Below are 56620 nucleotides of genomic sequence, written 5' to 3'. Positions count from 1 at the left end.
ACGGACGTGAGCGTCTCGACCACCGCAGCCCCCGGCGCCCCCGTCGCGGACCGCCCCCAGGGCGCCGCGCAGGACGCCCCGCAGGGGGCCACGCAGGGCCGGTCGCCGTGGGCCGGCGCCCGGGCCCGGTCGGTCTCCTGGCTGCCGGACGCCGCGGTGGTGGCGACGGTGGCGTGGTGGGCGACCTACCTGACCTGGGGCACCGGGGGGCGGGAGCCCCACGTGCTCTCGATCGGCTGCCTGCTGCTGGTGGCCGCGATCGTGACCGTGCGTCCCTGGCGGGTGCTTCCGCCGCTGGCGACCGTCCCGGCGCACGCGGTCGGGCTGGCTGCGCTGGCGGTCGTGCTGACCGCGCCGACGGGGTGGGCCGGCGGGGACGACGCGGCGTCGTACGCCTTCGCCGCCGAGCTCGGGCTGGTGCTGCTCGCCTGGGCTCGTACGCCGGGCCGCCGGCTGCTGCTGCTCACCGGGGTGCTGGGGGCCGCGGGCGCGCAGTTCGCGCTCGGGTGGCTGCCGTGGTGGGGGCGGCAGGACCCGATGAAGCTCTTCGAGGGCACCTTCTACTGGCACAACCAGGCCGGGATCTTCCTCGCCGCCGGCGCGGTGCTGGGCCTCGGCGCGATCGCGGCCGGGCGACCGGTCGCGCTGCTGGGCTGGACCGTGACCCCGCTGTGCGTGGCCGGAACGGTCTTCACGACCAGCCGCGGCTCCCAGATGGCGCTGGCGCTCGCGGTGGTGCTGCTGCTGGTCCTGCTGCGCCGCCGCCACCTGCACGTGCTCGGCGGCCTGGCGCTCGCGTGGGGCGTCACGGTGGCGCTGAGCGGGCCCCCGTTCTTCACCGAGCGGATCGCCCCCACCGCGGCGACGCAGGCCCGCGCGGCCAGCCTGGTGGGCAACGGCGTGCAGCGGATCGAGGACTGGCGCCGGGCGTTCCGGATCTTCGAGCACTGGCCGTTCTCCGGGGCGGGGTTCAACTCCTTCGCCAGCGCCACCGACGTCGCGACCACGCGGCACGACCGGGTCGGGACCGCGTTCGCCCACAACGGCTACCTGCAGGCCGCGGCCGACGGCGGCCTGGTGCTGATCGTGCCGCTGGTGGTGCTGCTCGCGCTGGTGTTGCTGGCCGCGCTGCGTGGCCTGCCCGGCGCCGTGCGCTCGCGGGACGCCGTACGCCTGGGCGCCCTGTGCACGCTGGTGGCGCTGCTGCTGCACAGCGGCATGGACTTCGACTGGGGCTACCCCGCGCTGCTGGCGATGCTGGCGCCGGTGGCCGTGCTCGCGCTGCCACCCGCCGTCGCCCCCGCGACGCCGTCCACCTCGGCCGCTCGGCGGGCCCCGTCCTGGGTGGGGCCCTGGGTGGGGCCGGCGCTGGCGGTGCTGGGGATCGGGCTGCTCGTCCTCGGCGCGGTCGCCGGCTGGGGCGGCGGGCTCGACCTGAACGCGCCGGTCTGACGGCTGCGCCCCGGCGACTCGGTGGGGCTCGGCCGGGCCCGGTGGGCCCGGTGGGGCTCAGTCGGCGGCAGCCAGCCGGCCGAGGTAGAGCCAGTACTGCTCGTCACGGTCCTGCAGGAGCACGTCGTACGGCCGGGCCTCGGCGTCGCCGAACACCTCGCGCACGGCGTCCTCGAGCTCGGGGGCGGGGTTCGCCGACCACACCACCAGCACGCCGCCGGGACGCAGCGCGCGCCGGGCGCTGGTGAGGAACGGCGCGCGGTAGAGCGCGGCGTTCTCCTCATGCACCAAGTAGCCGGGGCCGTTGTCGACGTCGAGCAGCAGCAGGTCGTACGACGCGGGCCGGGCCTCGGCCAGCGCGACCGCGATGTCGGCGACCACGACCGTGACCCGCTCGTCGGCCAGCAGGGCCGGCCCGTGGGGGATCGTGCCGCTGCGCATCCAGGCGACCAGCTCCTCCTCGATCTCGACGACCGTGCACCGCTCGACCCGGCTGTCGCGCAGCACCTCGTGCATCGTGAACCCGAGGCCGAGTCCCGCGACGACCACGGCGCGCGGCTCCTCGACCAGCTCCAGCGCCGCGGTGGCCAGCGCCTGCTCGGTGCTGGTCTCGAGGGTGTCCATGACGAAGACGCCGTTCGCGCGCAGCTCGAGCACGCTCGGTGCCCCCTCGTCGCGGCGCTCGCGCAGCACCAGCTCGCCGCGCTCGGACTCGGCGCGCGCGACCTCGACGTACCGGACGCTCTCCATGCTCCCATCCTCCCGGCCCCTCGTGTCGTCCTGCGAATCGTGGTCGGGGGACCGCGGTTCGTAGGAGCTCTCGGGGGGTAGGACGGGGGTATGAGCGAGTCGAATCACCACCAGGACCGGCCCGACGACCAGGAGGGACAGGTCTCCGAGGTCGCCTCGCTGGACCCCGCCGAGGCGGACACCCCGATCTCCGACGACCAGGCCGTCGCCGGCTACCCCGACAGCGAGAGCGGCCACCCGCAGGAGGGCGAGTCGGGCCCCAACGCCATCCCCGCCGACAACGTCCGCGACGTCGAGGGCGAGGCGACCCCCGGCAACGAGAAGTGAGCAGTCTGCAGCTGACCCCCTGAGCTGCGCGGGAGCCCGATCCCCTCCGGTCCAGACCGTTACCGAACCGTGTCATGGCCACTGTTTTCGCAGGTCAGGCACCGATTGGCGGCTCCGGGGCCCCGACGCGAGGTCCCGAAGTTCCGGTACGGTGACCGGGCCGTCTCGCGATCCGGGTGGGCCCGGTACGCCTGCCCACCCCGTCGCAGCGGCGTCGTTCCACCGACCTGACCCGACCAGTTGAGGGGTGCACCGTGACCGGCCCACCGTTCTCGGAATGGCTGTCGCAGAACTCGCAGGAGATCATCCTGCGCGTCCAGCAGCACTTCTTCTTGTCCATCTACTGCGTGGCCATCGCGACCGTGGTCGGCCTGCTCGTCGCCCTCGCGACCTACCGCTTCGCCTGGGTGGCCAACCTGTCCATCGGCACGGTCGCGATCGCGTTCACCATCCCGTCGGTCGCCCTCTTCGGCTTCGTCTACTCGCTGACCGGCGACCCGCTGCTCACCTTCATCCCCGTGGTGTCCATGTACGGGTTGCTCCCGGTGACCCGCAACGCCATCGTGGGGCTGCAATCGGCCGACCCCAGCGTGATCGACGCGGCCAGGGGCATGGGCGTCGGCTGGTTCCGGATGCTCTGGCAGATCCGCTTCCCTATCGCGTGGCCGGTGATCCTGGCGGGCATGCGGGTCTCGGCGCAGCTGACCGTCGGCATCGTCGCGATCGGCGCGTTCATCGGCGACTACGGCCTGGGCCGGCTCGCCTTCAACGCGCTGAACAACCTCGGCTCGGTCAACGACGTCAACCAGGCGCTGGCCTGCACGATCTTCGTCGCCCTGGTCGCCCTGGTGTTCGACGCCTTCTTCGTCCTCGTCCGGCGCTTCACGACCCCGAGAGGCATCCGTGTCTGACCTGTCATCGACCGCCACCGCCGAGCCGCGTGAGTCCGGCACCTTCGGCGTCCCCATCTCGCTGAAGAAGCTGACCAAGCGCTACTCGGGCACCCGGACCCCGGCCGTGGACGCCATCGACCTCGAGATCCCGGCCGGTGAGATCGTCGTGCTGGTGGGTCCCTCCGGCTGCGGCAAGACCACGACCATGCGGATGATCAACCGGATGATCACGCCGACCTCCGGTGCCGTCGAGATCGACGGCAAGGACGTCGCGTCGCTCAACGACACCACGCTGCGGCGCCAGATCGGCTACGTCATCCAACAGGTCGGGCTGATCCCGCACCTGACCATCGCCAGCAACGTCGCGCTGGTCCCCAAGCTGCTGAAGTGGGACAAGTCCCGGATCGCCCGGCGGGTGGACGAGATGCTCTCCACCGTCGGGCTGGACCCGGAGGTCTACCGCAACCGGTACCCGCGCCAGCTCTCCGGCGGCCAGCAGCAGCGCGTCGGTGTCGCCCGCGCCCTCGCGGCCGACCCGCCTCTCATGCTGATGGACGAGCCGTTCGGCGCGGTGGACCCGATCACCCGCGGCCACCTGCAGGATGAGTTCTTGAACCTGCAGAAGACGCTGAGGAAGACCATCGTCTTCGTCACCCACGACTTCGACGAGGCGCTCAAGCTCGGCGACCGGATCGCCGTGCTCCGCGAGGGCTCACGCATCGCCCAGTACGACACGCCCGAGAACATCCTGGCCGCGCCGGCCGACGACTTCGTCGCCGGCTTCATCGGCGAGGGCGCGGCGCTCAAGCGGCTGCAGTTCGAGGAGGTCGCGACGCTGCCGTACGAGCACGGGACCGGCACGCCGCCCGACGTGACCGTGGACCCGCACGACAGCCTGCACCAGGCCCTGGACCTGATGGTGGGCAGGGGACTGGACGAGGTGGCCGTCGCCGAGGACGGTGAGGCGGTCGGGACGATCTCGGTCTCCTCGATCCTCGACCGGGTCACCGCCGAGGCGGACGACCACGAGGAGGAACCGCGGGAGGGCCGGGCATGAGCACCTCCGTCGAGAGCTCCGGGGCCGCCAGGGAGCGGGACACCGCGCCGCCCGGCGGCGAGGTCGGCACTCCGCCCCCCGGGAGCCCCGGTGGCACCGGGCGGGGAGCCGACACCGCCCGCCGCCGCCGGCCGGCCGCGCCCGGGCCGCCGGTGCTCTCCCTGCGGGACCTGCTGCTGCCGGTCGGCGTGGCGGTGACGCTGGTCGTCCTCTACTCCTACGTCCGGGGCCAGGACCTCGACCGGATCGAGACCAACCTCCTCCGGCCCTCGGCGCTGCTCGACCAGACGTGGGGGCACATCTACATCTCGGTCACCATTGCCGTGCTCGTCGTCGCCATCGCGGTGCCGCTCGGGGTGCTGGTGACGCGCGAGCGGACCAGCGCCAGCGCGCCGGTGGTGCTGGCGCTGGCCAACATCGGCCAGGCCGCGCCCAGCCTGGGGCTGATCGCGCTGATCGGCACCTGGAAGATCGGCTTCTGGGCGGTGGTGCTCGTCCTGACCGGCTACGCGATCCTCTCGGTGCTGCGCAACACCATCGCGGGGCTGCAGGGCGTGGACCGTGGCGTTCTCGACGCAGCCAAGGGGATGGGCATGTCCCCGGCGGCCGTCCTGCTCAAGGTGGAGCTGCCGCTGGCGGTGCCGATCATCGGGGCGGGAGCACGGACCGCCCTGATCCTGGCCGTGGCGACGGTCCCGCTCGGCTCGTTCCTCGACGCCGGGGGCCTGGGCCTGAGCCTGTTCGGCGCGATCAAGACCGACCGGCCGGTGGCCACCCTCACCATCGCCGTGATCATCGCCTGCCTGGCGCTCGTCCTGGACTGGCTGGCCGGCATCCTGCAGCGGCTGGCCACCCCGCGCGGCATCCGCTGACCTGGTGCCGTCGCCCCTACACCGAACCGTCCGAATCACGCCGAACTGGTATCCACGAAGGGACACCGCATGACCCACCCACACCCCGCCCACCGACCGCTGCGTCGAGGCGCCGCCGCCCTCGGGGCCTCGGTGCTCGCCCTCTCGCTCGGGGCGTGCGGGCTCTCCAAGGACGCCTCCAGCGCCGGCTCGGACCTCGGCAGCGACTGCGGCGGACTGAAGGCCACCGACAAGATCACCACGAAGATCGACGGGACCCCGGTGACGGTCGGCTCCAAGGACTTCGACGAGCAGCTCGTCCTCGGTGCGCTCACCACGCAGTACCTCTGCCTGGCGGGTGCCGACGCGACCGCCGACCTGAACACGCAGGGCAGCACCCAGGCCCGCGACAAGGTGATCCGCGGCGACAACGACGTCATGTGGGAGTACACCGGCACCGGCTGGATCAACTACCTCGGCCACGACACGCCGATCTTCGACCCGCAGGAGCAGTACGACAAGGTCAAGGCGGAGGACGCGAAGAAGAACGGCGTGTACTGGGGCCCGCTCGCGCCCTTCAACAACACCTACGCCTTCGCGGTACCCGAGGCCTTCGGCCAGAAGAACCACCTCACCACCGACTCGGACATGGCGGCCTACCTCAAGCAGCACCCCGACGCGACAGTATGCGTGGAGTCGGAGTTCGCCAGCCGTCCGGACGGCTACCCCGGGTTCAAGAAGGCCTACGGGATCTCGTCCGGCGACGTCAAGAGCCTCGGCACCGGCGTGATCTACACGCAGACCGGCAAGGGCACCTGCGACTTCGGCGAGATCTTCACCACCGACGGGCGGATCAAGGCCAACCACCTGAGCGTGCTCGAGGACGACAAGCAGTTCTTCCCGCTCTACAACGGCGTGCCGATCACCCGGGTGGACTTCAACGACAAGCACCCGGAGGTCATGAAGGCGCTCCAGCCGCTGGCCGACGCGCTCACCACCGAGGTGATGCAGAAGCTGAACACCGAGAAGTCGGCCCAGGGCATCAGCGAGTCCCAGGTGGCGCACGACTACCTCGTCGAGGCCGGGTTCGCGACCGAGGCCTGATCCGGCTCGCGACGTACGACCTAGGACGTCGCCCCGTCCCCGCGGGGGCGGGGCGACGTCGTACGTCGGGGGCGGTGGTGCGGCCGCTACTGCGCCGAACGCACCCGGATCCCGGAGACGGGGACGGTGACGGCGCCGGAGGGGTCGGTGAAGAAGTCGTTGCCCTTGTCGTCGACGACGATGAACGCGGGGAAGTCCTCGACCTCGATCTTCCAGACCGCCTCCATGCCGAGCTCCTCGTACTCCAGCACCGAGACCGACTTGATGCAGTCCTGGGCGAGGCGGGCGGCGGGCCCACCGATCGAGCCGAGGTAGAAGCCGCCGTGGGCGGCGCAGGCGTCGGTGACCGCCTTGGAGCGGTTGCCCTTGGCCAGCATCACCATCGAGCCGCCGGCCGCCTGGAACTGCTCGACGTAGGAGTCCATCCGGCCCGCGGTGGTGGGTCCGAAGGAGCCGGAGGCATAACCGGTCGGCGTCTTCGCCGGGCCGGCGTAGTAGACGGGGTGGTCGCGCAGGTACTGCGGCATCTCCTCGCCGGCGTCGAGCCGCTCCTTGATCTTCGCGTGCGCGATGTCGCGGGCCACGACCAGCGGGCCGGTGAGCGAGAGCCGCGTCTTGACCGGGTAGTTCGAGAGCTCGGCGAGGATCTCGGCCATCGGCCGGTTCAGGTCCACCTCGACCACGTCGGCCTCGTCGGCGGGCTGGGTCGCGCCGGTGGCGGGGAGGTACTTCGCCGGGTCGGTCTCGAGCTGCTCCAGGAAGACCCCGTCGGCGGTGATCTTGCCGAGCGCCTGCCGGTCGGCCGAGCAGGACACCGCGATCGCGACCGGGCAGGAGGCGCCGTGCCGGGGGAGCCGGACCACCCGCACGTCGTGGCAGAAGTACTTGCCGCCGAACTGCGCGCCGATCCCGAAGGACTGGGTCAGCTTGAAGACCTCCTCCTCCAGCTCGACGTCCCGGAAGCCGTGCGCGCTCATCGAGCCCGACGTCGGCAGGTTGTCGAGGTAGTGCGCGGAGGCGTACTTCGCGGTCTTCAGCGCGAACTCCGCCGACGTGCCGCCGATCACGACCGCGAGGTGGTACGGCGGGCAGGCGGCCGTCCCGAGCGAGCGGATCTTCTCGTCGAGGAAGCTCAGCAGTCGCGACGGGTTGAGGATCGCCTTGGTCTCCTGGAACAGGAACGACTTGTTCGCCGAGCCGCCGCCCTTGGCCATGAACAGGAACTTGTACTCCGGCCGGCCCGAGCTCTGCGGCGTGGAGTAGATCTCGATCTGGGCCGGCAGGTTCGTGCCGGTGTTCTTCTCGTCGTAGGTCGTCAGCGGCGCGAGCTGGCTGTAGCGCAGGTTCAGCTTGGTGTACGCGTCGTACACGCCCCGCGAGATCGCCTCGCCGTCGTCGCTGCCGGTCAGGACGCCCTCGGACTTCTTGCCCATCACGATCGCGGTGCCGGTGTCCTGGCACATCGGCAGCACGCCACCCGCGGAGATGTTGACGTTCTTGAGCAGGTCGAGCGCGACGAACCGGTCGTTGCCCGACGCCTCGGGGTCGTCGATGATCCGGCGCAGCTGCGCGAGGTGCGCCGGGCGCAGGTAGTGGGCGATGTCGTGCATCGCCTCCGCGGTCAGCCGCTGGATCGCCTCGGGCGCGACCCGCAGGAACGTCTGCCCGTCCGCCTCGAAGGTCGAGACGCCCTCGGCGGTGACCAGCCGGTACGGCGTGTCGTCGGCCCCGGTCGGCAGGAGGTCGGAGTAGCGGAACTCGGGACTCGAAGCTGCGGTGCTCACGAGCCGTCAGGATAGTCCGCCCCGACCGCGCCCGGCTCGGGAGGCCGTCTCGCGGTCGCCCCGGCCGCCCCGGTGGCGGTGAGCTGTCCACCGGTCGCGTCCGGGAAAGGGTGGCTGAACCACCGCCGGCGGCGGGAGATCACGCGCGCGTCAGCCGCACCAGCGTCACGGTCTCGGGCCGCCGCCGCGGCAGCCAGAACCCCCGGTCGGCCAGCACCCGGCCGGCGACCGCGACCCCGTCGGTGGGCCCGTCGGGCGGCAGCGGCGCGGACATGCTCACGTGGGTCAGCTCGACCGGGCCCTCCCACGCCAGGTGGTACGTCGCGTCCGGGTCCAGCCCCGGGACCCGCACCGCCACTCCGCGGTTGTGCGCGGACTCCTCGAGCTGCACGTGCGCCATCAGCGCCTCCGACCGGTCCGCGGCGACCACGCCGTGCAGCAGCACCGCCGGGTCGGCGGACTCCGGGCGCACCACCCGGCCCGAGTGCAGCAGCGGGCGCAGCCGCTTGAACCGGGCCACCCAGTCGGCGAGCCGGTCGAGGTCGTCCTCGCCGGCCCGGGTCAGGTCCCACTCGATGCCGAAGGCGCCGAAGAGCGCGGTCGCGGCCCGGAAGTCCAGCGGGAGCGTGCGCCCGGTCGTGTGCGAGGTGGGGGAGGAGACGTGCGCGCCGACGTACTCCGGCGCCAGCAGCTGGGTGGTCCACCGCTGGATCTGCTGGCGGGCCAGCGCGTCGGTCATGTCCGAGGTCCACACCCGCTGCACCCGCTCGAGCACGCCGAGGTCGATCCGTCCGCCGCCGGACGCGCAGGACTCCCAGGCGACCCGGGGGTGCCGGGCCCGCAGCTCGTCGAGCAGCCGGTAGAACGCGGTCGTCTGCTCGTGCACCGCCGGGGCCCCGCCGCGCGGGCCGCTGCCGGCCTCCAGGAGGTCGCGGTTGTGGTCCCACTTCACGTAGCCGATCGGATGGGCGGACAGCACGGCGTCCACCCGCTCCAGCAGGTGGTCGAAGACCTCCGGCCGGGTCAGGTCGAGCACCAGCTGGTGCCGGTGCAGCAGCGGCACCCGGTCGCCGGTGGCGAGCACCCAGTCGGGGTGCGCGCGGTAGAGGTCGGAGTCGGGGTTGACCATCTCCGGCTCGAACCACAGGCCGAACTCCATGCCGAGCCCGCGCACCCGGTCGATCAGCGGGTCCAGGCCGTCCGGCCAGACCTCCTCGTCGACCCACCAGTCGCCGAGCCCGGCGGTGTCGTCGCGCCGCCCGCGGAACCAGCCGTCGTCGAGCACGAACCGCTCCACGCCCACCCGCGCCGCCCGCTCGGCGATGCCGTGCAGCCGCTCGAGGTCGTGGTCGAAGTAGACCGCCTCCCACACGTTGAGCACCACGGGCTGGTGCTCCGGGTGGGCCGGCAGCGCACGCTGCCAGGCGTGCCAGACGGCGGCGAGCCCGTCGAGCCCGTCGTCGGCCGCCGCGAAGCACACCCACGGGGTCGTGTACGCCTCGCCGGTCGCCAGCGCCACCTCGCCGGGCTGCAGCAGCTCGCCGCCGCCCAGGGTGGTGGCGGTGGCGGCGTCCCGCTCGACCCGGAGCACCGAGTTGCCGCTCCACGCGACGTGGGCGGCGACCACCGCCCCCGCTGTGGGGGAGAAGCCGGGCGTGCCGAGCACCAGCATCGTCGCGGCGTCCAGGCCGGGTCGGCCGGCGCGGCTCTCGCGCAGCCACAGCCCGTCGGTGACGGTACGCCGCTGCGGGGTCCGCTCGCGCTCGTGCCGGCCGGTGAAGTCCAGGCTCTCGACGCACCGGTCGTCGACCGGCAGCACCACCTCGAGGCCCTCGAGCAGGTAGCGGCCGGCCCCCGTGTTGGTCAGGGTGTGCCGGACCCGCAGCGCGCCGCCCGGGACGCTCTCCAGCTCGGTGACCAGCCCCAGCCCGGCCTGCCGGTCGTGGGCCGCGATCCGCAGCGCGGTGCCGTGGTCACCGACCTCGGCCACGTCCTCGAGCACGAAGCGGGTCGACCAGCCGCGCCCGGTCGAGCCGTCCTCGCCGAGCCGGTGGCCGCGCAGGTGTGGGCGCGTGAACAGCCCGTGCGCGTGCTCGCCGAGCAGCGGCATCCCGGGGCCGTAGGGCACCCGGGGCAGGCCGGTGGTGCTCGCCGCGCCGGGCACGAGCCCGGTCCAGAGCACGACCGGGAGCCCGTCGCCGGCGGTGTCGAGCTCGAGCGCGAGGCGAGGGTGCGGGCCCGGGGCGGTCCCGAGGGGGAAGAGCATGCGGAGGTCTCCAGGGAAGGTGGCGGGAGGGCCGGACGCGCGGCCCGGCGTACGAGTGCCCGGACAGGAAGCCTGTCCGGGCACTCGGGCTACTGGCGGGCACTCGGGGGCGCTCGGGCGGAACGAGCGGTCGGGCTCAGCCCTTCACGGCGCCCGCGGTGAGGCCGCGGACGAAGAACCGCTGCAGCGCCAGGAACACCAGGATCGGGACGATCATGGTGAAGAAGCCACCGGCGGTGGTGAGCTCCCAGCCCTGGCCGAGCTGCTGCTTGAGGTGGGTCAGGCCGACGGTCACCGGCTCGTTCTCACCGGGGCCGATGAAGACCAGCGCGACCAGCAGGTCGTTCCACACCCACAGGAACTGGAAGATCGCGAACGCGGCGACGGCCGGGATCGACATCGGCAGCACCAGCCTCCAGAACGTCTGGAAGTGGCTGGCGCCGTCGATCTTGGCCGACTCGATGACGGTCTTGGGCAGCGTGGCCATGTAGTTGCGCAGGATGTAGATCGCCAACGACATGCCGAACCCGATGTGGGCCAGCCACACCGACGGGAAGGTGCCGCCCATGCCGAGGTCGCGGTAGAGCTTGAGCATCGGCACGAACGCCACGTAGTTCGGCACGACGAGCAGGCTCACGATCAGCAGGAACAGGAAGTCCCGGCCCGGGAAGTCCATGAACGTGAACGCGTACGCCGCGAAGCAGGCGATCAGCAGCGGGATGAACGTCGCCGGCAGCGTGATCGCGAGGCTGTTCACGAACGCCCGGCCCATGTCGACGTTCTCGCCGAAGATCGCCTTGTCGTAGTTGTCCAGCGTCAGGTTCGAGATGGTCGAGGGGTGGGTGAAGATCGTCCACCAGCCGGTGCTGTTGGCGGCGTCGCGGGTGCGGAAGGACGTCACGAAGGTGCCGAAGAGCGGGACCATCCAGGCCACGCAGAGCACGATCAGCACCGTCTTGGTCAGCCATCCCGCCTTGGCGGGGTTCGCGTCGAAGTGGGTCGCCGCCCGCTTGGGCCGGGCGGTGCGCTCCCCGGCGGTGGGGGTCGCAGCGACCTCGTGGGCCGTGGTGCTGCTGGTCATGCCGCTGCCTCCTCCGCCTTGAAGTGGCGCACCTGGTAGATCATGATCGGGATCACCGCGACCATCAGGACGACCACGATCGCCGACGCCGAGCCGTAGTTGAAGTTCGTGTTGAGCTGGTTCCAGAACTCGTTGCCGAGCACGTTGGTGTTGAAGCCACCGTTGGTCATCACGTAGACGATGTCGAAGATCTTCATCACGGTGATGGTCACGGTGATGAAGACCGTGATGATCGTGCCCTTGATCTGGGGCACCACCACCCGGAAGAAGATCTGCCGCTCACCCGCGCCGTCGATGCGGGCGGCCTCGATCGTGTCCACCGGGACCCCCTTGACGGCCGCGGAGAGCAGCACCATCGAGAAGCCGACCTGGGCCCACAGCAGCACCACCATCAGCAGCAGGCTGTTCAGGTGCAGCGTGCTGGTCTGCAGCCAGGCGACCGGGTCGAACCCGAACATCCCGATGAAGGCGTTCATCAGGCCGATCTGCCCGGTGCCCTTGGGCTGGGCGTCGTAGACGAACCGCCAGATCGTCGCCGCGCCGATCATCGAGATCGCCATCGGCAGGAAGATGATCGTCTTGGTGAGCTTCTCGCTGCGGGGGCTGAGCCGGTCGGCCAGCACCGCGACCAGCAGGCCGAGGGCCACCGTCACCGCGGGGACGATGACGATCCACAGCAGCGTGTTGAGCAGCGTCTGCCGGAAGGCGGCGGAGGCGAACAGGTCGGAGTAGTTCTGGGTGCCGACCCACTCCCGCGAGAACCGGTCCTTGAAGCTGTTGATGACCGTCAGGATCGTCGGGTAGATCAGGTAGACGGCGATCGCGAGATAGGCCGGCAGGATGTAGAAGTACGGCTTGACCCGGCTCTCCCACTTGGCCGGGAGCAGCTCGGCGATCTTGTTGAGCACCCAGTAGACGAGCAGTGCGGCACCGACTCCCAGGAGCACGGTGAGCAGGGCGCTCAGTGTCTTGGCAAGCATGCGGTCCTCCCTCTCTGGCCGCCGTCGACGGCGGACCTCCCAGCGGGTCGGGGCGCCGGGGGCCCGGGCGGTGCGTTGGCGCGGTGTGCTCCAGCTGGCGCCCGGACCCCGGCGTACGACGACCTGTCACTTCGTCAGGACGACGGCCAGCTGTCGTCGATGTTCTTCAGCGCGGTCTCGAGGTCCTCCTGACCGCTGATCCAGGCGGTCATCTGCTTCCAGAACGAGCCCGCGCCGACCTCGCCCGGCATCGCGTCGGAGCCGTCGAAGAGGAACGAGGTCGCGTTGTAGGCCACGTTCGCGATGTTGCGCGTCACGTCGTTCGGGTACAGGGACATGTCGAAGTCCTTGTGCGGCGAGATGAACGAGCTGGTCGGCGCGGCGTCCTTGCCGATGTCGGTCTGGGCGAGGGCCTTCATGACGGTCTTCACGTTGTCGGAGTCGTTGAGCATCGTGGCCATGTCGCCGCCACCCTCGACCGGGTTCTCGCCCCCGGCCGTGGCCGGCGGGAAGCCGAAGACGCCGACGTTCTGGTCGAGGTTCTTGGTCACGTCCTTGGGGAAGAAGCCCGTGATGAACGAGCCCTGGTTGTACATCCAGCACTTCGGCGGGCTGGCGAACATCGGGTTCCCGGCGGTGCCGAAGTTGGTCGACGCGATCGCCGAGCGGCCTCCGAGCACGTTGCCGTCGGTGAACATCAGCTTCTCGAACTCCGCGCCGGCCTGCTTGACCACGTCGGAGTCGAACGGCGTGTCGTGGGCGACCCAGGAGTTGTAGGTGTCGGCCCCGCCGTACTTCATGACCAGGGTCTCGAACCAGTCGGTGGCTGGCCAGCCGGTCGCGGTGTCGGACTCGATGCCCATGCACCACGGCGTCTTGCCGTCGGACCGGATCTGGTCGGTCAGCGCGTTGAGCTGGTCGATGGTCTCCGGCGTCTTGTAGCCGGCCTGGTCCCACTCGGGCTTGTTGTAGAACACCAGGCCCTTGACGTTCATGCTCACCAGCAGGCCGTAGAGCTTGCCGTCCACGGTGCCGGCGTCGAGGGTGCCCGGGATCATGCTCTGCTCGAGCGAGCTCTTGTCGACCACGTCGTCCAGGGGCTTGGCAGCGTCGAGGCTGACCATGTCCTTCACGACGCCAGGCTGCGGGATGAACGCGATGTCCGGGGTGTCACCCGCCTGGATCTTGGTCATGATCAGCTGGTTGATGTTCTCGACCTTCTGCCACTTGATGGTGATGCCGTCGGGCTTCACCTTCGCCTGCAGGGTCTTCTCGAGACCGTCCTGGACGGGCTGGTCGACGCTGCTCCAGATCGTGACGGTCTTGCTGTCGCTGGAGGAGCCACTGCTGCCTCCGCACGCGGTCAGGGACAGGGACGCGGCAGCGGCGACCGCCAGCAGGGCGGCGCCGTGACGTCGAAATCGCATTCGTTCTCCTCGTTGTCGGCGACCAAGTCGCTGTTGACTCGGGGGGCGTGCGCCGTACTACTGTGACTCACACCACTGCTGAATCGAATCAGCAGGATCATGGTCGCCGGGACCGGTCAGTGTCAAGCAACGATTTCGTCACTACGGCCTCCCTGGTGCGGAAGTCCCCGCATCATCCGGGTCGTGCGGCCGGGCCGTGCCAGGGAAGGAGTGGGGTGGGCATGAGGTCACACAAGGTCACGCTCAGCGACGTCGCCCGGCGCGCCGGGGTCTCGTCCACGACGGCGTCGTACATCCTCAACGGCCGCTCCGCGCAGATGCGGATCTCGCCCGAGACCGAGCAGCGGGTCCGGGCCGCGGTCGCCGCGCTCGGCTACCGGCCCAACCGCAGCGCGCGCAACCTGCGCAAGGCGACCACCGAGACCATCGGGCTGATCTCCGACTTCGTGGCGGGCGGGCAGTTCGCGAGCCAGATGCTCACCGGGGCGAGCGCGGCCGCGCGTGCCGCCGACCACCTGCTGCTCATCGGCGAGACCGGAGGTGACGCCGAGGTCGAGCGGCTGCTGGTCGAGGAGATGATCGACCGCCAGGTCGACGGGCTCGTCTACGCCAAGGTCGTGACCTCCCAGATCGCCGTGCCCGCGGCACTAGCCGGCCAGCGCCGGGTGGTCCTGCTCAACTGCGTGGACCCGGCCTCCCCGACCCCCGCGGTGCTGCCCGACGAGACCATGGGCGGGCGGGCGGCCGCGCGTGCCGTCCTCGACGCGGGCGTCGCCGGAGACATCTGGCTGGTCGGGCAGGACCCCGACCCGCACGCGACCGCCGGCCCCCAGCGGCTAGCCGGCGTGCGCGAGGAGCTCGCCGGTTCCGGACACCCCCTGGCCGGCGTCCTGCCCTGTGACTGGTCGGTCCAGGAGTCCTTCCGGGCGGTGTCGAGCTGGCTCGACCTCGGCGGCCGGCCCGGCGCGCTGGTCTGCCTCAACGACCGGATCGGCATGGGCGCCTACCAGGCGCTCGAGGCCCACGGGCTGGTCGTGCCGCGAGATGTCGTCGTGGTCTCCTTCGACGGGTCCGCACTGGCCGGTTGGCTGCGGCCGCGGCTGGCCTCGGTCGCGATCCCGTACGCCGAGCTCGGCGCGCTCGCCGTCCGCACGGTGCTGGACCCCGAGGGTCCCGGCGTCGGGGTGCGCTTGGTCCCGATGGCGCTGCAGGCGGGGGAGTCCGCCCCGCCGGTCGGCCGGCGCCCGCTGGCCGGCGCGGGGGCGGGCGCCTGACCCGGCGGCGGGACGGGTGTGGTCGGACGGGCGTGGCCGGAGCGAGCGGCGTCGACTACTGTGACTGCCGTCACTTCACTACGGATCGTCCGGCACGTACCTGCCGGTGAAGGAGTTCAGTCATGGCCACAGTCACCTTCGAGAAGGCCCAGCGCTGGTATCCCGGGGCAGACGTCCCCGCGGTGCCCGGCATCGACCTAGAGATCCGCGACGGCGAGTTCATGGTGCTCGTCGGCCCCTCCGGGTGCGGCAAGTCCACGACGCTGCGGATGCTCGCCGGCCTCGAAGAGGTCAACGAGGGCAAGATCTTCATCGGCGACCGCGACATCACGCACATCCCGCCGAAGGATCGCGACATCGCGATGGTGTTCCAGAACTACGCGCTCTACCCGCACATGAGCGTGGCCGACAACATGGCGTTCGCGCTGAAGATGGCCAAGGTCCCCGCCGACGAGCGGCAGAAGCGCGTCGAGGAGGCCGCCCGGCTGCTCGGGCTCACCGACTACCTCGCCCGCAAGCCCAAGGCCCTCTCCGGCGGCCAGCGCCAGCGGGTCGCGATGGGCCGCGCGATCGTGCGGAACCCGCAGGTGTTCTGCATGGACGAGCCGCTCTCGAACCTCGACGCGAAGATGCGCGTGCAGACCCGCACCGACATCGCCAAGCTCCAGTCCGACCTCGGCGTCACCACCGTCTACGTCACCCACGACCAGGTCGAGGCGATGACGATGGGCGACCGCGTCGCGGTCATGAAGGACGGCTACCTCCAGCAGGTCGACAGCCCGCTGAACCTCTACGACCGGCCGGTCAACCTCTTCGTCGCCGGGTTCATCGGCTCCCCGCAGATGAACCTGATCGAGGCCAAGGCCGCCGACGGCCAGGCGAAGATCGGCGAGTACCTCGTCCCGGTCGACGGTGGGGCGTCGCACAAGATGCGCGGCAACATCACCGTCGGCGTCCGGCCCGAGGCCTGGCGGGTCGTGCCCGAGAGCGAGGGCGGCCTGCCGGTGAAGGTGACCGTGGTCGAGGAGCTCGGCGCCGACGCGTTCGTCTACGGCACCAGCGGCGTCGCGGGCACCCCCGCGAACATCATCGTGCGGGTCAGCCAGCGCGACTCGGTGCGCAAGGGCGACGTCATCCACGTGACCACCGACCCGCGGTCGGTCCACGTCTTCGACACCGAGTCGGGCGAGCGCCTCTCCGACTGACCCCCTCCCCGCCCGCGCGTTGAGTTGGGCCCAACCCCGTGTTGAGTTGGGCCTCGCGCCGGGTTGAGTTGGGCCTCGCGCCGGGTTGAGTTGGGCCTCGCGCCGGGTTGAGTTGGGCCTCGCCACGGAGCGATCCGTGTCGAGGCCCGGCTCAACTCGGCCGGGCTCGCACTTGAGCTCGAGGAGCTCAACCCGGCGCGGCCTCGACCTCCATGGCCGGGATCCGGCCGGCATGCTGCGGGTCGACGGTGAGGTTCTCTCCGGTCGCGGGGTCGAAGAGGTGGATCTTCGAGATGTCCATCCAGATCTCGGCCTCGTCGCCCTCCGCGATCCGGCTGCTGCCGTCGAGGGCAACCACCAGCTGCGTGTGCAGCGCCTCGCTGTCGAGGTCCCGGGCGAGCTCGGCGAGCTCCGCACGCATCTCCGGCGGAGCCTCGAACGGGATGTAGGCGAACGCCTCGTTGCCGAGCCACTCCACGACGTCGACCGTGGCCCGGAAGGTGCTGCCGGACCCCAGGTCCCGCTTCACCCCGGCGTCCTCGAAGTGCTCGGGCCGGATCCCCGCGATGAGGAGACCCTTCCCGGTCGCCTTCGCCGTCTTCTCCGGCGGCAGCTCCACGGTGCCGAACGGCAGCTGCACCGAGGTCCCGTCGACCTGGGCGGGCAGGAAGTTCATCGGCGGTGAACCGATGAAGCCGGCGACGAAGAGGTTGCCGGGGTTGGTGTAGAGCTCCCGCGGCGTGGCCAGCTGCTGCAGGAGGCCGCGCTTGAGCACGGCGACCCGGTCGCCGAGCGTCATGGCCTCGGTCTGGTCGTGGGTCACGTAGACCGTGGTGATGCCGAGGCGCTTCTGGAGACGCGAGATCTCCGTGCGCATCTGCCCGCGCAGCTTGGCGTCGAGATTCGAGAGCGGCTCGTCGAAGAGGAAGGCGTCGGCTTGGCGCACGATCGCCCGGCCCATCGCCACCCGCTGCCGCTGGCCGCCGGAGAGGTTGCCGGGCTTGCGTTGGAGGTGCTCGTCGAGCTCCAGCAGCCGGCTCGCCTCGTGGACCTTGTCGTCGATCTCGCTCTCCGAGAGCTTGCGGGCCAGGCGCAGCGGGAACGCGATGTTCTCGTAGACCGACAGGTGCGGGTAGAGCGCGTAGTTCTGGAAGACCATGGCGAGGTTGCGGTCACGGGGGGCCAGGTCGTTGACGCGCTTGCCGTCGATCAGCATGTCGCCGGACGTGATGTCTTCCAGGCCCACGATCATCCGCAGCAGCGTGGACTTACCGCAACCGGACGGCCCGACCAGGATCATGAACTCGCCGTCCGCCACATCGATGCTGATGTCGTTCACGGCGGGGAAGCCGTCGCCGTACTGCTTGACGATGTTCTTCATGTGGATGGCAGCCATGGCTCAACCCTTCACTGCGCCGGAGGTGAGGCCGGCAACGATGCGTCGCTGGAACAGCAGGACGATGACGATGACCGGGATGGTGACGAGCACCGAGGCCGTGGCCAGCTGGCCATACGGCGGGTTGAACGGGTCGGGGCCGACGAAGAACGACAGTTGCGCCGGGACGGTCCGCGAGGCTGTCGTCGACGTGAGTGAGATCGCGAGCACGAACTCGTTCCAGGCGAAGAAGAAGGTCAGGATCGCCGCGGTGAACACCCCGGGGGCGGCCAGCGGCACGATCACCTTACGGAACGCCTGCCAGGACGTGGCGCCGTCGACCTGGGCGGCCTGCTCCATCTCCCACGGGATCTCGCGGAAGAACGCCGAGAGCGTCCAGATCGCCAGCGGGAGCGTGAACGACATGTACGGGATGATCAGCCCCGGCCAGGTGTTGAAGAGGTGCAGCGTGCGCCACAGGTCGAACAGCGGCCCGACCAGTGCGACCACCGGGAACATCGCGATCGCCAGCGCCAGCGAGAGCACCAGGCGCTTGCCCCGGAACTCCAGCCGGGCGATGGCGTAGGCCGCCAGGGTCGCGAAGATCACCGACAGCAGGGTGGAGATCAGCGCGATGCCGAAGGAGTTGCGCAGCGCGGCGGTGAAGTCGGGGTTGTCGATGATGTCCTTGTAGTTCTGCCAGGTCGGGTCCTTCGGCAGGAACTGCGGGCTGCCCACGCCGGTCTCCTCCACCGACTTGAACGACAGCGAGATGATCCAGGCCACCGGCAGCAGGCACCACACCATGATCAGCGCGAAGCCGACCCACGTCCCGACGGCGTTCCTGTTGCGCATCACGCCTCCCCTCGGGCCTGGGCGAGGTCCACTCGGAACAGCTTGACGATCAGCCAGGCCAGGATCAGCACGGTCAGGAAGAGCAGGACGGACAACGCCGACCCGAGCCCCAGCTGGAGCTGCTCGATGACCTGGCGGTAGGTCAGGAACGACGACGACTCGGTGTTCTGCGCGCCCTTGGTCATCACGTAGATGTTGTCGAAGATCCGGAACGCGTCGAGCCCCCGGAACAGCACCGCCACCATGATCGCCGCGCGCATGTTCGGCAGGATCACCTTCCACAGGCGCTGCCACCACGTGGCGCCGTCGACCTTGGCCGCCTCGACCATGTCCTCCGAGACTTGCGAGAGGCCGGCGAGCAGCAGGAGCGACATGAACGGCGTGGTCTTCCAGATCTCCGAGACCATGATCGCGAACATGGCGGGCCAGTGGGAGCCGAACCAGTTGGTGTCCGCCGAGATCCACGGCAGCCAGCCGAACCAGCTGTTCACGAACCCGTTGTTGATGCTGAACGCGAACTGCCAGGAGAACGCCGAGACCACGGTGATGATGCCGTAGGGGATCAAGATGGCGGTCCGGATCCCGCCTCGGGCGAAGACCACCCGGTGCATCACCATGGCGAAGGCGAAGCCGATCACCAGCTCGACGGCCACGGTGACGACCATGATGACCACGGTGTTGAAGGTGTCGTGCCAGAAGAGCGGATCCTTCAGGATCGTCCAGTAGTTGCTGAACCAGATGAACGCCCGGTCGTTCGGCGTGGTCAGGCGGTAGCGGAACAGCGAGAGGTAGAGCGCCTGCAGCATCGGCCAGGCCGTGACCAGCAGCATGACCACGACCGCCGGCGCGACGAGCTTCTGTCCGAGCCGGTTCTCGGCGGTCGAGCGATCGCTGCGGCGCTGGCGTCCGGTGGTCGAGCGCGGGACCTCGGGCTGGGCCGCGGTGGCGGTTGCGGCGCTCACAGCAGCCTCCTTCCGTGCAGGACGTCCTCGATGAAGGTCGTGGAGCTCTGCGGCGTTTGGGGGCTGACGCCCGACGGCGGGTGCCAGGTGCTCAGCAGGGAGCCGGAGATGTCGCTCCAGTAGGGCGTGACCGTCCGCGGGGCCGCCGCGTCCAGGCTCTTCTGGAACAGCGTCATGACCGGAGCCGGGTAGATCTTCTTCAGCGGGGCGTAGTCATAGCCGGCCGCGCTCGCGGGCATGTTGCCGGTGAGCTCGGCGTTCACGCCCTGGTTGTCGGGCTTGGTGATGCACTCGGCGGCGGCCATCGCCTCGTCGACGTGGTTGGAGTAGGTGCTCACGCCGATGTTGATCCCGCCGTACGGCGGCCGAGCCTGCTCGCCCTGCACCGTCTCGGGGTACATCGCGTAGCCGAGGTCCTTCTTGACCTCGGGCTGCGCCTCGTCGTAGTTGGTCCAGATGAACGTCCAGTTCACCATGAAGGCGCCGCTGGAGGACCCGAACGTCGCCGCCGCCGTGCCCTCGTTGGACACCGACAGGTCCGACGGCGCGGCGCTGGAGGAGGCCAGCTCGTGCACGATGGCGGCGGCCTTCTCGCCCGCGGGGGAGCTGACGTCGATCGAGGCGTTCACCCCGGCCTGGGTGTCGCTGGCGATGTCTCCGCCGGCTCCGGCGATCAGCGCGTTGATCCAGACGACGTAGCCCTCGTACTTGTTGGCCTGCACCGCGACTGTGCCGCCGTTGTCGCCGGCGGCCTTGATGATCTGGTCCCAGGTGACCGGCCTGCTCATGTCGAGGCCGGCCTTCTGCGCGAACGACTTGCGGTACCAGAGCACCTGGGTGTTGGACCAGAACGGCGCGGCGACCAACTGACCCTTCCAGGTCGCCGAGGCGGTGGCGCCGGCGAACGACTGCTGCGTGAGCGTCGACTGGAAGTCCTGGGGGAGCGGGGCCAGGTAACCGGCGTCGGCCAGCTCGGCGGTGTACGGCGGGTCGATGCTCATCAGGTCGATGCCGGAGTCCTGGGCGGCGAGCCGGCGGGCGAGCTGGATCCGCTGCTGACCGGCGTCCTGGGGCAGCACCTGGGTGGTGATCGTGTACTGGTCGGTGCTGCAGTTCTCGGCGACCTTGGCCTGGCCGCCGGCGTCGGGGTTGGTGTACCAGACCAGCTCGGCCTTGCCCGACCCGCTCCCCGAGCAGGCGGTGAGCACGGCGGCGCCGATCGCAAGCAGGGCGGCCGCGGCGAGCAATTGCCGCCGACGTTCCGGTCGGCGCCGGAGCAGACTCCGTGGTGGCTGCTTCATGGGCGCCTCCCCTGTGTCCTACCTCACGTCCTACGCCGGGGAGGGGTGCCGTGTCCACAGCAGGAGTCCCGCAGGATCCGGATCTACCGAATCGGTGGGACGCCGGGGCACCGTGGTGCAGGGGAGCCGAGGGAGGTGGCGTGCCTTTGTTGAGTTGGGCCTCGCGCCGCGTTGAGTTGGGCGTTGCCCCGGAGCGCTTCAGACGAGGGTCGACCGACGCCGGCGCGAGGCCCGACTCACGCCGGCGGGAGGCCCAACTCACGCCGGCGCAAGGCCCAACTCACGCCGGCGGGAGGGCCAACTCACGCCGGTGGGAGGGCCAACTCAACGAGGGGGGCGGTCGGCGGTACGGCGGATCGCGTCGGCGAAGGTCGTGAACAGCTCGCGGGGGAGGTCGTGGCCCATGCCGTCGACCAGCAGCAGCTCCGCACCGGGGACGGCGGCGGCGGTGGCCCGGCCACCGGAGACGTGCACCATCTTGTCCGCGAGGCCGTGCACCACCAGGGTGGGCACCCGCACCGAGCGCAGCCGCGCGCTGCGGTCGGGCTGGGTGATCACCGCCATCATCTGGCGCAGTACGCCGGACGCGCTGACCCCCCGGTCGTAGGTCTCCCCGGCACGCTTCGCGACCTCCTCGTGCGACTGGGGGTAGCCCGGGGAGCCGATCAGCTGCCACATCGTCGCGCTGGACCTGACGTAGGCCTCGCGGCCCGGGCCGCGGTTGGCGAGCATCGCCGGGAACAGCGACGGGTGCTGCCAGCCGACGGTGCGCTTGCCGGTGGTCGACATGATGCTCGTGAGCGAGCGCACCCGCCCCGGCCGGGCGATCGCCATCGTCTGCACGATCATCCCGGCCATCGACACGCCCACCACGTGGGCGGACTCGAGGCCGAGGTGGTCGAGCAGGCCGAACGCGTCCCCGGCCAGCTCGGCGAGCGCGTACGGCGCCCGGACCCGCCGGCCCAGGAACGCCCGCACCAGCGCGGACCGCGTGACCCGGCCGGTCGCCCGGCTGGAGCGGCCGGTGTCGCGGTTGTCGAAGCGGATGACGAAGAAGCCGCGCTCGGCGAGCATCCGGCACAGCTCCGGGTCCCACCAGTTCATCGGGCCGCCCAGCCCCATCACCAGCAGCAGCGGGTCGTCGTCGGGGTCGCCGAACGTCTGGTAGCACAGCTCGATGCCGGGGGAGACCGGCGCGTGCAGCTCCTCGGAGACGGTCACTGCGGGCCGGGGCGCGGACTCGGAGGACATGCTCCCAGTGAACCTCAACCGCGGTGGCTGTCCCCCATAAGGGTCACCCGGGGGGTGCCCGACTCCCCAGGATGGGGCACGAAGACGGGACATTCGGGACCTTTGGCCGTACCGTCCGAGGTGTGACCTGCTCCACACGGCCCGCCATCGTGGGGTCCTTCCTCCGCCCCGACGGGTTCGCGCCGCCCGGCGCCGCCGCGGTGCTGCGGGAGGGGAGCCTGGTCGCGGAGGCCGGCCGGTACGCCGTCCGCGCGCTCGCCGAGCACCGGGCCCGCCGCGACCTGCCGTACGCCGGCCGGACTGCCCCGCGCCGCGGCGAGCCGGTCATCCTCGTGCCCGGCTTCCTCGCCGGCGACGCCTCGCTGGCCCTGATGGCGCGCGCGCTGCGCGCGCAGGGCTTCCGCACCTACCGGTCCCACATGCACGCCAACGTCGGCTGCACGCTGGGTGCCGCCGCGCAGCTCGAGGCGCGGCTGGAGTCGATCGCGGCGCGCCGCGGCAGCCGGGTGCAGGTCGTCGGCCACAGCCTCGGGGGGCTGCTCGCGCGCGGCCTCGCCGTACGCCGCCCCGACCTGGTCGCCGGCATCGTCACCCTGGGCAGCCCGATGCTCGCGCCCGGCGCCCACCACGCCTCCCTCGCCGCGACGCTGGAGGTGTTCGTGCGGCTGAGCCGGGCCGGCGTGCCCGGCCTGATGGCGGCCGACTGCGTGGCCGGGGAGTGCGCCCGGCAGAGCTTCGAGGAGAGCCGCCAGCCGCTGCCCCCGGGCATCCCCTTCACCGCGATCCACTCCCGCCGCGACGGCATCGTCGACTGGCGCGCCTGCGTGGACCCGCTCGCGGAGTCGCTCGAGGTCACCGCCTCCCACCTGGGCATGGCGGTGGACCCCCGGGTGATCGACCACGTCGTGGCGACCCTGCACCGCCACGACGTGGCTCGGTCACTCGAAGTCGATCGCGGAGAAAGCGCGTAGCTTCTGCAGCTGGTGCTGGGAGGTGATCGTGCGGATCGTGCCGCTGCGCGAGCGCATCACCAGCGAGTGGGTGGTGCAGCCACCGGCGCCGTAGCGCACGCCGCGCAGCAGCTCCCCGTCGGTGATGCCGGTGGCGACGAAGAAGCAGTCGTCACCGGTGACCAGGTCGTCGGTGTGCAGCACGTGCTCGGGGTCGAGGTCGTGGCCGGCGTCGATCGCCCGCTGCCGCTCCTCGTCGTCGGTCGGCCAGAGCCGGCCCTGGATCACGCCCCCGAGGCTCTTCATCGCGCAGGCGGTGATGATGCCCTCCGGGGTGCCGCCGACGCCGAGCAGCAGGTCGATGCCGGTCTCGGGCCGGGCGGCCATGATCGCGCCGGCGACGTCGCCGTCGCTGATGAACTTGATCATCGCGCCGGTCGCGCGGATCTCCTCGACCAGGGCCTGGTGCCGCGGCCGGTCGAGCAGCACCACGGTGACGTCCTCGGCCCGCTTGCCCTTGGCCTTGGCGACCTGGGAGATGTTCTCGGCGACCGGGTAGCGGATGTCGACGACGTCGGCCGCCTCCGGGCCGGTGACCAGCTTCTCCATGTAGAACACCGCGGACGGGTCGTACATCGACCCTCGCGGGGAGACCGCCAGCACCGAGACCGCGTTGGTCATGCCCTTGGCGGTCAGCGTGGTGCCGTCGATCGGGTCGACCGCCACGTCGCACTCCGGTCCGGTGCCGTCCCCGACCTCCTCGCCGTTGTAGAGCATCGGGGCGTTGTCCTTCTCGCCCTCGCCGATCACCACGGTGCCGCGCATCCCGATCGTGGAGATCATCACCCGCATCGCGTTGACCGCGACCCCGTCGGCGCCGTTCTTGTCGCCGCGGCCGACCCAGCGGCCGGCGGCCATCGCGGCGGCCTCGGTGACGCGCACGAGCTCGAGCGCGAGGTTGCGGTCGGGCACCGAGCTCTCGGGACCGCCGGGACTCTCGGGACCCGTGGGGCTGGTGGCGGGGGCGGTGGACTGGTCGCTGGCGAGGGGGCGGCTCATGGCGCCGATGGTAACGGCCCGGTCACGTCTGCTGAGTAGGTCCGAACGGCCATTTCCTTGACCGACAGCCACACGTCGCGTCCCGGCGCCAGTCCGAGCTCCGCGGTGGCGGCCGGGGTGACGTCGGCGATCAGCTCCCGGTCGGCGGCCACCAGCAGGCGTACGGCGTCGCCGTGCGGGGCGGCGCTGAGCACGGTGCCGCGCCAGATGTTGCGCGCCGAGCCCTCGGGCCGGCTCAACGAGACCGTGACCGCGCCGGGGCCGAACGAGCGGAACACCCCGGCCTCCCGGATCACGTTCAGCCCGACCAGCCGGGCCACGTGGTCGGTGCGCGGGCGGGCGGCCACCTCCGTCGGGGTGCCCTGCTGCGCCACCCGGCCGTCGTCCAGCACGATCACCCGATCGGCGAGGGTCAGCGCGTCGAGGGCCTCGTGGGTGACCAGCAGGGCCACCCCGTCGTACGACGCGAGGTGACGGGCCAGCTCGATCCGCAGCGTGGTCGCGACCCCGACGTCGAGGCCGCCGAACGGCTCGTCGAGCAGCAGCAGGGCGGGGTCGGCCGCCAGCGCGCGGGCGATCGCGACCCGCTGCGCCTGGCCCCCGGAGAGCTCGCGCGGCCGGCGGCCGGCGAGGTCCTCGATGCCGAACCGGTCCAGCCACGCGCGGGCGGTGGCCTCGGCCGCCCGGCGCGGCACGCCGCGGACCCGCGGCCCGAACGCCACGTTGTCCAGCGCGCTCAGGTGCGGGAAGAGCGCCTGATCCTGGAAGACCAGCCCCAGCCGGCGGTCGCGGACCGGCAGCGGCGGGTCGGTCCAGGAGGTCCCGGCCACCCGCACCTCGCCCCCGGCGGGTAGCAGGCCGGCCAGCGTGCGCAGCAGCGTGGTCTTGCCGGCGCCGTTGGGGCCGATCACGGCCAGCACCTCACCCGGGCCGGCCTCGACCCGGGCGTGGAGCCGGCCCGGGACGTCGACGTCGGCGAACAGTCCCCGGCCACGGTCACTGCCCGGGGCGCTGCCGGGGGCGTCCGGGGGGCCGTCCAGGGGGCCGTCCAGGGGGCCGGTCATGGGGCGGTCAGCCAGCGGTTGCGCAGCGCGGCCAGCACGCCGAGGGAGACCACGAGCAGGATCATGCTCAGCGTCTTGGCGACCTCGGGGTCGGCCTGCAGCTCCTGGTAGATCAGCGAGGGCATGGTCTGGGTGGTGCCGGGGAAGTTGCCGGCGAAGGTGATGGTGGCGCCGAACTCGCCCAGCGAGCGGGCCCAGGCCAGCACCGCCCCGGCCAGCACCCCGGGCAGCGCGAGCGGCAGGGTCACCCGGCGGAACGTCGTCCACCGGTCGGCGCCCAGGGTCGCCGCGACCACGTCGTACCGCTCCCCGGAGGCGCGCAGCGCCCCCTCGACGGCCAGCACGTAGAACGGCATCGAGACGAACGTGTGCGCGATGACGACCGCGGTCGTCGTGTAGGGGATCGTCACGCCGGTGGCCGCGCGCAGCAGCGAGCCGAGGACGCCGCTGCGGCCCAGCGCGGTGGTCAGCGCGACGCCGGCGACCACCGGGGGCAGCACCAGCGGGACCGCCACGGCGGCCCGCAGCACCGAGCGGCCCGGGAAGTCCACGCGCGCCAGCAGCCAGGCGAGCGGGGTGCCGAGCAGCAGGCACGCCACGACCGTGGTCAGCGAGGCGAGCACGGTCAGCCGCAGGGCGTCGCGGACCGCCCGGGTGCCGAGCTGGGCCACGAAGCTGCCCCAGGGGGTGGCGAGCACGAGGGTGACCAGCGGGACGACCAGCAGCGCCGCCGCGAGCGCGGCCGGGACCACCAGGACCAGCGGCGGGCGGCCGAGCTGTCCCGTCGCGCCGCCGCCCCGGTCCGGGCGGGTGGTCTCAGGGCTTGGCGAAGCCGGCATCGTGGAGCACCTGCTGGCCGGTGTCGCTGAGCACCAGGTCGACGAACGCGTTCGCGAGGTCGGCGTCCTCCGACTGGGTCAGCGGCGCGATCGGGTAGGTGGTGACCTCGTCCTGGGCGTGCGGGACCGCGAAGGACACCACCCGGTCCCTGGCCGCCACCGCGTCGGTCCGGTAGACGAAGCCGGCGTCGGCCTCGTCGCTGGTCACCTTGGCCAGCACCGACTTCACGTCGACCTCGAGGCTGGCCGGCTTGGTGGTGACGTGGTTGTCCTGGAGCAGCGCCTGCGCGACCTTGCCGCAGGGCGCGGTCGGCACGCAGGCGACGTAGGTGACCTGCGGGTTCTCGATGTCCTCGAACCCGGTCAGGCCGGCCGGGTTCGACGCCGGCGCCACCATCACCATGGTGTTGGTGGCGAAGTCCTGGGGGGCCGCCGCCAGCGCGGCCTTCGCGCTGTCCATCGTCGTGGTGTCGGCGGTGGCGAGCACGTCGGCCGGGGCGCCGCCGACGGCCTGCTGGGCGAGCGTCGCCGAGGAGTCGAAGGCCAGCTTGACCTGCACCCCCGGGTGCTCCCGCTCGAACCGGTGGGCCAGGTCGGTGAAGGTCCCGGTCAGCGACGCGGCCGCGAGCACGGTGATCTGCCGGCCGCCGGTCCCGTCGCCGCTGTCGCCGGAGCCGCCGCAGCCGGCCAGCGGCAGGACCAGGGCCAGGACCGGCGCCAGCGCGAGCAGGCGCGGACGCGGGCGCCGGGGACTCACGGCCGCTCCACGACGACGTTGGTGGACTTGACCGAGGCGATGGCGCTGACGCCCGGCGCGAGTCCGAGCTCGTCGGCGGCCTCGGCGCTCATCAGGGAGACCAGGCGGTAGGGGCCGCAGATCATCTCGACCTGGGCCATCACCGCGTCCTTGACCACGCGGGTGACGATGCCGCCGAGCCGGTTGCGCGCGCTGACCGAGGCGGCCCGGGTCCGTTCCCGGTCGGGGTGGTCGGCCAGCGACTCCGCGAGCGCGGCGAGGTCGGCGCCGGGGATCACCGTGCGCCCGTCCTCGGTGTCCGCGGCGACCCGGCCGGCCTCGACCCAGCGGCGGACGGTGTCGTCGCTGACGCCGAGCAGCTCGGCTGCCTCCGCGATCCGGTAGGTCGTCACCCGGCCATCATGCCGCATCTGCGGTCGGATGTGGGCAAGAGTCCCGCAGATGCGGAGAACTCGTGGTGGCGGGTCAGGTGACCAGCGCCAGCGTCGTGACCGCGGCGAACAGCGTCAGCGGCGTCGCCAGCAGTGAGACCCGGTGGAAGTCGGCCATGTCCGGCGGGTCGCCGTGCCGGGCCAGGCTCCGGCGCCACAGCAGGTTGGCCAGCGAGCCGGTGTAGGTCAGTCCGGAGCCGATGTTCAGCCCGAGCAGGGCCGCGAGGATCGCGGTCGTGCCGAGCGGGGCGAGCAGCGGCACGACCAGCAGCGTGGCCGAGAGGTTCGTGAGCACGTTGGCCAGCACGGTCGCCACGAGCGCGATCACCAGCAGGGCGGCGTACGACGTGGAGTCGGGCAGCACGTGCGCGACCGCGTCGCCGAGGAACCCCTCGGAGATCGCGGCGACCACCACCCCGAGGCAGAGCACGAAGAACGCGAACGACGGGTGCGCGGCGTGGACCGCCTCGCGGACGGTCAGCAGCCGGCGCCGCGACGCCCAGGCGACCAGCACGACCGCGACGGCGCCCGACACCCAGAACGGCTCGACGCCGAGCGGGGAGAGGGCCGCGAAGCCGCCCAGCATGAGCAGCACCGCCACGAGCGGCACCCGCGGGACCCGCACCGGCGCCGCGACCTCGGGGCGGCGGTCGCGCTCGCGCAGGTCGCGGCGGAAGAGCAGCCGCAGCAGCGCGTACTCCACGACCAGCACCACCACCAGCACCGGCGCCATCACCACCGCGAAGCCGCCGAAGGTGAGGTCGAGGTGCGGCATCGCCAGCAGGTTCGTGAGGTTGCTGACCGGCAGCAGCAGGGAGGCGGAGTTGGCCATCCGCAGGCAGGCGTAGGAGCCGGGGCGGGTGGAGGTGCCCAGCGCCACCGCGGCGCCGATGACGACCGGGGTGAGCAGCACGACGGTCGCGTCGAGGCTGAGCACCGCGGTCACCGCGGCGGCGAGCAGGAAGACGCCGCCGAGCAGCCGCTCGGGGCGGCCCCGGCTGGCGTCGCGCACCAGCGCGGCGGCGGCGGCGAACAGCCCGGCCCGCGCGCAGACGTCGGCGACCACGAGGATGGTGGCGAGGAACGCCACCACAGGGGCCAGATCCCGGACCGACGTCCACGCCTGGTCGGCGGACAGCACCCCGGTGGCCAGGGTGGCCGCGGCCGCGCCGAGGCCGACGAGGAGCTCGGTGCGTGCGGACGGGTGCACGTACGCCGTGACCAGCAGCGCGCCCAGCGCCAGCACGGGGACCACGTCGACGAGGGGCGGCACCCCCGAAACCTACGGCACCTGTGAGGATGGACCCGTGAGCGAGGTGCCCCAGCAGCAGCCCACCGGACGGCCGGGTGGCTACCAGCGATCCACCAACGGGCTCGTGGGGGCGCTGGTGATCATCGTCGTGGTGATCCTGGCCTTCGTCGGGTTCCGCGCGCTGACCCGCGACACCCCCGACGTGCAGCCGACCCGGGTCGACTACCTCGGCGCCGTCCAGGGCGCCCAGGCCACCGGCTACCGGGTGGCCTACCCGGCCTCGCTGCCGAAGGGGTGGATCCCCGACTCCGTGCAGGTGCAGCCCGGCCGGCGCGGATCCTTCAGCGTCGGCATGCTGACCGCGGACGGCAGCTTCGTGGGCGTGCACCAGGAGGACGCCGACCTCACCGAGCTGCTGCACACCTACGTCGACGAGAACCCCACCGAGGGCAAGCCGGTCACGATCGACAGCGCGGTCGGCGACCGCTGGCGCACGTTCTCCGACTCCGGGGGCGACCACGCCTACGCCACCGAGCTCGGCCACCAGTGGGTGCTCGTCTACGGCTCCGCCGACACCGCCGACCTCCGCCGGGTCGTCTCCTCCCTCACCACCGCCAAGCAGTAGCGCGAGCGGGCAGTCCGGGGCACTCCCAGGCGCGCGAGACGGCGATCGGGGGCACCCCCAGACGCGCGAGACGGCGATCGGGGGCACTCCCAGCGTGCCGAGCGGGCAGTTCGAGGAACTCTCAGCCCCAGGCTGCGTGGCCCGGCCCCAGCCACGGCTGGGGGCGGTCCGCCGTACCCAGCCTCCGGGAGCCGTGAAGTGCCAGGCGGCGCGGCCGTCGTACGTCGTGGCCGCCAGCGTGGTCGCGACCACTGCCGGGTCGCGCCTCCGCCACCGCCACCTGTGGCTCGCACCCCGGGTGGTACCAGGGGGGAATCGGTGGGCCACTTCTGCCAGTGGGTTCGGCGGCTCGTGACCAGCGTCATCGTCCGGCCGGGTTGGGAGTGCCTCCAAGTGCCCTCTCGCGCGGTTGGGAGTGCCTCCAAGTGCCGTCTCGCGGGGTTGAGAGTGCCCCGAAGTGCCCTCTCGCGCTACTGGTCGGGGTCGAGGGCCGCGTCGAGCTTCTTGCGCGCGCCGTCCAGCCACTGCTGGCAGACCCGGGCGAGCTGCTCGCCGCGCTCCCACAGGGCGAGCGACTCCTCCAGGGTGCTGCCGCCCTGCTCGAGCCGGCGCACCACCTCGACCAGCTCCTCGCGGGCGGCCTCGTAGGAGAGGTTCTCGGCGGCGGTGTCCGGCTTCTTCGGCTCAGCCATGGTCTTCCTCGGGGTCGGTCGGGGGGTCGGTCTTGGGGTCGGTCTCGGGGGAGTCGAGCGGCTCGACGGCGGTGGTGGTGGCGTGCACCCGGCCGTCGGCGACCCGGACGCGCACCTGCGCGCCGACGTCGACCTGCTGCACCGAGGTCACCACGTGGCCGTCGGGGCCCTGGAGCACGGCGTACCCGCGCTGCAGCGTCGCGAGCGGCGACAGGCCGCGGGCCCGGTCGCGCAGGTGGCCGACGTCGTCGGCGGCGCGGTCGAGCGCGTGGCCGAGATGGCGGCGGGCCCGGTCGCGCAGGTGGCCGACCTCCTCGCCGCGGGCGTCGAGCAGGCTGCGCGGGTCGGCCAGCGCGGGACGGGACCGGATCGCGTCGAGCGCGGCCCGCTCCCGCTGCAGCCAGCCGTCGAGGGTCGCGCGCATCCGCTCGCGGGCCACCTCGACCAGCCGCAGCTCCTCGGCGACGTCGGGGACCACGAGCTTGGCGGCGTCGGTGGGGGTCGAGGCGCGGACGTCGGCGACCAGGTCGAGCAGCGGCGAGTCCGGCTCGTGGCCGATGGCGGAGACCACCGGGGTGCGCGCCCGGTGCACCGCGCGCACCAGCGCCTCGTCGGAGAACGGCAGCAGGTCCTCCACCGAGCCGCCGCCGCGCGCGATCACGATCACGTCCACGTGGGTGGCGCGATCCAGCCGCTCGAGCGCCTCGATCACCTCGGTCGCCGAGCGGGGGCCCTGCATCGCGGCGTACGCCACCTCGAAGGCCACCGCCGGCCAGCGGCGCCGGGCGTTCTCCAGCACGTCGCGCTCGGCGGCGGAGTTCGGCGCGGTGACCAGCCCGACGGTGCCCGGCAGGAACGGCAGCGCCCGCTTCAGCTCGGCCGCGAACAGCCCCTCGGCGGCCAGCAGCTGGCGGCGACGCTCCAGCCGCGCGAGCAGCTCGCCGAGCCCGACCATCCGGATCTCCCGGGCGTAGAGCGAGAGCGTGCCGCGGTTGGCGTAGTAGGACGGCCGGGCGTGCACCACCACGCTCGCGCCCTCGACCAGGGGCGGGTTCAGGCCGTCGTACAGCGTGCGCGAGCAGGTCACCGGCACCGAGATGTCGGCGACGGTGTCGCGCAGCGTCATGAACACCGTCTGCATGCCCGGCCGGCGGGTGACCTGGGCCACCTGGCCCTCGACCCACACGGCGCCGAGCCGGTCGATCCAGGCCGCGATCGCGTTCGCGATCTGCCGGACCGGGGCCGGCGACTGGGGCGAGGTCTCCAGGGCCATGGCGGCGAGGGTAGGGCACGACCCCGACACTCCTAGACTGAGCACCATGACCACCGACCTGGGAAACCCGTCCGTGCTGCCCCCGGACGAGGCCGAGCGCGCCGTGCTGCTGGCGGCTCCGCGCGGCTACTGCGCCGGTGTCGACCGCGCGGTGGTCACCGTGGAGAAGGCGCTGGACCTCTACGGCGCGCCGGTCTACGTCCGCAAGCAGATCGTGCACAACAAGCACGTGGTCGCGAACCTCGAGGCCCGCGGTGCGGTCTTCGTCGAGGAGCTCGCCGAGGTGCCCGAGGGCGCCACCGTGGTGTTCTCCGCCCACGGCGTGTCGCCCGAGGTGCACCGCCAGGCCGAGGCGCGGTCGCTGAAGACCATCGACGCGACCTGCCCGCTGGTCACCAAGGTGCACCACGAGGCGAAGCGGTTCGCCGGCGAGGACTACGACATCCTGCTGATCGGCCACGCCGGCCACGAGGAGGTCGAGGGCACCGCCGGGGAGGCGCCCGGGCACATCCAGCTGGTGCAGGGCCCCGACGACGTGCCCGGCATCGTGGTCCGCGACCCGTCCCGGGTGGCCTGGCTCTCCCAGACCACGCTCTCGGTCGACGAGACCATGGAGACCGTGCGGGCGATCCGCGAGCGCTTCCCCGAGCTGCTCGACCCGCCGAGCGACGACATCTGCTACGCCACCCAGAACCGCCAGCTGGCGGTCAAGGAGATCGCGGCCGGCGCCGACCTGGTGATCGTGGTCGGCTCGGCCAACTCCTCGAACTCGGTGCGGCTCGCCGAGGTCGCGCTCGAGGCCGGGGCGCGCGCCGCGCACCGCGTCGACGACGCCTCCGAGATCGACGAGGCGTGGCTCGAGGGCGTGCGCACGGTGAGCGTCACCTCCGGCGCCAGCGTGCCCGAGGAGCTGGTGGCGGGGGTGCTGGACTTCCTCGCCGAGCGCGGCTACCCCGACGCCCGGGCGGTGCACAGCGCGGAGGAGTCGCTCATCTTCGCGCTGCCCAAGGAGCTGCGGCGGGACCTGAAGGCGGCCGGTCGCTCCTGACCGCGGCCGGGTGCGGCTGCGGCGTACCCGGGGCTGCGCCCAGAGCGGCGGATGAGGGGCACGGGGCGGCTGCCTAGACTCGGGGCCATGGCGCGCTTCGTGGACATCCACCCGGTCAACCCGCAGCCGCGGCTGCTGCAGCAGGTGGTCGACGCGCTGCGCGACGACGCGCTCATCGCCTACCCGACCGACTCGGGCTACGCGCTGGGCTGCCAGCTCGGCAACCGGGACGGCCGGGACCGGATCCTGCGGATCCGCGGGCTGGACGAGAAGCACCACTTCACGTTGATGTGCAGCGACTTCGCCCAGCTCGGCCAGTTCGTGCACGTCGACAACACGGCGTTCCGCGCGGTCAAGGCCGCGACCCCGGGGCCGTACACGTTCATCCTGCCGGCCACCCACGAGGTGCCGCGCCGGCTGATGCACCCCAAGAAGCGCACCGTGGGCGTGCGCATCCCCGAGCACGTGCTGGTCCACGAGCTGCTCGGGCTGCTCGGCGAGCCGCTGCTGACCAGCACGCTGATCCTGCCGGGCGAGGAGGAGCCGCGGACGCTGGGCTGGGAGGTCAAGGAGGAGCTCGACCACCAGGTCGACCTCGTGGTCGAGGCGGGGGAGACCCCCGCGGAGCCGACCACGGTCGTGGACTGGTCGGAGGGCTATCCGGAGGTGCTGCGGCGCGGCGCCGGCGACCCCGACCGGTTCGTGGCCTGAGCCACCCGCCGGCGCACCGCCAGGCAGGCCAGGCAGAGCAGGTAGCCCAGGCACAGCGCGACGCTGTGGTGGGACAGCCCCGAGACCACGGCCTGGACCACGCCGTCGCCCCGGTCGGCGATCGCCTCCGGGGTGGTCAGCCCGAGCAGCACGAACACCCCGAGCATGATCAGCGGCGGCAGCACGCCGACGGTGAAGAAGTCGGTGGGCCGCACGGTCAGCGCCAGCGCCACGCAGAGCGTGACGAAGCACAGGTCGAAGAACAGGCTGACCCGGCCCACGAGCAGGACGTCGACGACGGTGGCGGTGAGGGCGAGCGCGACTCCGAGCGCGACGACCTGCCGGCCCGTCTCGCGGCCTTCCTCCCACACCGTGCGTGCGTGGCTCACAGCGCCACCGTATTGGCCGGACCGCCGTCGTCGTCCGCGGCACGCCGATCGAGGGGTACGCCGACCCGCGGCAGGTCCTCACCGGTCTGGACCGTTCCGAGCGAGCGGGTGGTGGCCTCGACCTGGCGGGGGGCGGGCAGCTCCTCGTCGGTGACCGAGAGCTCGCTGAACCGTCGCGCGGCGACCAGCACCCGGGTCTCCAGCGACCCGACCGCCTGGTTGTAGTGGCCGACCGCGGCGTTCAGCGAGCGGCCGACGTTGTCGAGGTGGCCGGCCATGCTGCCGAGCCGGGTGTGCAGCTCACGGCCGAGCCGCTGGATCTCGCGGGCCTGGTCGGCGAGCACCTCGTGGCTCCAGCCGTGGGCGACCGTGCGCAGCAGCGCGATCAGCGTGGTCGGGGTGGCCAGCACCACCTGGCGGGCCGCGGCGTGCTCGAGCAGTGTCGGCTCGGTCTCGAGCGCGGCGGACAGGAACGACTCGGCCGGCACGAACAGCACCACGAACTCGGGGGTCTCCGGCAGCGCCCGCCAGTAGGCCTTGCCGGCCAGCTGCTCGATGTGCTGGCGCAGCTGGCGCGCGTGGCGGGCCAGGTGGGCGGCGCGCTCGTCGTCGTCCTCGGCGGAGGTGGCGTCGAGGTAGGCGTCCAGCGGCACCTTGGCGTCGACCACGACCGAGCGCCGCCCGACCAGGTGGACCACCAGGTCGGGGCGCTGGGCGCCGTCGGCGAGCCGCACCTGCTCGCTGAAGTCGCAGCGGTCGACGAGGCCGGCCAGCTCCACGGCCCGGCGCAGGTGCATCTCGCCCCAGCGCCCGCGGACCTGGGGCTTGCGCAGCGCGGTGGCCAGCGAGTTGGTCTCGCGGCGCAGGTCGGTGACCTGCTGGTGGAACTGGCCCTGCCAGGCCGCCCGCTGTCGGTCGAGGTGGGCCATCTGGTCGCCCAGCCGGTCGAGGCCCTGCATCACCTCGGCCTGGTCGAGCGCGCCCTGCACGAGCGCGGGGCGCGAGCGCGCCCAGAACGCCCCGAGCAGGCAGCCCAGGGCGAGGCCCACGACGAGGGTGAGGAGCCAGCCGATCATCTGCATGCCACCCAGCATGGACGAGACCACCGACACCCGGGCCGCGACCCGCTCGGCCCCGCGGGCCACCACGGGCCACCACGGGCCACCGCGGCGCACCGCGGTTCACGCGTGGCGGCGCGGGTCCGGCAGAATGCGGCCGATGCCCGCCGTACGCCGTCCCTCGCCGCTCGTCCTGGGCTCCGCGGTCAGCGGGCTGCTCGCCTACGTCTTCTTCGCGACCGTCACCCACGCGCTCGGCAGCCGGGCGGCCGCGCCGGTCTCGGTGCTGTGGAGCTGGTGGTCGTTCGCCAGCGCGGCGCTGACCTTCCCGGTCCAGCACTGGGTGGCCCGCACCGTGGAGGCCCAGGCCGGCGAGGGCGCCGTACGCCGGTCGCTGCCGACGGTCGCCGGGGCCGCCGCGCTGGTGGCGCTGCTGGTGACGCTGGTGGCCTGGCTCGGCCGGGAGCGGCTCTTCCACGACGCCGGCTCCTGGTTCGCGCTGCTGGCCGGCCTGGTCACGCTGGGCGCGGCGCTGGCCGGCTACGTGCGCGGGGTGCTGACCGCGCGGCGACGGTTCACCGCGGTCGGCGTGGCGCTGGTGACCGAGAACCTGACCCGGGCGGTCGTCGCCGGCGTGCTGCTGACGGTCGGCGTCACCGACCCGGTGGCCTACGGCGCCTGCCTGATCGTCGGGTACGTCGCCACCGCGTGCTGGCCCTCGACGCTGCGGCTGCGTCGCACCGGTGCCACCGAGGGCGCCGGCAGCCCGCTGGCGTTCGTCGGCGGCACCGGCGCCGCGCAGCTGGTCGGGCAGGCGGTGCTCACCGGCTCCCCGGTGGTGCTCGCCGCCGCCGGCGGGGCGCCGGCCGAGGTCACCGCGCTGTTCGCGGGGCTGGCGCTGTTCCGGGCGCCGTACACGCTGCTGCTCGGCGCGGTCGCCCCGGTCACCGGCCGGCTCACCGCGCTGGTGGTGGCCGGCCGCAGCCACCAGCTCGACCGGCTGCGCAACGGGCTGCTGCTCGCGGCGGTGGTGCTCGCCGGGGTGGCGGCCGGTCTCGCTTGGCTGCTGGGGCCGTGGCTGGTGCGGCTGGTCTTCGGCGGCGACGTGGTGCTCACCCGCAGCACCGCGGTCCCGGCCGCGGTCGGCAGCGCGCTGGCGATGGCCAACCTGGTGCTCACGCTGCTGGTGATCGCGCGCGGCCGGGTGCTGCACCTGCTGCGCTCCTGGGTGCTCTCGCTGCTGCCCGGCGCCGTGCTGCTCGTGGCCACCGGCGCCGGCAGCGGGGCCGCCGCGGCCACCGCCTTCGCCGTCGTCGAGGCCGCCGCGCTGGTGCTGCTCGCCTGGTCGGACCGGAGCGCCGCCCGGCGGAGCGCCGGCGTCCTGGCGTAGGGGCGGTCGGGGTCGGCCGGGTGCTTGCGGATTGGTGACATTCCGCAGGTCGGGTGGGTTCCGGATTGCGGATTGTCGCCATTCCGCAACGGGGTCGGCGCGGGTGACGGTGGGCGGTCCGCGTGGTGCGGGCGAGGTTCGGCGGGAGGCGGAGGCCGGGCCCGGGGTAGCTGGCGTTTGCGGATTGGTGACATTCCGCAGGTCAGGAGGGGGTCGGGTTGCGGACTGTCGCCATTCCGCAACCCGAGCCGACCCCAGCCGACGCCGACCCGACGCCGCCCGGGCCCGGCGCCTCAGCTCACGCCCGCAGGACCCCCACGAGCGCCTCGGAGACCCGCTCCACGTCCGTCCGGGTCAGGTGGTTGTGGAAGGGCAGGCGCAGCAGCCGCTCGCTGACGTCGATGGTCACCGGGCAGTCCGGGACGTCGTCGGAGGCGTACGCCGAGAACTGCCGGCCGCCCTCGGAGTTGTGCAGGGGCACGTAGTGGAAGGTGGTGCTGATGTTCTGCGCCGCGAGCTCCTTGATCGCCCGGCCGCGGGTCTCGTGGTCGGGGAGCAGCACGTGGAAGAGGTGGTACGCCGGGTCGACGTGCTCGGGGATCACCGGCAGCCGCAGGCCGACCTCCTCGGCGTACGGCCCGAGCGCCTCGAGGTAGCCCTCGTAGACCGCGCGCCGGCGGGCCTGGATCGACTCGCGGACCTCCAGCTGGCCGTAGAGGTAGGCCGCGAGCGCGTCGGACATGCCGAAGGACGAGCCGACGTCGCGCCAGGAGTACTTGTCGACGAAGCCCTGGAAGAACGCCTTGCGGTCGGTGCCCTTGTCGTAGAGCACCCACGCGCGGCGGACGTCCTCGGGGTCGTTGAGCAGCAGCGCGCCGCCCTCGCCACAGACGATGTTCTTGGTCTGGTGGAAGCTCAGCGTGGCGAACCGGCCCAGGCTGCCCAGCGGCTGCCCGCGCCAGCGGCCGAACAGCGCGTGCGCGGTGTCCTCGACGATCGCGACGTCGGGGCGGTCCTTGAGCACCTCGCGCAGCCCGTCCATGTCGCAGGCGACGCCGGCGTAGTGGACGACGACGACCGCCCGGACGGTGTCGTCGAGCAGCTCGGCGACGTGCTTGGGGTCCGGGCCCAGGGTCTCGGGCTCGATGTCGCAGAACTTCACCTTCGCGCCCTCGCGCACGTAGGCCAGCGCGGAGGTCACGAACGTGAACGACGGCACGATGACGGTGTCGCCGGGCTGCAGGTCCAGCAGCAGCGCGCTCAGCTCCAGCGCGGCGGTGCACGAGGTGGTCAGCAGCGCCTCGGGGCAGCCGGTCTCGGCCTTGAGGATCTCCGTGGCCCGGGCGGTGTACGGGCCCGAGGACTGGGTCAGGCCGCTGGTGATCGCGGCGCTCACGTGGGCCAGCTCGTCGCCCTCGGGGCGCACCTGGTTGAAGGCGATCGCGGGCAGGTCGGTGCTGGTGTCCCGGGCGGTGTTCACGGTGTCGTCCCTATCCTTCAGTCCGCCGTGGGCCACGGCAGGGCTCGTCCGACCAGGTCGCGGAGCGCCCGGTCGCTGTCTCGGTAGTACTCGCGCAGCCGCGCGACCAGCCCCTCGTCGAGCTCCGGGGCGGGGTGGCTGCTGGCGTTCACGGCCTCCGCAGGGGGTACGCCGAGGGCCGGGTCGACGCCGACCCGCTCCAGCAGCCGGGTGCGGGCGGCCTCCTCGGTGGTGAGCTCGTCGAGGAACGCCACCACCACGTCGTCACCGAACCGCGCCAGCCACGGCGCGAGGTAGTCGGTGTAGCGGCCCCGCTCGAGGTAGGCGTACGGCGAGACCGAGGTCCGCCCGGGGGTCCAGGGGAGCGGACCCTCGAGGTTGCGCTCGAGGACCTCGGCCAGCGGCCGGTCCTCGTAGCCGTGGTCGGTGCTGAACGCCCAGTGCGAGCGGGCCCGGCGCACCGGGTCGCGCAGCACCACGAGCACCAGCGGGTCGCCGAGCATCTCCGCGGCGCGGTCGGCGGCCTCGGCGTACTCCAGGTAGCTGGTGCTCTTCTCCCCGAGGATCCGCTCGCCGTCGGCGTGGGCGAAGTAGGTGCGCAGGTACCACTCCCGGCCGCGGGCGGAGTCCTCGGCGGAGAGGAACACCTTCGGCTCGGGTCGGGCCGGCCGCGCCATCGCGATCTCGGGATGGGCCGCCAGCAGGTCATGCACCCAGGTGGTGCCGCAGCGCTGCGCACCCGCGACCAGCAGGTGCCGGCTCGCTCGGCTCACTCGGGCACCCTCGTCTGCACGTGGTAGGAGTCCTGGGCGCTCACGGCGTTCAGCGTGCGGACGACGTACTCCCCGAGCATCGAGAGCAGCGCGATCGTGAACCCGTTGAAGATCGACAGCAGCACCACCGTGGTGGTCCAGCCCTGCACGTGGGTGTTGCCGAAGACCCCCTGCAGGAAGTAGATCGCGCCCAGCACGAAGCTGACCGCCGAGATCCCGAACCCGACCGTCGCCGCGAGCCGCAGCGGGTAGGAGGAGTAGGAGAACAGGATCGTCAGGACCAGGCGCAGGATGCGCACCAGGTTGTAGTTGCTCTTGCCGACGGTGCGCGGCTCGTGGCGCACGGTCACGTTGCCGGGATGGCGGGAGTAGATCAGCGCCTGGCCGGTGATGTAGGGGTGCGCGGTGCGCGAGGCACAGATCCGGTCGACGACGTCGCGGTGCAGGATCCGGTAGTTGGAGACCACCAGGTCGTCGGGCTGGTGGAAGACCCGGCGGTTGATCGAGCCGACCAGCCGGCTGCCCAGCTTGCGGTGCCCCGCGTGCTGCTTGCTGGCGAACTCGCCGAAGACCACGTCGTGGCCGGCCAGCGCCGCGTCGATGAGCAGCAGCGCCTGGTCGGGCGGGTTCTGCAGGTCGTCGTCCATCGTGATGACGTAGTCGCCGGTGGCCTCGCGCAGGCCGGCGAGGTTCGCGTGGTGCTGGCCGTAGTTGCGCAGCAGGTCCAGGGCCACGACCTGGGGGAGAGTGCGCGCCTTCTCGGCGATCACCTCCCAGCTGCCGTCGCTGCTGCCGTCGTTGACCAGCACCACCTCGTGGTCGAGGCCGGCGGCGGTGAAGGTCTCCACGACCCGGTCCACGGTCGTGCCGACGATCCCCTCGCTGTTGTAGACCGGGATCACCACGGAGTACTTGAACCGGCCGCGGTCGGGGTGACCGGGGCCGACGGCGGCGTCGACCACGGTGCCGACCGCGGGATCGGCGGCCGGACCGGGCGCAGGGGAGGTGTCCACGCCTCCATCGTGCCATCCGGGGGTCCCGGGCTCAGCCACCGAGCACCTGCCGGAGCCGGTCGACCTTGTCCTGGCCCACCCCGGGGCGCACGTACCAGGTCCAGCCCGGCGTGCCGCCGACCTCGACGAAGTCGCTGGCCAGCACCGGCGTCAGCCAGGGCGGTACGGCGGACTCGGTGCCGACGGCCAGCAGGTCCGGCGCGTGCTGGTCGACCCAGCGGCCGTAGCCCGCCTGGCCGCCGGGCCAGGTGTCCTGGAGGTAGTCCTCGAGGCCGTTGCCGAACAGCTGGAACCGGGTGGGGTTGCGCTGGTGGGCGAGCACCAGCGGCGGCGGCGCCTCGACCGACATGATCCGGGCGTCGGGCAGCACCCGCAGCACCGCCTCGACGTCGCGACGCTGCTCGTCCAGCCCGTTCTCGCGGGTGCGGATGGCGTAGACGGTCGTCAGCACCACCACGGCGACCAGCCAGACCGCGACCACGCCGCGCAGCACCGGCGCCGACAGCCGGCCCCGCAGCACCGGGACCAGGCCGGCGATGCCGACCACGACGACCGGGAAGGCGAAGAAGCAGTCGGGCCAACCGTTGTAGGCCAGCAGCGACCACAGGATCCCCACGACCGTCAGCGCCCCCATGCCCACCAGCGCGGCCGCCCGCGGGTCGCCACTGCGCGCCGCCCGCCGGGCTCGCACCGCCAGCACCAGCTCCACCGCCAGGCCGCCGAGCAGCACCCAGGTGGTCCAGCCGTAGGTCTTCAGGGTCGAGGCCCAGATCGAGCCCGGCGAGTCGAGCAGCGACACCTGGTGGGTGTAGCGGGCGTTGATGATGAGGAAGTCGTCGAGGAAGTACTGCAGGTCGCCGAGCGCGGCGTACACCGCGACCGTGACCGCCAGCGGGACCAGGCCGCCGACCGCGATCCGCACCAGCGAGCGCAGCCGGCCCTCCGCCTGCATCAGCGCCGCCACCGCCGCACTCGCCACCAGCGCGAAGAACGCCGGCTGCCAGGTCAGCGTGGCCAGCGCGATGAACAGCCCCGCGACCACCCACCGCCGGTGCACCACGGCCAGCACCGCCAGCAGGCAGAACAGCACCAGCGGGGTCTTCTCCCGCGGGCCGCCGGTGGAGTAGATGACGAAGCCCTTGAGGCACAGCAGCGCCGCGGCCGCGGTGAGGCCGGCGAGCCGGGACCGGAAGGTGTCGCGGCCCAGCACGTAGGCCGCCGCCACGCTGGCCGCGGCGAACAGCATGAACAGCACCCGCATCCCGACGATGTCGTCGATGCCCGCCAGCCGGGAGAGCCACGCGCCGATGCCGGGCAGCAGGTGGGCCAGCGGGCCGGCGCGGTTGACGATCGCGACATACGGCGGCACGCCCTCGGCGAACTGCTGGCCGCCGTAGGTGTAGACGCCCAGGTCCCGGCTGAGGTAGCCGTGGAACCCGTGGCCGACGTAGACCAGCACCGCCACCAGCCCGGTGAGCGGGATGAGCGGGTCGAACCCGCGCAGGCGGCCGCGCCGCGGCCCCCGTGAGTACGACGGGTCGCGGGGTGCGGTCGCGGGCTCGCGGGCTCCCTGGGTGGTGGCCATCAGGCGTCCTCCTCGCTGCGGGCGCCCCCGTGCGGTCGTGGCGTCATGGTGTGATCGTGCCAGTCAGTGGGTGGCCAGCGCCTCCCGGAGGCGCTGGAGGGTGTCCTTCCCCACGTCGCGGCGGACGTACCACAGCCACGGGGAGGTCCGGCCGACCTGGTCGTAGCCGGCGTCGAGGGTCGGCTGCAGCCAGCTCCGGTCCAGGGTCCGGCCCACCGCGATCACCTCCGGCGACCGGTCGCCGATCCACCGGGCGTAGCCGGCGATCCCGCCCGGCCAGGTGTCGTCGAGGTAGGCGCGCAGCCCGTTGCTCAGGATCTGGAACCGGCTGGGGTTGCGCTGGTGGGCCAGCACCATCGCCTCCGGGGCGACGACCGAGAGGATCCGGGCGTGCGGCGGCAGGATCGCGGTCACCGCGTCCACGTCGCGGCGCTGCTCGAGCAGGGTGTCGTCGCGCGAGGAGACCGAGTAGTCCGCGGCCAGCGCCGTGGCCGCCAGCGCGCCGGCGGTGACGACCCCGACGACGACCCGGGCGGGCAGCCGCCGGGCGAGCAGCGGGACCAGGCCGGCGACCCCGACCGCGGCGCCGGGGAACATCACGAACGCGTCCGGGAAGCCGTTGAACGCCTTGAGCGCCCACGCGAGGTTGCCCAGCGTGAAGACCGCGATCCCCACCAGCGCGGCCGGCCGCGCCTCCCGGCGCCGGATCGCGGCCGGCAGCGCCAGCAGCCCCCACACGACGACGAGCAGCAGCCCGGCGAGCAGCAGCCACAGGCTCCAGTCGTAGGCGCGGTCCAGCCGGTTCCAGACCCGGTCCGGGGTCTCCAGCGGCGAGCCCTGGCGGGTGTAGCGCAGGTTGATCAGCACGAAGCAGTTCCAGAACACGTGCAGCCGGTCGATCAGCGCGTAGCACCCGACGGTGACCGCGAGCGGCGCGAGCCCGCCTGCGCCGAACCGGAGCAGCCCGGAGAGCCGCCCGCGCGGCTGCAGCAGCACCGCGGCGACCGCGCCGGGCAGCGCGGCGAACAGCACCGGCTGCCAGGTCAGCGTGGCCAGCGCGACCAGGACGCCGGCCGTCGCCCAGCGCCGGTGCACGAGCGCCAGCAGCCCCAGCGTGGTCAGCAGCACCATCGTGGTCTTCTCCCGGGGGCCGGCGGTGGCGTAGAAGGCGAAGCCGCGCAGCGCCAGCAGGGTCGCCGCCGCGGCGAGGCCGGCGGTCCGGGAGCGGAACACGTCGCGGGCCAGCACGTAGCCCGCCGACACGGCCGCGGCCGTCAGCAGCGCGAACAGGAACCGCATCCCCAGCAGGTCGTCGACGCCGACCTGACGGGCCGCCCAGGCACCCAGCCCGGGGACCAGGTGGGCCAGCGGCCCGGCGCGGTTGAGGATCGCGACGTACGGCGGGACGCCCTCGGCGACCTGCTGCCCGGCGTAGGCGTAGACGCCGATGTCGCGCAGCAGCACGCCGTTGAACCCGTTGAGCAGGTAGACCGCCAGCGAGACCAGCCCGGTCAGCGGCACCAGCGGGTCCAGGCGGCGGAACCGGCCGGCGAACCCGGACGCCGGCCCCTCCTCACCGGGGGTCGGCGACGTCGCGCCGGTCTCGGGCGTCGTGGGCACAGGTCCCTCTCGGCCGCCGTCAGTCGAGGTCGACGACGACGGGTGCGTGGTCGGAGGCGCCGGTGCCGGCGCGCTCCTCGCGGTCGATGAACGCCCCGGTGACCCGGCCGGCCAGCGAGGGGGAGCCGAGCACGAAGTCGATGCGCAGCCCGCGGTTGCGCTCGTAGCGCTGCCGGTAGTAGTCCCAGTAGGTGTAGACCTCCGGCCCGGGCGCGTGCGGGCGCACCACGTCGACGTACCCGTCGTCGAGGAAGGCCTGGAACGCCGCGCGCTCGGGCGGGGTCACGTGGGTGGACTTCGCGAACTGGGCCATGTCGAAGACGTCCTCGTCCAGTGGGGCGATGTTCCAGTCGCCCACCAGCGCGGTGTCCTCGCCCAGCCACGGCTGCGCGGCGTCCCGCAGCCGGGCCAGCCAGTCGAGCTTGTAGACGTAGTGCGGGTCGTCGACCTTGCGGCCGTTCGGCACGTAGAGCGACCAGACCCGGACGCCGCCGCACCGGGCGCCGATCGCCCGCGCCTCCGGCGCGACCGGGTCGCCCCAGCCGGGCATCCCCTCGAACCCGACCTGGACGTCCTCGAGGCCGACCCGGCTGATGATCGCGACCCCGTTCCACTGGTTGGTGCCGGCGGCGGCGACCTCGTAGCCGAGCGACTGCAGGCCCATCAGCGGCAGCTGGTCCTCGCGCGCCTTGGTCTCCTGCAGCGCCAGCACGTCGACGTCGTGCCGCTGGAGCAGTGCCTCGACCCGGTCGATGCGGGAGCGCAGCGAGTTGACGTTCCAGGTGACGAGGCGCATGGACTAGTGGGCTCCGGCCTTGGTCTCGGGGGCGGCGGCGGGGAGGTGGGAGGACGCGGCCTTCTTCAGGCACCTGCGGGCGCGTCCCGGCTTCAGCCCGGCACAGTACCGGTCGACGGTGCGCTGCGCCTCGTCGCGGTGGCCCGCCCGCAGCAGCAGCCGGGCCTGCGCGAACACGTCGGTGCGCGCCGCGGTCCCGCCGTACGCCGCGGCCAGCCGGCCGAGCGCCTCGATGGCGCCGGCGGTCCCGTGCTGGCCCGCGGTCGGCGCGTAGAGCGTGAACATGCTGAACCGCCGCGCCACCCGGAAGCCCTCGACTCGGCCCGACCAGTGCACTTCGGGCTCGTCGCAGACCACCGAGTCGGCGCAGGAGGAGTCGACGATCAGCAGGTAGACCGGGCCGTCCCCGCCGAGGTGGCGCTCGCCCTTCGACAGCGCCGAGACCGAGGTGACGTGCGGGGCGCCGACCAGGTAGCGCGGCTTGCCGAAGAACGGCACCCGCCAGCGGCCCGCCGGCGCGGGGCCGTCGTAGAGGACGAGGGCGTCAGGAGGCAGGTCGGTGCGGAGCACCTGGCCGGCCATGCCGTAGTCGGGCACGTCGTCCTGGGTGGCCACGGCGTACGTCGTGGGCAGCTGGCTGACCAGGAGCGCGCCCACCGCGAGCGGCCCGAGCCAGCTGCCGGCCCAACGGCGCGTCCGGCCGTGGGCGGCCCGAGCCAGGGCGGTGCCGACGGCCGCGACCAGGAAGACGAACCCAGTGACGAAGAAGTACGCGAAGTGCGCGCGGTAGTGGCGCACGTCGAGCGGATAGGGGTTGATCGTGTGGTAGGCGACGAGGAAGACGAGCGGCGCGAGCACGACCGGGAGCCAGAACCACTGGGCGCGGAGCTGGCGCCGGGCGCCCGGCAGCGCCACCGCAAGCACCAGGAACACGATCGTGACCGGCCACCAGGGCAGCTCGCGCCCCAGCAGCGGCAGCACGTAGGTCCAGATCTCGTGCAGCCCGGCGGGGACTCGGTCCAACGCGTGCCCGAGGTTGGGGTCGAAGACCTTCTTCGTGTCCGAGGCCAGGGCCAGGAAGGAGACCGCGCCCACCGTGATCAGCGACGCCAGCAGCACGACGCCGAGCGTCCAGGCCCGGCGCCGCGGCAGCGAGCCGCGCCAGCCGCGCCAGGCCAGGACCAGCGCCGAGGACCCGAGGAAGACCGTCGGCTCGGGCACCCGGGAGAGCGGGAGCAACAGCGCCGCCACCGCCGAGAGCACCAGCCAGCGCCGGCGGCCGTCGTCCAGCCAGCGGCTGCCGGCGTAGGCGGCCAGCAGGATGAGCATCATCGGCAGCGCGTAGGGCCGGATGTAGGCGGTGTAGCGCAGGAAGAGCGGCTGCGTGGCCAGCACGAACACCGTGAGCACGCCGACCAGGCCGGCGCGCTGCCGCCGCAGCAGCGCCGCGACGAGGAGGAGCGACCCGATGCCGGCCAGCGCCGGTTCGAGCCGCTGGCGGAGCTGGCCCACCCCGAGCAGGTGCTGGAGCAGCCCCCCGAGCAGCGGGTCGAGCGGCGGCTGCCGGGTGCCGGTGACCATCGTGTGCAGGTTCGAGGAGTAGTACGCCGAGATCTGCGACCACTCGTTCTGGTTGTACGGCTGGTTGATCGCGGTGGCCACGATCAGCACCGCCCCCAGCAGCACCGCGGCGGCGTACCAGTAGCGCTCGCCGGGGAGTCTCGGCGGGGCGAGGGTCTCCTCGGGAGCGGGGGACTGGGGCGGGGACTGGGACGGCTGCGACGGGCGCGCCGACGGCACGGCCTCGGCCCCGTCGTCTCCCGTGGTGTCGGTGGAGGGCGGCACCAGAGGACCCTAACCAGCGGAGCTGAGCAGACCCTGCAAGCCCCGGACGAGGCGATTCACGTCGTCCTCGGAGGTGTAGGCGGCCAGGCCGACCCGGACCCCGCCGGCGTCCCCGAGCCCGGTGTGCCGGGAGGCCTCGAGGGCGTAGAAGTGGCTGGCGGGGGCGTTCACGCCCACCTTCGCGAGGCCCTCGTGGACCTCGCGCGGGCTCAGGCCGTCGACGGTGAACAGCGCCGTGGGGGTGCGTCGGGCCGGCCGGCCGTGCAGGGTGACCCGGTCGAGGTCGCCCAGGCCGTCGAGCAGCCGGGCCATCAGCCGGGTCTCGTGCTCGTCGAGCGCGGTCATCGACTCCACCACCGCGGTCCGCCGGTCCTCGGCGTCGGAGGCGAGGCCCGCGATGTAGTCGACGGCCGCGGTGGTGCCGGCGAGCATCTCGTAGGGCAGCGTGCCGAGCTCGAACCGCTCCGGCACCGCGTCGGAGGAGGGCAGCAGCTTCTCGGGGTGCAGCGTCTCCAGCAGCGCGGCCGACGCGGCCAGCACCCCGTGGTGCGGCCCGAAGAACTTGTACGGCGAGCAGGCGACGAAGTCGGCCCCAAGCCCGGCCTTGTCGACGGCCGCGTGCGCGGCCAGGTGGACGGCGTCGACGTGCACGAGGGCGCCGACCGCGTGCGCCTGGGCCGCGATCGCGGCGACGTCGGGGCGGGTGCCGAACAGGTTGGAGGCGCCGGTGACCGCGACCAGCCGGGTGCGCTCGCTCAGCAGCGGGGCGATGTCGTCGAGCTCGGCGGTGGCGGGGTCGAAGTCGAGCCAGCGCACGGTCGCGCCGGCACGACCGGCGGCCAGCACCCAGGGGCGGATGTTGGCGTCGTGGTCGAGCCGGGTCACGACGATCTCGTCGCCGGCGCCCCAGCCCTGGGCGAGCGTGCGGGCGAGGTCGAAGGTCAGCTGGGTCATCGACCGGCCGAAGACGACGCCCTCGGCCTCGGCGCCGAGGAAGTCGGCCATCGCGGCGCGCGCGGCCCGGGTGACGTCCTCGGCGCGCCGCTCGGCGTCGGTGACGCTGCCCCGGTTCGCGAGCCCCGCGGTCAGCGTGGCGCTCACCGCGTCCGCGACCTGGCGCGGCGTCTGCGAGCCGCCGGGCCCGTCGAAGTGGGCCACGCCGTGCTCGAGGGCGGGGAAGTCGGACCGGATGCGCGCGAGGTCGTAGGTCACAGCTGCGACCCTAGCCACTCCCCGGGCCACTCCCTGGGTCACTCCCCGGGCTGCGGGGCCGGCCGGAGGATTCGGGAGACCGCCGTACGCGCCCGTAGACTCGCGCCCCGTGGCTCTCACGATCGGCATCGTCGGACTCCCCAACGCGGGCAAGTCCACGCTCTTCAACGCCCTGACCAAGAACGACGTGCTCGCGGCGAACTACCCGTTCGCGACGATCGAGCCGAACGTCGGTGTGGTGGGCGTCCCCGACGACCGGCTGCCGAAGCTCGCGGAGATCTTCTCCTCGGCCAAGGTGCTGCCCGCCACCGTGGAGTTCGTCGATATCGCGGGCATCGTGCGCGGCGCCTCGGAGGGTGAGGGGCTCGGCAACAAGTTCCTCTCCCACATCCGCGAGTCCGCGGCGATCTGCCAGGTCACCCGGGTCTTCCGCGACGAGGACGTCACCCACGTCGACGGCGAGGTCAACCCGGCCAACGACATCTCCACCATCTCCACCGAGCTGATCCTCGCCGACCTGCAGACGGTCGAGAAGGCGATCCCGCGGCTGGAGAAGGAGGCCAAGGGCAAGAAGGAGCTCGCCCCGGTCGTGGCCGCCGCGAAGGAGGCGCTGGCCGCGCTCGAGGCCGGCACCCCGATCATCGCGACCTCCATCGACCGGTCGCTGATCCGCGAGCTGTCGCTGCTGACCGCGAAGCCGTTCATCTACGTCTTCAACTGCGACGCCGACGAGCTCGCCGACGAGCCGCTGAAGGCCCGGATGCGCGAGATCGTGGCGCCCTCGGAGGCGATCTTCCTCGACGCGAAGTTCGAGTCCGAGCTGGTCGAGCTGGACGACGAGGAGGAGGCGCGCGAGATGCTCGCCGAGATGGGCGTCGACGAGCCGGGCCTGGAGGTGCTCGCGCGGGTCGGCTTCGACACCCTCGGCCTGCAGACCTACCTGACCGCCGGTCCCAAGGAGACCCGCGCCTGGACGATCCGCAAGGGCGCCACCGCACCCGAGGCCGCCGGCGTGATCCACACCGACTTCCAGCGCGGCTTCATCAAGGCCGAGATCGTCTCCTTCGACGACCTCGTCGAGGCCGGCTCCATGCTCAAGGCCAAGGAGGCCGGCAAGGTGCGCATGGAGGGCAAGGACTACGTGATGGCCGACGGTGACGTCGTGGAGTTCCGCTTCAACGTCTAGTGCGCGCGGGGCCCCGTCGGGCTGCGAGGCGGCTCGCCGAGCGGGGTGCTCCGCCGTTTGAACAAATGTATGTTCAACCGGCGGCGGGGGTGCCCGCCAGGCCCGCTCAGGACCGGCTTGTGACCCGCTCAGGCCCGGGTCGGTCGCTGCGCCCGGATCTGCTCGACCAGGATGTCGCCGTGCCCGGCGTGCCGGGCGAGCTCGGCGACCATGTGCCCGTAGATGAACCGCAGGCTCACCGGGCCCTGATGCCAGGGGAACTGCTCGTCGAGGTCGTGGGTCGCGGCGACGGCCCGCGACCGGGCGCAGGCGTCGAGGAAGGCCTGTCGTACGCCGTCGACGGTGTCGGCGTCGGCGAGCACGAAGCTCTCGTCGACGGTGTCGGGCAGGCCGACCACGGAGCGCGGCACGCCGGCGACCCGCGAGTGGAACCAGACCTTCTCGACGAACGTGGCGTGCTTGACGAGCCCCAGCGGGGTGGTCAGCGACGGCACCAGCCGAGACCGGGCCTCCGCCTCGTCGAGATCCTCGAGGATCCCGACGACCTCGTGCCGCTGGGCGTCGACCAGACCCTCCAGCAGCTGCCGCTCGTCGGCGAGATGGATCGTCATGCCGCGATGCTAGAGGGCGCGGCGGCCGACGACGTGCCGGCCGGAGTGCTCAGCCGGAGTGCTCAGCCGGCCGGGCGGCGGCCGCGCAGGAAGTAGGCCAGCGGCAGCGTCCCGGCCGAGCTCACCAGGCCGAGCGTCAGCCCCCAGACCCACTTCCGGCCCCGGACCTGCTCGGCCGGCCGGTGGCGGAGGTCGCGCAGGGCGGCCATCCGCAGCACCCCGTCGACCGAGGCGCCGATGAGGATGAGGCGGCGGGTGTTGGGGCTGAGGTCCTGCCAGCGTCGTCGTGCCATGGGGACATCCTGCACCGCGCGCGGGTCCGCGGCCGCGTCTGACAGGATCGGTGCCCGTGACCATCGCGCTGTTCACCCTCGGAGGCACCATCTCGATGGCCGGCGACTCACCCGGCGCCGGTGTCGTCAGCCGGCTGACCGGGGAGCAGCTCACCGCCGCCGTCCCGGGACTGGCCGACCTGGCGGAGCCGCTCGAGATCCACGACGTGCAGGCGGCGCCGAGCGCCAGCCTGTCCTTCGCGACGGTGCTCGACGTGGTGGCGGCCGCGTCGCGGGCGGTCACCGGCGGGGCGACCGGTGTCGTGCTGACGCAGGGCACCGACAGCATGGAGGAGACGGCCTGGCTCGTCGACCTGGTCTGGCCGCACCCCGAGCCGTTCGTCGTGACCGGGGCGATGCGCAACCCGACGCTCGCCGGCCCCGACGGGCCGGCGAACCTGCTCGCCGCCGTGCAGGTCGCCGCTTCGCCCGAGGCTCGCGAGCTGGGGGCGCTGGTGGTGTTCGCCGAGGAGGTCCACGCGGCCCGCTGGGTGCGCAAGCAGCACAGCACGAGCACGGGCACCTTCGGCTCGCCGAACCTCGGTCCGATGGGCCAGGTCGTCGAGGGGGTGCCACGCATCCTGGCCCGACCGTCGCGCCACGCGCCGCTGCCGCAGCCGGCCGTCGAAAGGTGGGAGGCGACTCGGGTTGCCCTGCACACGGTCGTCCTCGACGACGACGGGCTGCTGCTGGAGCGGGTGGCCGACACCCACCAGGGCCTGGTGGTGGCCGCGTTCGGTGTCGGTCACGTGCCGGCGTGGCTGGCTGAGCCGCTGGGCGAGCTCGCCCGGGTCATGCCGGTGGTGCTGACCTCGCGGACCGGCAGCGGGTCGGTGCTCGAGCAGACGTACGGCGGTCCCGGCTCTGAGATCGACCTGCTCGGCCGCGGCCTGCTGAACGGCGGGATGCTCGACCCGTACAAGGCGCGGATCCTGCTGCGGCTGCTCCTCGCCAGCGGGGCCGACCGCGAGCGGATCACCGAGGAGCTGGCCCTGCGCGGCTGACCGGGCCGCGGGTCAGCCCGCGGGCACGGGCGCCGTCCAGACCCGGCTCCAGATCTGCCTCGTCGTCAGCCCGTTGTCGATCCAGGCCAGGGTCGGCGAGCGCCGGGACTGCTCGCTGAGCACCCGGAACCTCAACGCGTGCGGGTGGCCCAGGCAGCGCGTGGGCAGCGAGGCGTGCACGTCGTCGTCGGCGTAGTTGATCGCGTGCTGCACCCGGCAGGGGATGTCGCCACCCCGCGCCCACATCAGCCTCGTGGTCCCGGCGCGGTCGCCCGGGGTCGCGGTGATGCCGAGCAGCGCGAACCGGCCACCGGGCTCCTTCATGTCCACCCAGATCTGCAGCCGCTTGCCTGCGGGGCGCAGGTCCGCGAACGCCAGGTCGACGATGATCCGGTCCCGGGTGTGGCGGATCGTGCTGAGCAGCAGGTCGCCCCACCGGGCGCCGGGTGCCGGTGTCGTGTGGACCTCCCCCTCGACGACCTTCACGAGGTCGCCGCGGGCGTCGTCGACGACGACGTGGTCGGCGTACGACGGGGCGGCGAGGCCGGCGAGCAGCGTCACTGCCGCCAGCAGCCCCAGGACGGGCCGGATCGATCGGTGCATCGCGTCCCCCTTCGGCGTGGTCGTCCCCCGAGCATCGCCCCGGACGCGCGCCGGCGGACCGGCCGGAGGTCCCGAGGGATGAGCAGCGAGGCCCCCGGGCGGGGTGCGTCGTGACGATGGTCCCTGTGCTGCGCCCGGAGCGCGTGCACAGGCTGGGGTGACCTCCGGGAGCATCCATGACCCAGACCCATGCGGCGCCGCCCGCCCCGCCAGTCGAAGAGACCCGCCTGCACGAGGTCGACGCCTTCGTCGACCGCGCGGCCGAGGCCGCGCGGCGGTTCCGCGAGCTCGACCAGGAGCAGGTCGACCGGATCGTCGACGCGATGGTCCGCGCCGGCCTGCGGGCCGCGGTCGAGCTGGCCCAGGTCGCGATCGAGGAGACCGGCTTCGGGGTCTTCGAGGACAAGGTGGTCAAGAACTACGTCGCCACCGAGTTCCTCGCCGACTACCTGCGCGACAAGCGGTCGGTCGGCGTGGTCGAGGAGGACGTCGAGCGCAACATCGTCCGGGTCGCCGAGCCGATCGGCGTGGTGCTGGCGATCACGCCGGTGACCAACCCCACCTCGACGGTGCTCTACAAGGCGATCGTGGCGGCCAAGACCCGCAACGCGGTGCCGTTCCGGCCCTCGCCGTACGCCGTGCGCTGCTGCGAGCGGGCCGTCGCGATCCTCCGGGAGGCGGGGGAGGCCGCGGGCCTGCCGCCCGGGGCGCTGCAGGTGATCCCGGACGCGGCGCACGAGGTCACCCATCACCTGTTCCGGCACCCGGGCGTCGACTTCATCTGGGTCACCGGCGGACCGAAGATCGTGGCGCTGGCCAACGCCGCCGGCAAGCCCGGCCTGTCGGTCGGCCCCGGGAACGCGCCGATCTACCTGCACCGGTCCGCCGACCTCCGGGGCGCGGTCGTCGACATCTTGATCTCCAAGACCTTCGACGCCTCGGTGATCTGCCCCGCCGAGCAGACCTGCATCGTCGACGACGCGATCTATGACGCGGTGGTCGCGGAGTTCGAGCGGATGGGCGCGCACCTGCTCAACGAGGAGGAGTCGGCGCGGCTGGTGCAGTTCGTGTTCGGCTGCGAGACCGGGATCGGCGACAAGGCGAACATGGCCGCGATCGGGCAGCTCGCGCCGCAGCTGGCCGAGCGCGCCGGCCTCGTCGTACCTCCTGGCACCAAGCTGCTGCTCGCGCCGCTGCCCACCGAGCTGGACGCGCTGGCCGCCCACCCGCTCGTGGTGGAGAAGCTGATGCCGGTGCTCGGCCTGGTCCGCTCGCCCAGCGTCGAGCACGGCGTGGCCGCCGCGGTGCTGGTCACCGAGCACGGCGGCCTCGGCCACACCTCCGCGGTCTACGCGAACGACCCCGACGTCGTCGACGCCTACGCGAAGGCGGTGCGGACCGGGCGGATCCTGGTCAACGCCCCCACCGCGGTCGGCGCGCTCGGCGGCGTCTACAACAACCTGACCCCGACGTTCTCGCTCGGCTGCGGCACCTGGGGCGGCTCGAGCACCACCGAGAACGTCAACTACACCCAGCTGCTCAACCTCAAGACCGTCTCGCACCGGCGGGCGCCCTCGCAGTGGTTCCGGGTGCCGGCGAACACCTACTTCAACGCCGGTGCGCTGGACAACCTGCGCGAGCTCGCCTGCGAGACCGCGGTGATCGTGACCGACGCCGACAGCGAGCGGCGCGGGGTGGTGGACCTGCTGCGCGGCAAGCTGCGCACCCGCCACGTGCAGGTGTTCAGCCAGGTCGAGCCGGAGCCGGGTGAGGCGACGATCCGCGCCGGGGTGGCGCTGATGGACCGGGCGCGCCCGGACCTGCTGGTCGCCGTCGGCGGCGGTTCGGTGCTCGACGCGGCCAAGGCGATGCGGCTGTTCTACGAGCACCCCGAGCAGAGCCTGGAGGACCTGACCCTGCCGTTCCTGGACCCGCGCAAGCGGGTCGCGGAGTACCCGCACGACGAGGTGCACCGGGTCCGGCTGGTGGCGGTCCCGACCACCGCGGGCACCGGCTCCGAGGTCTCCCCGGCCGCGGTGCTGACCGTGGGGGAGCACAAGGAGACGCTCGTCGACTACTGCCTGGTGCCCGACGTCGCGATCGTCGACCCGACGCTCACGCTGAGCCTGCCGCCCTCGATCACCGCCGACAGCGGGATCGACGCGCTCACCCACGCGCTCGAGGCGGCGGTCTCGATCTTCGCCTCGCCCTACACCGACGCCTTCTGCGTGCAGGCCGCGCGGCTGATCTTCGACGCGCTGCCCCGCGTCGTCGACCAGCCCGGCGACCTGGCCGCGCGCACCGACATGGCCAACGCCGCGACGCTGGCCGGGCTGGCCTTCTCCAACGCGTTCGTCGGCACCAACCACGCGCTCGCGCACGCGGTCGGCGCGCGGTTCGGGATCGCCCACGGCCGCGCCAACGCGCTGTTCCTGCCGCACGTGCTGCGCTACAACGCCGCGCTGCCGAGCAAGTTCATGCCGGCGCCGGGCTACTCGGCGTACGTCGCGCCGGACAAGTACGCCCAGCTCGGCCGGGTCGTCTTCGGCGGCCGCGAGCCCGAGGAGAGCCGACGCCGGCTGTTCGCCGGGGTGGACGACCTGCTCGCGCGGGTCGGGATGCCCCCGTCGCTGGCCTCGCTCGGCATCAGCGCCGAGGAGTTCGAGACGGCGCTGCCGGGGCTGGCGATGACCGCATTCGCCGACCTGAGCAACCGCACCAACCCGCGGATGCCGCTGGTCGCCGAGCTCACCGAGCTGCTGCGGCGGGGGTACGCCGGGGGTGGTCCCGATGCCGACTGACTCCGCCATCGCGACCGTCGAGGTCGCCGCCCCGCTCGACGGGGTGCTCGCCACCCTGCGCGACGTGGAGCGGCAGGTGGAGTGGATCCCGCAGATCCAGGAGGCCGAGCTGCTCGAGGTCTACGAGGACAGCGGGCTGCCCGCGACCGCCCGGTTCAAGGCGTCCGCGACCGTCGGCACCGACGAGTACACGCTGTCCTACGACCACTCCGACACCACCATGAGCTGGACGATGGTCAAGGGCCGGCTGCAGACCGGGCAGGAGGGCTGCTGGACGCTCGAGGACGTCGGCGCGGGCCGGACCGCGGTCACCTACGAGCTCACCATCCACCACAACCTGCCGCTGCCCGGGTTCATCCGGCGACGGGTGATCAAGGGGCTGGTCGACGATACGTTGCAGGGGCTGGCCGAGCACCTCGCCGCGTCGTACTCCTGAGGGCGTCGGGTCGGGGGAGCCCTCGGGTCTGCGGCGGATCGCACCTGCCTGGTGGGACGGATCCGACGCGAACAGTGACGGGCGCGGCGCCCCCGGTCACGCGCACCGGGGACAGGTGGTGGGGGAACCGGTCCAGCCGTGCCGCTGCAGCACCGCGCCGACCGACGCGGCCGTCGTGCAGGGCCGGTCGAAGACCATCCCGTAGGAGATCCGCAGCGTCTCGCTGCCGTCCGACGCGGCGGACTCCAGGTCGCGGCCCATGTCCAGGTCGCGGGCGGCGGCGGAGGAGTGGAAGAGCCGGCCGTCGAACTCGACGTACGTGCCCAGGTCGACGTACTCGACGTCCTGGTAGACCCGCTTGTCCCCGTGCCGGTGACTGGCCTGCCGCCGGCCCTCGGGCAGGCCGTGGGGGCGCTCGACCAGCGTGAGGTAGCCGTGCTCGAGCACCGAGCAGGTGCCGGCCGCGACGTCGGCGAGCACGTCGGCGAGCCAGGCGCGGCGCGGCAGCCGCGGCCGGTCGGCGAGCGCGGCGGAGAGCCGGGCGGTGGTGGTACGCCGGGCGCCGCACGCGTCGGACAGCACCGCCACCGCCGCGGAGTCGCTCCTGGCCTCGGCGGCGAGGTCGAGGACGGCGTGCTCGTAGCGGATCCGGGGCGGGCCGAGGTTCCACTGCACCCGGGCGTGGAAGTCGCTCATCCGGTGCAGTCGGACGCCCGCGGGCGCGACCCGGTGGCGGCCGCGGTCGACGGCGACGTCGATGAGGCAGTCGTCCTGTGGGCTGTTGCCCGACGCGCCCGCGGCCGACAGGGCGGAACGGTGCGACAGCGCGGCCGGCCAGGAGAACAGCACCGCCGCCCAGGCCCGCTGGTGCCAGGTCGTGTCGCCGGTGTGGGTGACGTAGACGCCCTCGTGCACGCGCGCCCACTCCCGCCGCCGAAGCATCCGCTCGATGTCGTGCTGCCGGAGGCCGGCCGCCAGCACCTGGCGCCGAGAGATGACGCCGGCCTGGTCGCCGAGCAGCTCCGTGAGGTCCATGGCACGGATGCTGGCGGTTTCCGGGTGGCGCCGGAACCGGCAGTTGCGGATCTGTGGACAACGCGGTCGGCGGACCGGGCGGCGCGGGTTGCGGGCCCTGCGCCGCGGACGGGCCCGGCGGCCGGAGACGGTTTGCGGCGGATCCCACCTGCGCTGTGGGACGGATCCGCCGCAAAGGCCGCAGCAGCGGCTGGTCCCCGGGCCGACGCCGTACGCCGGCGAGGTCCCCAACCGGGGGGATGCGTCGCGAGCGAACTCGAGGTGAGGGTGGGAGCACCCGACCCAGGAGACCCACATGTCGCTCCGGATCCGCGCCCGACTCGCCGCCGCCTGCCTCGTCACGCTGGGCCTCGCACTGGCCGGGCCCGCCACGCTCGATGCCGCCCAGGCCGGCGATCAACCCCACGGCCACCACCACGGGCACCACCACCGCCACCACGGACCCGGTCAGCTGGACGTGATGACCCAGAACCTCTACCTCGGCTCGCCGCTGACGCCGGCGCTGGCGGCGACCACCCCGGCGGAGTTCGTCGCGGCGGTGGCGCAGATCTACGGGACGATGGTCGCGACCGACTTCCCCAAGCGCGCCCAGGCGATCGCCGACACCATCGCCCACGAGCGGCCGGACCTGATCGGGCTCGAGGAGGTCAGCAAATGGACCGCGACGCCGCTGGTCGCCGGGGCGAACCCGCCCAGCTACGACTTCCTCGCGATCCTGCAGGCGGCGCTGGCCAAGCGCGGGCTGCACTACTCGGTCGCCGCGGTCTCCGACAACGCCGACATCGGCCCGGCGCCGCTGGTCGCGCCGGACTTCGGCTGCGGGGTGCCGACCTCGCCGACCACCCCGCAGTGCGTGGTGCGGCTGCAGGACCGCGACGTGGTCCTGGTCGACGACGCCACCCGGGGCCTCGCCGTCCGCGACTCGGCCAGCGGTGAGTACACCGCGCAGCAGACCTTCGCCCCGCCCGGCACGACCGAGCCGGTCTCGTTCGCCCGCGGGTGGGCCTACATCGACGCGTCGTACGTCGGGAAGCGGTTCCGCTTCCTGGTCACCCACCTGGAGACCGAGGACTTCCCGGCCGTGCAGGAGGCGCAGGCGAAGGAGTTCCTCGCCGGGCCGGCGCACACCCGCGGCACGGTGATCGCGGTCGGTGACTTCAACTCCGCGGCCGACCCGGCCACAACCACCCAGCCGACCGCGTCGTACTCGCTGCTGACGAAGTCGTGGTTCGACGACGCCTGGCTCGAGGCCGGCCACGGTCCGGGGCTGAGCTGCTGCCAGAACGGCACGCTCAGCAACCCGACCTCCCAGCTCAGCGAGCGCATCGACCTGGTGCTGCTGCACGGCCGGGTACGGGCCATCAATGCGCACCTCGTCGACGACCAGCCGATCTCGACGACGCCGCCGTTCTGGCCCTCCGACCACGCCGGTGTGGTCGCGCGGGTGCGGCTGCCGATCTGGTGACCGGGTGGGTTGAGTCGCGTCACATCCGCGGCGGACGGGACTATCCGCGCCGTCACGGGCGCTGGACAAGGTGGACACCCGCCCCCTGATCGAGGAGATCCATGTCCCGCCTGATCGACGACCTGAACGCGCTGCACGCCTCCTACGTCGAGACCATCAACGGTGCCGTCGCCGACGGTGACCTCGGCCGCGCCGAGGAGCTGGCCGCGGCCTACGACCGCGACGCGATCGTGATGATCGCCGAGCGCGAGGGCCGCACCGACCAGCTGCCGATCCGTCGCCCGACCACCCCCGACACCCCGCTGCGCCGGCTGGTCGCCCGGCTCGCCGCGCTGCGCGCCGCCTGAGCACCGCCGCCGGCCGCCCGCCGCCCCGCCCCGGCCACCGGCAGCCCGGCTAGGGTCGCGCCCGTGGTGGACCGCATCTTCGGGGACCGACGGCTGGCCGAGCTCTACGACGTCTTCGACCCCGACCGCAGCGACCTCGAGGTGTACGCCGACCTCCTCGCCGAGCTGGCCACCCGCAGCGTGCTGGACGTCGGCTGCGGCACCGGCACGTTCGCGCTGCTGCTGGCCGCCCGCGGGGTCGACGTGATCGGCGTCGACCCGGCCGGCGCGTCCCTCGACGTCGCCCGCGCCAAGGCAGGACGCAGCCCGGCCGCCCACCGGGTGCGCTGGCTGCACGGCGACGCGACCACGCTGCCGCCGCTGCAGGTCGACGCGGCCACGACGACCGCCAACGTCGCGCAGGTCTTCCTCACCGACGCCGACTGGGCCGCCACGCTGGCGGGGGTGCGCGCGGCGCTGCGACCCGGCGGGCACCTGGTCTTCGAGACCCGGGTGCCGCAGCGGCGCGCGTGGGAGGAGTGGACCCCCGAGCACACCCGGGTCCGCGCCGAGGTCGCAGGAGTGGGCGTGGTCGAGACCTGCTGCGAGCTGCTGGCGGTGGCGGAGCCGCTGGTGAGCTTCCGCTGGACCACGGTCTTCCACGCCGACGGGGCCACCGTCACCTCCGACTCCACGCTGCGGTTCCGCGAGCGCGACGAGGTCGAGACGTCGCTGGCCGACGCCGGCTTCGAGGTGGTCGAGGT

General features: G+C 72.7%; 53 protein-coding genes and 1 pseudogene (1 of these 54 only partly in view). 20 read left to right on the top strand and 34 right to left on the bottom strand.

The features are described from left to right. Positions 1-6 precede the first annotated feature (6 nt). The gene (locus BJZ21_RS21840) at positions 7-1452 is read left to right on the top strand and encodes an O-antigen ligase family protein (protein ID WP_179664510.1); all 1446 of its coding nucleotides are present in this window, start codon (positions 7-9) and stop codon (positions 1450-1452) included. A gap of 57 nt (positions 1453-1509) precedes the next feature. On the opposite strand, the gene BJZ21_RS15130 is transcribed toward BJZ21_RS21840, so the two are convergent. Beyond that, positions 1510-2202, bottom strand: coding sequence for a spermidine synthase (locus BJZ21_RS15130; RefSeq protein ID WP_179664509.1), 693 nt, complete (start codon positions 2200-2202; stop codon positions 1510-1512). Positions 2203-2292: 90 nt separating this feature from the next. Between BJZ21_RS15130 and BJZ21_RS15125 the strand changes: the two genes are divergently transcribed. From BJZ21_RS15125 to BJZ21_RS15105, 5 genes are all read left to right on the top strand, one after another. Beyond that, on the top strand, positions 2293-2529 hold the full coding sequence (locus BJZ21_RS15125; RefSeq protein ID WP_179664508.1) for a hypothetical protein: 237 nt from the start codon (positions 2293-2295) through the stop codon (positions 2527-2529). Positions 2530-2783: 254 nt separating this feature from the next. Further along, a complete protein-coding gene (locus BJZ21_RS15120; protein ID WP_179664507.1) occupies positions 2784-3440 on the top strand; it encodes an ABC transporter permease subunit in 657 nt (218 codons plus the stop codon). Continuing rightward, positions 3433-4479, top strand: a complete 1047-nt coding sequence (locus tag BJZ21_RS15115) for an ABC transporter ATP-binding protein (RefSeq protein ID WP_343052162.1) — start codon at positions 3433-3435, stop codon at positions 4477-4479. The genes BJZ21_RS15120 and BJZ21_RS15115 overlap by 8 nt, the downstream gene beginning before the upstream one ends. Further along, the gene (locus tag BJZ21_RS15110) at positions 4476-5351 is read left to right on the top strand and encodes an ABC transporter permease (RefSeq protein WP_179664506.1); all 876 of its coding nucleotides are present in this window, start codon (positions 4476-4478) and stop codon (positions 5349-5351) included. The genes BJZ21_RS15115 and BJZ21_RS15110 overlap by 4 nt, the downstream gene beginning before the upstream one ends. A 69-nt stretch (positions 5352-5420) precedes the next feature. Continuing rightward, positions 5421-6434: a glycine betaine ABC transporter substrate-binding protein gene (locus BJZ21_RS15105; protein WP_179664505.1), complete on the top strand. Its 1014-nt coding sequence runs from the start codon at positions 5421-5423 to the stop codon at positions 6432-6434. 86 nt (positions 6435-6520) lie between these two features. Here BJZ21_RS15105 and BJZ21_RS15100 read toward each other — a convergent pair whose 3' ends face one another. The 5 genes from BJZ21_RS15100 to BJZ21_RS15080 all read right to left on the bottom strand — a co-directional run bounded on the left by BJZ21_RS15100 (position 6521) and on the right by BJZ21_RS15080 (position 13972). Continuing rightward, positions 6521-8218 (bottom strand): FumA C-terminus/TtdB family hydratase beta subunit, encoded by a 1698-nt coding sequence (locus BJZ21_RS15100; protein WP_179664504.1) that lies wholly within the window; start codon positions 8216-8218, stop codon positions 6521-6523. A 139-nt stretch (positions 8219-8357) separates the two neighbouring features. Continuing rightward, positions 8358-10484, bottom strand: a complete 2127-nt coding sequence (locus BJZ21_RS15095; protein ID WP_179664503.1) for an alpha-galactosidase — start codon at positions 10482-10484, stop codon at positions 8358-8360. A gap of 136 nt (positions 10485-10620) precedes the next feature. Continuing rightward, entirely contained in the window at positions 10621-11565 is a 945-nt protein-coding gene (locus BJZ21_RS15090; RefSeq protein ID WP_179664502.1) for a carbohydrate ABC transporter permease, read from the bottom strand. After that, entirely contained in the window at positions 11562-12545 is a 984-nt protein-coding gene (locus tag BJZ21_RS15085; protein WP_179664501.1) for a carbohydrate ABC transporter permease, read from the bottom strand. Before BJZ21_RS15085 ends, BJZ21_RS15090 begins: the two co-directional genes overlap by 4 nt. A 134-nt stretch (positions 12546-12679) precedes the next feature. Beyond that, on the bottom strand, positions 12680-13972 hold the full coding sequence (locus tag BJZ21_RS15080) for an ABC transporter substrate-binding protein (protein WP_179664500.1): 1293 nt from the start codon (positions 13970-13972) through the stop codon (positions 12680-12682). Between the two features lie 221 nt (positions 13973-14193). Between BJZ21_RS15080 and BJZ21_RS15075 the strand changes: the two genes are divergently transcribed. Next, entirely contained in the window at positions 14194-15246 is a 1053-nt protein-coding gene (locus BJZ21_RS15075) for a LacI family DNA-binding transcriptional regulator (protein ID WP_179664499.1), read from the top strand. 122 nt (positions 15247-15368) lie between these two features. Beyond that, positions 15369-16451 carry an ABC transporter ATP-binding protein gene (locus tag BJZ21_RS15070; RefSeq protein ID WP_179664498.1) on the top strand — a complete coding sequence of 361 codons (1083 nt, stop codon included), beginning with the start codon at positions 15369-15371 and terminating at the stop codon, positions 16449-16451. A gap of 187 nt (positions 16452-16638) precedes the next feature. Here BJZ21_RS15070 and BJZ21_RS15065 read toward each other — a convergent pair whose 3' ends face one another. The 5 genes from BJZ21_RS15065 to BJZ21_RS15045 form a co-directional block, all read right to left on the bottom strand. Then, positions 16639-17847: an ABC transporter ATP-binding protein gene (locus BJZ21_RS15065; protein WP_179664497.1), complete on the bottom strand. Its 1209-nt coding sequence runs from the start codon at positions 17845-17847 to the stop codon at positions 16639-16641. Between the two features lie 3 nt (positions 17848-17850). Next, positions 17851-18681 (bottom strand): carbohydrate ABC transporter permease, encoded by an 831-nt coding sequence (locus tag BJZ21_RS15060; protein WP_179664496.1) that lies wholly within the window; start codon positions 18679-18681, stop codon positions 17851-17853. After that, positions 18681-19643 carry a carbohydrate ABC transporter permease gene (locus BJZ21_RS15055; protein ID WP_343052161.1) on the bottom strand — a complete coding sequence of 321 codons (963 nt, stop codon included), beginning with the start codon at positions 19641-19643 and terminating at the stop codon, positions 18681-18683. Before BJZ21_RS15055 ends, BJZ21_RS15060 begins: the two co-directional genes overlap by 1 nt. Beyond that, positions 19640-20944: an extracellular solute-binding protein gene (locus tag BJZ21_RS15050; RefSeq protein WP_179664495.1), complete on the bottom strand. Its 1305-nt coding sequence runs from the start codon at positions 20942-20944 to the stop codon at positions 19640-19642. The genes BJZ21_RS15055 and BJZ21_RS15050 overlap by 4 nt, the downstream gene beginning before the upstream one ends. Before the next feature lie 324 nt (positions 20945-21268). After that, positions 21269-22195: an alpha/beta hydrolase gene (locus BJZ21_RS15045; RefSeq protein WP_179664494.1), complete on the bottom strand. Its 927-nt coding sequence runs from the start codon at positions 22193-22195 to the stop codon at positions 21269-21271. A 122-nt stretch (positions 22196-22317) separates the two neighbouring features. Between BJZ21_RS15045 and BJZ21_RS15040 the strand changes: the two genes are divergently transcribed. Further along, the gene (locus BJZ21_RS15040; RefSeq protein WP_179664493.1) at positions 22318-23166 is read left to right on the top strand and encodes an alpha/beta fold hydrolase; all 849 of its coding nucleotides are present in this window, start codon (positions 22318-22320) and stop codon (positions 23164-23166) included. Here the strand turns inward: BJZ21_RS15040 and glpX are convergent. From glpX to BJZ21_RS15010, 7 genes and pseudogenes are all read right to left on the bottom strand, one after another. Next, positions 23134-24204, bottom strand: coding sequence for a class II fructose-bisphosphatase (gene glpX, locus BJZ21_RS15035; RefSeq protein ID WP_179664492.1), 1071 nt, complete (start codon positions 24202-24204; stop codon positions 23134-23136). The two genes, BJZ21_RS15040 and glpX, sit on opposite strands and share 33 nt — an antisense overlap. Further along, a complete protein-coding gene (locus BJZ21_RS21950) occupies positions 24201-24482 on the bottom strand; it encodes a TOBE domain-containing protein (protein ID WP_425490539.1) in 282 nt (93 codons plus the stop codon). Before BJZ21_RS21950 ends, glpX begins: the two co-directional genes overlap by 4 nt. A gap of 258 nt (positions 24483-24740) precedes the next feature. Then, positions 24741-25178, bottom strand: a pseudogene (locus tag BJZ21_RS21945) (ATP-binding cassette domain-containing protein); the annotation flags it as partial. Between the two features lie 86 nt (positions 25179-25264). Then, entirely contained in the window at positions 25265-26107 is an 843-nt protein-coding gene (locus BJZ21_RS15025) for an ABC transporter permease (RefSeq protein ID WP_179664490.1), read from the bottom strand. After that, entirely contained in the window at positions 26085-26864 is a 780-nt protein-coding gene (gene modA / locus BJZ21_RS15020; protein ID WP_179664489.1) for a molybdate ABC transporter substrate-binding protein, read from the bottom strand. Before modA ends, BJZ21_RS15025 begins: the two co-directional genes overlap by 23 nt. Beyond that, positions 26861-27256, bottom strand: a complete 396-nt coding sequence (locus BJZ21_RS15015) for a TOBE domain-containing protein (RefSeq protein ID WP_343052160.1) — start codon at positions 27254-27256, stop codon at positions 26861-26863. The genes modA and BJZ21_RS15015 overlap by 4 nt, the downstream gene beginning before the upstream one ends. Before the next feature lie 73 nt (positions 27257-27329). Then, positions 27330-28568 carry an SLC13 family permease gene (locus tag BJZ21_RS15010; RefSeq protein WP_179664487.1) on the bottom strand — a complete coding sequence of 413 codons (1239 nt, stop codon included), beginning with the start codon at positions 28566-28568 and terminating at the stop codon, positions 27330-27332. Positions 28569-28602: 34 nt separating this feature from the next. Between BJZ21_RS15010 and BJZ21_RS15005 the strand changes: the two genes are divergently transcribed. Continuing rightward, the gene (locus tag BJZ21_RS15005; protein WP_179664486.1) at positions 28603-29172 is read left to right on the top strand and encodes a DUF4245 family protein; all 570 of its coding nucleotides are present in this window, start codon (positions 28603-28605) and stop codon (positions 29170-29172) included. Positions 29173-29642: 470 nt separating this feature from the next. Here the strand turns inward: BJZ21_RS15005 and BJZ21_RS15000 are convergent, their stop codons facing one another. Further along, positions 29643-29864: an exodeoxyribonuclease VII small subunit gene (locus tag BJZ21_RS15000; protein ID WP_179664485.1), complete on the bottom strand. Its 222-nt coding sequence runs from the start codon at positions 29862-29864 to the stop codon at positions 29643-29645. Continuing rightward, positions 29857-31137: an exodeoxyribonuclease VII large subunit gene (xseA, locus tag BJZ21_RS14995; protein WP_179664484.1), complete on the bottom strand. Its 1281-nt coding sequence runs from the start codon at positions 31135-31137 to the stop codon at positions 29857-29859. Before xseA ends, BJZ21_RS15000 begins: the two co-directional genes overlap by 8 nt. A gap of 46 nt (positions 31138-31183) precedes the next feature. Here xseA and BJZ21_RS14990 point away from each other — a divergent pair, with 46 nt between their 5' ends. Both BJZ21_RS14990 and BJZ21_RS14985 read left to right on the top strand, forming a co-directional pair. Continuing rightward, complete coding sequence (locus tag BJZ21_RS14990; RefSeq protein WP_179664483.1) at positions 31184-32185, top strand: 4-hydroxy-3-methylbut-2-enyl diphosphate reductase; 1002 nt, start codon at positions 31184-31186, stop codon at positions 32183-32185. A gap of 87 nt (positions 32186-32272) precedes the next feature. Continuing rightward, positions 32273-32896: an L-threonylcarbamoyladenylate synthase gene (locus BJZ21_RS14985; protein ID WP_179664482.1), complete on the top strand. Its 624-nt coding sequence runs from the start codon at positions 32273-32275 to the stop codon at positions 32894-32896. Here BJZ21_RS14985 and BJZ21_RS14980 read toward each other — a convergent pair. After that, positions 32842-33285, bottom strand: a complete 444-nt coding sequence (locus tag BJZ21_RS14980) for a DUF6542 domain-containing protein (RefSeq protein ID WP_179664481.1) — start codon at positions 33283-33285, stop codon at positions 32842-32844. The genes BJZ21_RS14985 and BJZ21_RS14980 overlap by 55 nt on opposite strands. Further along, complete coding sequence (locus tag BJZ21_RS14975) at positions 33282-34430, bottom strand: DNA recombination protein RmuC (RefSeq protein ID WP_343052159.1); 1149 nt, start codon at positions 34428-34430, stop codon at positions 33282-33284. Before BJZ21_RS14975 ends, BJZ21_RS14980 begins: the two co-directional genes overlap by 4 nt. 73 nt (positions 34431-34503) lie before the next feature. Between BJZ21_RS14975 and BJZ21_RS14970 the strand changes: the two genes are divergently transcribed. Beyond that, entirely contained in the window at positions 34504-35733 is a 1230-nt protein-coding gene (locus tag BJZ21_RS14970) for a polysaccharide biosynthesis protein (protein ID WP_179664480.1), read from the top strand. 298 nt (positions 35734-36031) lie between these two features. Here BJZ21_RS14970 and rffA read toward each other — a convergent pair whose 3' ends face one another. The 8 genes from rffA to BJZ21_RS14930 all read right to left on the bottom strand — a co-directional run bounded on the left by rffA (position 36032) and on the right by BJZ21_RS14930 (position 46057). Beyond that, a complete protein-coding gene (rffA, locus tag BJZ21_RS14965; RefSeq protein WP_179664479.1) occupies positions 36032-37213 on the bottom strand; it encodes a dTDP-4-amino-4,6-dideoxygalactose transaminase in 1182 nt (393 codons plus the stop codon). A 17-nt stretch (positions 37214-37230) separates the two neighbouring features. Beyond that, complete coding sequence (locus BJZ21_RS14960) at positions 37231-37986, bottom strand: sulfotransferase domain-containing protein (protein WP_179664478.1); 756 nt, start codon at positions 37984-37986, stop codon at positions 37231-37233. After that, positions 37983-38999, bottom strand: a complete 1017-nt coding sequence (locus tag BJZ21_RS14955) for a glycosyltransferase (protein ID WP_179664477.1) — start codon at positions 38997-38999, stop codon at positions 37983-37985. The genes BJZ21_RS14960 and BJZ21_RS14955 overlap by 4 nt, the downstream gene beginning before the upstream one ends. 31 nt (positions 39000-39030) lie before the next feature. Further along, positions 39031-40584 (bottom strand): glycosyltransferase family 39 protein, encoded by a 1554-nt coding sequence (locus tag BJZ21_RS14950; RefSeq protein ID WP_179664476.1) that lies wholly within the window; start codon positions 40582-40584, stop codon positions 39031-39033. Positions 40585-40647: 63 nt separating this feature from the next. Beyond that, positions 40648-42204, bottom strand: coding sequence for a hypothetical protein (locus BJZ21_RS14945; protein WP_179664475.1), 1557 nt, complete (start codon positions 42202-42204; stop codon positions 40648-40650). Positions 42205-42223: 19 nt separating this feature from the next. Beyond that, a complete protein-coding gene (locus BJZ21_RS14940; RefSeq protein ID WP_179664474.1) occupies positions 42224-43000 on the bottom strand; it encodes an exodeoxyribonuclease III in 777 nt (258 codons plus the stop codon). Positions 43001-43003: 3 nt separating this feature from the next. Further along, positions 43004-44845, bottom strand: coding sequence for a glycosyltransferase family 39 protein (locus BJZ21_RS14935; protein WP_179664473.1), 1842 nt, complete (start codon positions 44843-44845; stop codon positions 43004-43006). 9 nt (positions 44846-44854) lie between these two features. Beyond that, positions 44855-46057 carry a cysteine desulfurase-like protein gene (locus BJZ21_RS14930; protein WP_179664472.1) on the bottom strand — a complete coding sequence of 401 codons (1203 nt, stop codon included), beginning with the start codon at positions 46055-46057 and terminating at the stop codon, positions 44855-44857. Positions 46058-46166: 109 nt separating this feature from the next. Between BJZ21_RS14930 and ychF the strand changes: the two genes are divergently transcribed. Beyond that, a complete protein-coding gene (ychF, locus tag BJZ21_RS14925) occupies positions 46167-47243 on the top strand; it encodes a redox-regulated ATPase YchF (RefSeq protein ID WP_179664471.1) in 1077 nt (358 codons plus the stop codon). A gap of 128 nt (positions 47244-47371) precedes the next feature. Here ychF and BJZ21_RS14920 read toward each other — a convergent pair whose 3' ends face one another. Together BJZ21_RS14920 and BJZ21_RS14915 are read right to left on the bottom strand one after the other, a co-directional pair. Continuing rightward, positions 47372-47854, bottom strand: a complete 483-nt coding sequence (locus BJZ21_RS14920) for a DinB family protein (RefSeq protein WP_179664470.1) — start codon at positions 47852-47854, stop codon at positions 47372-47374. A gap of 62 nt (positions 47855-47916) precedes the next feature. Beyond that, positions 47917-48147, bottom strand: coding sequence for a hypothetical protein (locus BJZ21_RS14915; RefSeq protein ID WP_179664469.1), 231 nt, complete (start codon positions 48145-48147; stop codon positions 47917-47919). 56 nt (positions 48148-48203) lie between these two features. On the opposite strand from BJZ21_RS14915, the gene BJZ21_RS14910 reads away from it, so the two are divergent. Continuing rightward, the gene (locus BJZ21_RS14910) at positions 48204-49190 is read left to right on the top strand and encodes an asparaginase domain-containing protein (protein WP_179664468.1); all 987 of its coding nucleotides are present in this window, start codon (positions 48204-48206) and stop codon (positions 49188-49190) included. Positions 49191-49202: 12 nt separating this feature from the next. On the opposite strand, the gene BJZ21_RS14905 is transcribed toward BJZ21_RS14910, so the two are convergent. Continuing rightward, positions 49203-49793: a hypothetical protein gene (locus BJZ21_RS14905; RefSeq protein ID WP_179664467.1), complete on the bottom strand. Its 591-nt coding sequence runs from the start codon at positions 49791-49793 to the stop codon at positions 49203-49205. Positions 49794-49969: 176 nt separating this feature from the next. Here BJZ21_RS14905 and adhE point away from each other — a divergent pair, with 176 nt between their 5' ends. Together adhE and BJZ21_RS14895 are read left to right on the top strand one after the other, a co-directional pair. Beyond that, entirely contained in the window at positions 49970-52594 is a 2625-nt protein-coding gene (adhE, locus tag BJZ21_RS14900; RefSeq protein WP_179664466.1) for a bifunctional acetaldehyde-CoA/alcohol dehydrogenase, read from the top strand. Beyond that, positions 52584-53030: an SRPBCC family protein gene (locus BJZ21_RS14895; protein ID WP_179664465.1), complete on the top strand. Its 447-nt coding sequence runs from the start codon at positions 52584-52586 to the stop codon at positions 53028-53030. Before adhE ends, BJZ21_RS14895 begins: the two co-directional genes overlap by 11 nt. Before the next feature lie 96 nt (positions 53031-53126). Here the strand turns inward: BJZ21_RS14895 and BJZ21_RS14890 are convergent, their stop codons facing one another. Further along, complete coding sequence (locus tag BJZ21_RS14890) at positions 53127-54065, bottom strand: type IV toxin-antitoxin system AbiEi family antitoxin domain-containing protein (RefSeq protein ID WP_179664464.1); 939 nt, start codon at positions 54063-54065, stop codon at positions 53127-53129. Between the two features lie 295 nt (positions 54066-54360). Between BJZ21_RS14890 and BJZ21_RS14885 the strand changes: the two genes are divergently transcribed. The 3 genes from BJZ21_RS14885 to BJZ21_RS14875 all read left to right on the top strand — a co-directional run. Continuing rightward, a complete protein-coding gene (locus BJZ21_RS14885) occupies positions 54361-55530 on the top strand; it encodes an endonuclease/exonuclease/phosphatase family protein (protein ID WP_179664463.1) in 1170 nt (389 codons plus the stop codon). Between the two features lie 101 nt (positions 55531-55631). Next, entirely contained in the window at positions 55632-55877 is a 246-nt protein-coding gene (locus BJZ21_RS14880) for a hypothetical protein (RefSeq protein WP_179664462.1), read from the top strand. A 63-nt stretch (positions 55878-55940) separates the two neighbouring features. Next, positions 55941-56620, top strand: partial view of a methyltransferase domain-containing protein gene (locus tag BJZ21_RS14875; protein WP_179664461.1) — the 5' portion only. The gene runs 61 nt beyond the window's last position; the window shows 680 of its 741 coding nt (coding positions 1-680); its start codon is at positions 55941-55943; the stop codon falls past the right edge of the window.

Source organism: Nocardioides panaciterrulae (assembly GCF_013409645.1).
Lineage (GTDB): Bacteria > Actinomycetota > Actinomycetes > Propionibacteriales > Nocardioidaceae > Nocardioides > Nocardioides panaciterrulae.
This window is presented reverse-complemented; position numbering and strand designations above follow the sequence as displayed.

Coding starts and splice junctions, on each gene's coding strand:
- BJZ21_RS15090 (WP_179664502.1), bottom strand. CDS start 11,565: ATGACCAGCAGCACCACGGCCCACGAGGTCGCTGCGACCCCCACCGCC.
- BJZ21_RS14895 (WP_179664465.1), top strand. CDS start 52,584: ATGCCGACTGACTCCGCCATCGCGACCGTCGAGGTCGCCGCCCCGCTC.
- BJZ21_RS15125 (WP_179664508.1), top strand. CDS start 2,293: ATGAGCGAGTCGAATCACCACCAGGACCGGCCCGACGACCAGGAGGGA.
- BJZ21_RS15065 (WP_179664497.1), bottom strand. CDS start 17,847: ATGGCTGCCATCCACATGAAGAACATCGTCAAGCAGTACGGCGACGGC.
- BJZ21_RS14890 (WP_179664464.1), bottom strand. CDS start 54,065: ATGGACCTCACGGAGCTGCTCGGCGACCAGGCCGGCGTCATCTCTCGG.
- BJZ21_RS15085 (WP_179664501.1), bottom strand. CDS start 12,545: ATGCTTGCCAAGACACTGAGCGCCCTGCTCACCGTGCTCCTGGGAGTC.
- BJZ21_RS15000 (WP_179664485.1), bottom strand. CDS start 29,864: ATGGCTGAGCCGAAGAAGCCGGACACCGCCGCCGAGAACCTCTCCTAC.
- BJZ21_RS14950 (WP_179664476.1), bottom strand. CDS start 40,584: ATGGCCACCACCCAGGGAGCCCGCGAGCCCGCGACCGCACCCCGCGAC.
- BJZ21_RS14990 (WP_179664483.1), top strand. CDS start 31,184: ATGACCACCGACCTGGGAAACCCGTCCGTGCTGCCCCCGGACGAGGCC.
- BJZ21_RS15095 (WP_179664503.1), bottom strand. CDS start 10,484: ATGCTCTTCCCCCTCGGGACCGCCCCGGGCCCGCACCCTCGCCTCGCG.
- BJZ21_RS15025 (WP_179664490.1), bottom strand. CDS start 26,107: ATGCCGGCTTCGCCAAGCCCTGAGACCACCCGCCCGGACCGGGGCGGC.
- BJZ21_RS14970 (WP_179664480.1), top strand. CDS start 34,504: ATGCCCGCCGTACGCCGTCCCTCGCCGCTCGTCCTGGGCTCCGCGGTC.
- BJZ21_RS14985 (WP_179664482.1), top strand. CDS start 32,273: ATGGCGCGCTTCGTGGACATCCACCCGGTCAACCCGCAGCCGCGGCTG.
- BJZ21_RS15045 (WP_179664494.1), bottom strand. CDS start 22,195: ATGTCCTCCGAGTCCGCGCCCCGGCCCGCAGTGACCGTCTCCGAGGAG.
- BJZ21_RS14885 (WP_179664463.1), top strand. CDS start 54,361: ATGTCGCTCCGGATCCGCGCCCGACTCGCCGCCGCCTGCCTCGTCACG.
- glpX (WP_179664492.1), bottom strand. CDS start 24,204: ATGAGCCGCCCCCTCGCCAGCGACCAGTCCACCGCCCCCGCCACCAGC.
- BJZ21_RS15050 (WP_179664495.1), bottom strand. CDS start 20,944: ATGAAGCAGCCACCACGGAGTCTGCTCCGGCGCCGACCGGAACGTCGG.
- xseA (WP_179664484.1), bottom strand. CDS start 31,137: ATGGCCCTGGAGACCTCGCCCCAGTCGCCGGCCCCGGTCCGGCAGATC.
- BJZ21_RS14940 (WP_179664474.1), bottom strand. CDS start 43,000: ATGCGCCTCGTCACCTGGAACGTCAACTCGCTGCGCTCCCGCATCGAC.
- BJZ21_RS15130 (WP_179664509.1), bottom strand. CDS start 2,202: ATGGAGAGCGTCCGGTACGTCGAGGTCGCGCGCGCCGAGTCCGAGCGC.
- adhE (WP_179664466.1), top strand. CDS start 49,970: ATGACCCAGACCCATGCGGCGCCGCCCGCCCCGCCAGTCGAAGAGACC.
- BJZ21_RS15080 (WP_179664500.1), bottom strand. CDS start 13,972: ATGCGATTTCGACGTCACGGCGCCGCCCTGCTGGCGGTCGCCGCTGCC.
- BJZ21_RS15110 (WP_179664506.1), top strand. CDS start 4,476: ATGAGCACCTCCGTCGAGAGCTCCGGGGCCGCCAGGGAGCGGGACACC.
- BJZ21_RS15060 (WP_179664496.1), bottom strand. CDS start 18,681: ATGCGCAACAGGAACGCCGTCGGGACGTGGGTCGGCTTCGCGCTGATC.
- BJZ21_RS15070 (WP_179664498.1), top strand. CDS start 15,369: ATGGCCACAGTCACCTTCGAGAAGGCCCAGCGCTGGTATCCCGGGGCA.
- BJZ21_RS14915 (WP_179664469.1), bottom strand. CDS start 48,147: ATGGCACGACGACGCTGGCAGGACCTCAGCCCCAACACCCGCCGCCTC.
- BJZ21_RS14920 (WP_179664470.1), bottom strand. CDS start 47,854: ATGACGATCCATCTCGCCGACGAGCGGCAGCTGCTGGAGGGTCTGGTC.
- BJZ21_RS15075 (WP_179664499.1), top strand. CDS start 14,194: ATGAGGTCACACAAGGTCACGCTCAGCGACGTCGCCCGGCGCGCCGGG.
- BJZ21_RS15105 (WP_179664505.1), top strand. CDS start 5,421: ATGACCCACCCACACCCCGCCCACCGACCGCTGCGTCGAGGCGCCGCC.
- BJZ21_RS14905 (WP_179664467.1), bottom strand. CDS start 49,793: ATGCACCGATCGATCCGGCCCGTCCTGGGGCTGCTGGCGGCAGTGACG.
- BJZ21_RS14880 (WP_179664462.1), top strand. CDS start 55,632: ATGTCCCGCCTGATCGACGACCTGAACGCGCTGCACGCCTCCTACGTC.